Origin of the sequence: Arsukibacterium sp. (assembly GCF_018402695.1) — a bacterium.
In the GTDB taxonomy this organism is placed as follows: Bacteria; Pseudomonadota; Gammaproteobacteria; order Enterobacterales; family Alteromonadaceae; genus Alishewanella.
In genome coordinates this window covers 115,203-172,873 of record NZ_JAGYIM010000007.1, presented here as the reverse complement: position 1 = coordinate 172,873, position 57,671 = coordinate 115,203, and the positions used below count along the sequence as shown (strand labels likewise).

General features: G+C 48.9%; 48 protein-coding genes (2 of these 48 cut by a window edge). 28 read left to right on the top strand and 20 right to left on the bottom strand.

Annotated elements, in window-relative coordinates; all coding sequences use genetic code 11:
- The 6 genes in view from KG631_RS00895 to KG631_RS00870 are tightly spaced (at most 8 nt apart) and all read right to left on the bottom strand, a layout consistent with a single transcriptional unit that may run on beyond the window.
- Positions 1-1,589, bottom strand: the 5' portion of a protein-coding gene (locus KG631_RS00895) for a BatD family protein (RefSeq protein WP_213994793.1). It extends 85 nt beyond the left edge of the window; 1,589 of the gene's 1,674 nt are visible here — the first part of the coding sequence; its start codon is at positions 1,587-1,589; its stop codon lies off the left edge, out of view.
- Positions 1,583-3,409 carry a VWA domain-containing protein gene (locus KG631_RS00890; RefSeq protein WP_213994792.1) on the bottom strand — a complete coding sequence of 609 codons (1,827 nt, stop codon included), beginning with the start codon at positions 3,407-3,409 and terminating at the stop codon, positions 1,583-1,585. The genes KG631_RS00895 and KG631_RS00890 overlap by 7 nt, the downstream gene beginning before the upstream one ends.
- Entirely contained in the window at positions 3,393-4,382 is a 990-nt protein-coding gene (locus KG631_RS00885; RefSeq protein ID WP_213994791.1) for a VWA domain-containing protein, read from the bottom strand. The genes KG631_RS00890 and KG631_RS00885 overlap by 17 nt, the downstream gene beginning before the upstream one ends.
- Complete coding sequence (locus KG631_RS00880) at positions 4,375-4,869, bottom strand: DUF4381 domain-containing protein (protein ID WP_213994790.1); 495 nt, start codon at positions 4,867-4,869, stop codon at positions 4,375-4,377. The genes KG631_RS00885 and KG631_RS00880 overlap by 8 nt, the downstream gene beginning before the upstream one ends.
- Positions 4,859-5,806, bottom strand: coding sequence for a DUF58 domain-containing protein (locus KG631_RS00875; RefSeq protein ID WP_213994789.1), 948 nt, complete (start codon positions 5,804-5,806; stop codon positions 4,859-4,861). Before KG631_RS00875 ends, KG631_RS00880 begins: the two co-directional genes overlap by 11 nt.
- Before the next feature lie 8 nt (positions 5,807-5,814).
- Entirely contained in the window at positions 5,815-6,768 is a 954-nt protein-coding gene (locus KG631_RS00870; protein ID WP_213994788.1) for a MoxR family ATPase, read from the bottom strand.
- Between the two features lie 229 nt (positions 6,769-6,997).
- Between KG631_RS00870 and fadI the strand changes: the two genes are divergently transcribed.
- The 3 genes from fadI to KG631_RS00855 all read left to right on the top strand — a co-directional run bounded on the left by fadI (position 6,998) and on the right by KG631_RS00855 (position 10,742).
- Positions 6,998-8,308 carry an acetyl-CoA C-acyltransferase FadI gene (fadI, locus tag KG631_RS00865; protein WP_213994787.1) on the top strand — a complete coding sequence of 437 codons (1,311 nt, stop codon included), beginning with the start codon at positions 6,998-7,000 and terminating at the stop codon, positions 8,306-8,308.
- Positions 8,308-10,446, top strand: coding sequence for a fatty acid oxidation complex subunit alpha FadJ (gene fadJ / locus KG631_RS00860; protein WP_213994786.1), 2,139 nt, complete (start codon positions 8,308-8,310; stop codon positions 10,444-10,446). Before fadI ends, fadJ begins: the two co-directional genes overlap by 1 nt.
- A gap of 98 nt (positions 10,447-10,544) precedes the next feature.
- On the top strand, positions 10,545-10,742 hold the full coding sequence (locus KG631_RS00855; protein WP_213994785.1) for a hypothetical protein: 198 nt from the start codon (positions 10,545-10,547) through the stop codon (positions 10,740-10,742).
- Between the two features lie 9 nt (positions 10,743-10,751).
- On the opposite strand, the gene hdfR is transcribed toward KG631_RS00855, so the two are convergent.
- A complete protein-coding gene (gene hdfR, locus KG631_RS00850) occupies positions 10,752-11,612 on the bottom strand; it encodes an HTH-type transcriptional regulator HdfR (protein ID WP_213994784.1) in 861 nt (286 codons plus the stop codon).
- Positions 11,613-11,741: 129 nt separating this feature from the next.
- On the opposite strand from hdfR, the gene KG631_RS00845 reads away from it, so the two are divergent.
- The gene (locus KG631_RS00845; protein WP_213994783.1) at positions 11,742-12,089 is read left to right on the top strand and encodes a DUF413 domain-containing protein; all 348 of its coding nucleotides are present in this window, start codon (positions 11,742-11,744) and stop codon (positions 12,087-12,089) included.
- A gap of 19 nt (positions 12,090-12,108) precedes the next feature.
- Here the strand turns inward: KG631_RS00845 and KG631_RS00840 are convergent, their stop codons facing one another.
- On the bottom strand, positions 12,109-14,190 hold the full coding sequence (locus KG631_RS00840; protein WP_301003513.1) for an EAL domain-containing protein: 2,082 nt from the start codon (positions 14,188-14,190) through the stop codon (positions 12,109-12,111).
- A gap of 235 nt (positions 14,191-14,425) precedes the next feature.
- Positions 14,426-17,188: an insulinase family protein gene (locus tag KG631_RS00835; RefSeq protein WP_213994781.1), complete on the bottom strand. Its 2,763-nt coding sequence runs from the start codon at positions 17,186-17,188 to the stop codon at positions 14,426-14,428.
- Between the two features lie 205 nt (positions 17,189-17,393).
- On the opposite strand from KG631_RS00835, the gene sixA reads away from it, so the two are divergent.
- Positions 17,394-17,882, top strand: a complete 489-nt coding sequence (sixA, locus tag KG631_RS00830) for a phosphohistidine phosphatase SixA (protein WP_213994780.1) — start codon at positions 17,394-17,396, stop codon at positions 17,880-17,882.
- A gap of 23 nt (positions 17,883-17,905) precedes the next feature.
- Here sixA and smrB read toward each other — a convergent pair whose 3' ends face one another.
- Entirely contained in the window at positions 17,906-18,469 is a 564-nt protein-coding gene (gene smrB / locus KG631_RS00825) for an endonuclease SmrB (RefSeq protein WP_213994779.1), read from the bottom strand.
- A 50-nt stretch (positions 18,470-18,519) separates the two neighbouring features.
- Between smrB and prmB the strand changes: the two genes are divergently transcribed.
- The 3 genes from prmB to KG631_RS00810 are packed head-to-tail and all read left to right on the top strand — an operon-like array spanning position 18,520 to position 21,764.
- Positions 18,520-19,470: a 50S ribosomal protein L3 N(5)-glutamine methyltransferase gene (prmB, locus tag KG631_RS00820; RefSeq protein WP_213994778.1), complete on the top strand. Its 951-nt coding sequence runs from the start codon at positions 18,520-18,522 to the stop codon at positions 19,468-19,470.
- A complete protein-coding gene (gene aroC, locus KG631_RS00815; RefSeq protein ID WP_213994777.1) occupies positions 19,471-20,571 on the top strand; it encodes a chorismate synthase in 1,101 nt (366 codons plus the stop codon).
- Between the two features lie 32 nt (positions 20,572-20,603).
- A complete protein-coding gene (locus tag KG631_RS00810) occupies positions 20,604-21,764 on the top strand; it encodes an MFS transporter (protein ID WP_213994776.1) in 1,161 nt (386 codons plus the stop codon).
- A 160-nt stretch (positions 21,765-21,924) separates the two neighbouring features.
- Here KG631_RS00810 and KG631_RS00805 read toward each other — a convergent pair whose 3' ends face one another.
- Positions 21,925-23,337: a coniferyl aldehyde dehydrogenase gene (locus tag KG631_RS00805; RefSeq protein WP_213994775.1), complete on the bottom strand. Its 1,413-nt coding sequence runs from the start codon at positions 23,335-23,337 to the stop codon at positions 21,925-21,927.
- A 192-nt stretch (positions 23,338-23,529) separates the two neighbouring features.
- Between KG631_RS00805 and KG631_RS00800 the strand changes: the two genes are divergently transcribed.
- The 4 genes from KG631_RS00800 to KG631_RS00785 all read left to right on the top strand — a co-directional run bounded on the left by KG631_RS00800 (position 23,530) and on the right by KG631_RS00785 (position 27,503).
- Entirely contained in the window at positions 23,530-24,660 is a 1,131-nt protein-coding gene (locus KG631_RS00800) for an ATP-NAD kinase family protein (RefSeq protein ID WP_213994774.1), read from the top strand.
- Position 24,661: 1 nt separating this feature from the next.
- Positions 24,662-24,946 (top strand): YfcL family protein, encoded by a 285-nt coding sequence (locus tag KG631_RS00795; RefSeq protein ID WP_213994773.1) that lies wholly within the window; start codon positions 24,662-24,664, stop codon positions 24,944-24,946.
- A 105-nt stretch (positions 24,947-25,051) separates the two neighbouring features.
- Positions 25,052-25,669: an FKBP-type peptidyl-prolyl cis-trans isomerase gene (locus KG631_RS00790; protein WP_213994772.1), complete on the top strand. Its 618-nt coding sequence runs from the start codon at positions 25,052-25,054 to the stop codon at positions 25,667-25,669.
- A gap of 139 nt (positions 25,670-25,808) precedes the next feature.
- Positions 25,809-27,503 (top strand): methyl-accepting chemotaxis protein, encoded by a 1,695-nt coding sequence (locus KG631_RS00785; protein WP_213994771.1) that lies wholly within the window; start codon positions 25,809-25,811, stop codon positions 27,501-27,503.
- A 68-nt stretch (positions 27,504-27,571) separates the two neighbouring features.
- Here KG631_RS00785 and dsbB read toward each other — a convergent pair whose 3' ends face one another.
- Complete coding sequence (gene dsbB / locus KG631_RS00780; RefSeq protein WP_213994770.1) at positions 27,572-28,105, bottom strand: disulfide bond formation protein DsbB; 534 nt, start codon at positions 28,103-28,105, stop codon at positions 27,572-27,574.
- A 172-nt stretch (positions 28,106-28,277) separates the two neighbouring features.
- Between dsbB and fadR the strand changes: the two genes are divergently transcribed.
- Positions 28,278-28,994: a fatty acid metabolism transcriptional regulator FadR gene (gene fadR, locus KG631_RS00775; RefSeq protein ID WP_097111280.1), complete on the top strand. Its 717-nt coding sequence runs from the start codon at positions 28,278-28,280 to the stop codon at positions 28,992-28,994.
- 179 nt (positions 28,995-29,173) lie between these two features.
- Positions 29,174-31,426, top strand: coding sequence for an aminotransferase class V-fold PLP-dependent enzyme (locus KG631_RS00770; protein ID WP_213994769.1), 2,253 nt, complete (start codon positions 29,174-29,176; stop codon positions 31,424-31,426).
- 79 nt (positions 31,427-31,505) lie between these two features.
- Here KG631_RS00770 and KG631_RS00765 read toward each other — a convergent pair whose 3' ends face one another.
- Both KG631_RS00765 and KG631_RS00760 read right to left on the bottom strand, forming a co-directional pair.
- Positions 31,506-32,195 carry a ChrR family anti-sigma-E factor gene (locus tag KG631_RS00765; protein WP_213994768.1) on the bottom strand — a complete coding sequence of 230 codons (690 nt, stop codon included), beginning with the start codon at positions 32,193-32,195 and terminating at the stop codon, positions 31,506-31,508.
- Positions 32,179-32,838: a sigma-70 family RNA polymerase sigma factor gene (locus KG631_RS00760; RefSeq protein WP_213994767.1), complete on the bottom strand. Its 660-nt coding sequence runs from the start codon at positions 32,836-32,838 to the stop codon at positions 32,179-32,181. The genes KG631_RS00765 and KG631_RS00760 overlap by 17 nt, the downstream gene beginning before the upstream one ends.
- Positions 32,839-33,023: 185 nt before the next feature.
- Between KG631_RS00760 and KG631_RS00755 the strand changes: the two genes are divergently transcribed.
- Complete coding sequence (locus KG631_RS00755) at positions 33,024-33,629, top strand: NAD(P)H-dependent oxidoreductase (protein WP_213994766.1); 606 nt, start codon at positions 33,024-33,026, stop codon at positions 33,627-33,629.
- 70 nt (positions 33,630-33,699) lie between these two features.
- On the opposite strand, the gene KG631_RS00750 is transcribed toward KG631_RS00755, so the two are convergent.
- Positions 33,700-34,680, bottom strand: a complete 981-nt coding sequence (locus tag KG631_RS00750; RefSeq protein ID WP_213994765.1) for a PEP-CTERM sorting domain-containing protein — start codon at positions 34,678-34,680, stop codon at positions 33,700-33,702.
- A 344-nt stretch (positions 34,681-35,024) separates the two neighbouring features.
- Between KG631_RS00750 and KG631_RS00745 the strand changes: the two genes are divergently transcribed.
- Positions 35,025-37,496: a prolyl oligopeptidase family serine peptidase gene (locus KG631_RS00745; RefSeq protein WP_213994764.1), complete on the top strand. Its 2,472-nt coding sequence runs from the start codon at positions 35,025-35,027 to the stop codon at positions 37,494-37,496.
- 135 nt (positions 37,497-37,631) lie between these two features.
- On the opposite strand, the gene mscL is transcribed toward KG631_RS00745, so the two are convergent.
- Positions 37,632-38,033, bottom strand: coding sequence for a large-conductance mechanosensitive channel protein MscL (gene mscL, locus KG631_RS00740; RefSeq protein WP_213994763.1), 402 nt, complete (start codon positions 38,031-38,033; stop codon positions 37,632-37,634).
- A gap of 88 nt (positions 38,034-38,121) precedes the next feature.
- Entirely contained in the window at positions 38,122-38,841 is a 720-nt protein-coding gene (locus tag KG631_RS00735; protein WP_213994762.1) for an RluA family pseudouridine synthase, read from the bottom strand.
- A 152-nt stretch (positions 38,842-38,993) separates the two neighbouring features.
- On the opposite strand from KG631_RS00735, the gene KG631_RS00730 reads away from it, so the two are divergent.
- The 10 genes from KG631_RS00730 (at position 38,994) to secF (ending at position 52,118) form a co-directional block, all read left to right on the top strand.
- Positions 38,994-39,665, top strand: a complete 672-nt coding sequence (locus KG631_RS00730) for an RluA family pseudouridine synthase (RefSeq protein WP_213994761.1) — start codon at positions 38,994-38,996, stop codon at positions 39,663-39,665.
- A 153-nt stretch (positions 39,666-39,818) separates the two neighbouring features.
- The gene (locus tag KG631_RS00725; RefSeq protein WP_213994760.1) at positions 39,819-40,787 is read left to right on the top strand and encodes a response regulator; all 969 of its coding nucleotides are present in this window, start codon (positions 39,819-39,821) and stop codon (positions 40,785-40,787) included.
- Entirely contained in the window at positions 40,780-41,157 is a 378-nt protein-coding gene (locus tag KG631_RS00720; RefSeq protein ID WP_213994759.1) for an Hpt domain-containing protein, read from the top strand. The genes KG631_RS00725 and KG631_RS00720 overlap by 8 nt, the downstream gene beginning before the upstream one ends.
- Positions 41,144-41,524, top strand: a complete 381-nt coding sequence (locus KG631_RS00715; protein WP_213994758.1) for a response regulator — start codon at positions 41,144-41,146, stop codon at positions 41,522-41,524. The genes KG631_RS00720 and KG631_RS00715 overlap by 14 nt, the downstream gene beginning before the upstream one ends.
- Positions 41,521-46,356, top strand: coding sequence for an EAL domain-containing protein (locus KG631_RS00710; RefSeq protein WP_213994757.1), 4,836 nt, complete (start codon positions 41,521-41,523; stop codon positions 46,354-46,356). Before KG631_RS00715 ends, KG631_RS00710 begins: the two co-directional genes overlap by 4 nt.
- A complete protein-coding gene (locus tag KG631_RS00705) occupies positions 46,353-47,192 on the top strand; it encodes an ATP-binding protein (RefSeq protein ID WP_213994756.1) in 840 nt (279 codons plus the stop codon). Before KG631_RS00710 ends, KG631_RS00705 begins: the two co-directional genes overlap by 4 nt.
- Positions 47,193-47,211: 19 nt before the next feature.
- Positions 47,212-48,750 (top strand): bifunctional GNAT family N-acetyltransferase/carbon-nitrogen hydrolase family protein, encoded by a 1,539-nt coding sequence (locus KG631_RS00700; RefSeq protein WP_213994755.1) that lies wholly within the window; start codon positions 47,212-47,214, stop codon positions 48,748-48,750.
- Positions 48,751-48,897: 147 nt separating this feature from the next.
- Positions 48,898-49,227: a hypothetical protein gene (locus tag KG631_RS00695; protein ID WP_213994754.1), complete on the top strand. Its 330-nt coding sequence runs from the start codon at positions 48,898-48,900 to the stop codon at positions 49,225-49,227.
- Between the two features lie 91 nt (positions 49,228-49,318).
- The gene (secD, locus tag KG631_RS00690) at positions 49,319-51,172 is read left to right on the top strand and encodes a protein translocase subunit SecD (RefSeq protein WP_213994751.1); all 1,854 of its coding nucleotides are present in this window, start codon (positions 49,319-49,321) and stop codon (positions 51,170-51,172) included.
- Between the two features lie 10 nt (positions 51,173-51,182).
- Positions 51,183-52,118: a protein translocase subunit SecF gene (gene secF / locus KG631_RS00685; protein WP_213994749.1), complete on the top strand. Its 936-nt coding sequence runs from the start codon at positions 51,183-51,185 to the stop codon at positions 52,116-52,118.
- A gap of 80 nt (positions 52,119-52,198) precedes the next feature.
- Here secF and KG631_RS00680 read toward each other — a convergent pair whose 3' ends face one another.
- Together KG631_RS00680 and KG631_RS00675 are read right to left on the bottom strand one after the other, a co-directional pair.
- On the bottom strand, positions 52,199-53,032 hold the full coding sequence (locus KG631_RS00680; protein WP_213994745.1) for a class II glutamine amidotransferase: 834 nt from the start codon (positions 53,030-53,032) through the stop codon (positions 52,199-52,201).
- Entirely contained in the window at positions 53,017-53,970 is a 954-nt protein-coding gene (locus KG631_RS00675) for a RimK family alpha-L-glutamate ligase (RefSeq protein WP_213994743.1), read from the bottom strand. Before KG631_RS00675 ends, KG631_RS00680 begins: the two co-directional genes overlap by 16 nt.
- 210 nt (positions 53,971-54,180) lie before the next feature.
- On the opposite strand from KG631_RS00675, the gene KG631_RS00670 reads away from it, so the two are divergent.
- Complete coding sequence (locus tag KG631_RS00670; protein WP_213994740.1) at positions 54,181-55,950, top strand: N-acetylglutaminylglutamine amidotransferase; 1,770 nt, start codon at positions 54,181-54,183, stop codon at positions 55,948-55,950.
- Between the two features lie 88 nt (positions 55,951-56,038).
- Here the strand turns inward: KG631_RS00670 and KG631_RS00665 are convergent, their stop codons facing one another.
- Complete coding sequence (locus KG631_RS00665) at positions 56,039-56,491, bottom strand: PA2169 family four-helix-bundle protein (protein WP_213994739.1); 453 nt, start codon at positions 56,489-56,491, stop codon at positions 56,039-56,041.
- A gap of 393 nt (positions 56,492-56,884) precedes the next feature.
- Between KG631_RS00665 and KG631_RS00660 the strand changes: the two genes are divergently transcribed.
- Positions 56,885-57,671, top strand: the 5' portion of a protein-coding gene (locus KG631_RS00660; RefSeq protein WP_213994737.1) for a SpoIIE family protein phosphatase. It continues 566 nt past the right edge of the window; the window shows 787 of its 1,353 coding nt (coding positions 1-787); its start codon is at positions 56,885-56,887; its stop codon lies beyond the right edge, outside the window.

The following is a 57,671-nucleotide window of genomic DNA, read 5'->3' as shown; positions in this document are numbered from 1 at the left end:
GCGTCACCCTGCCAGTTCGCTGCGCTATCACTGTATAATGCCGCGTTTAGCTGCTCTATTTGCTCTTTGAATGCACCTGGCCTGACTTTCTGGCTTAGGGCACTTAATGAACCCTGGCTCAAAATGTTTTGCTGTCTGGCCCACAGTAACAGTTGTGCGCGGGCAGCGGCTTTGTTATCAGTACGACATGCTGCACGTAATGCTTTGCTATCGAACACTGACTGACCAAGGGGCAGGGGCCGGGAACGTTTGCGACTGAGCAGCTGCTGGCGCCATAGCAATAGCGCCAGCGTTAGCAGCCAGCCAGTCAGCAACGCCGAACTGGTATAGTTCCAGCGCCAGTCAGAGACTGGCTGGGGCGGGGTGCTAGCCGGTGCCGTGTCAGATTTTGCTGGTTCACTGGCAATGGTAACAGGGCTGGTCCGATCCGGATTGGCCTGCACCTGCACTGTCCTGCCGGGTAGAACCGTTTGCTCCAGACGATTGGTCTGGCTGTTCCACCAGGATATTTTAACCTCTGGTAACTCAAACTCTCCCGGTGTATTGGCGATAATGGCGCTGGTAATGACTTTTTGCGCCACTAAACGGCCCGCACGCTCCGCACCTTTAACCTGAGGTTGTTCCTGATACACTCTGAAGCCGTCGGGTAGTTCAATATTGAGTTCCGGTAATTGGTTAGCGGCGACATCGACGGCTGACAATGTAATGATCCGGGTAACAGGCTCACCCTGCATAAACTGCGCTTGTTCGGGTTGCCATTCTTCGTTAAGGGTAACCAGCCCGGCGACCAGCCAGTCACCATTGTAATTTCGGGGCTGGGCCTGCACGGTTATTGGCAGTGCTTCTGCTTCCCGTACTATGGTCCGGCTACGGGCAAAATAGCTTTGGCGGGCACTTTCCCGGTCAATTACATCTCCGGTAAACGTTGGAGGTACAATAGTAAATTCACCACTACGCTGCGGGGTAATGGCGTAACGACGAGTAATTGAGCGGTAACGTTCGCCGTCAATCAGATCGGTGCCCTCCTGATCCTGGCCTACCTGCTGGATCAGTGCGTCTTCAAGTTGGGGTTCTGATAAACTGCCTCGTTGAATATCACCACTGAAATAGATTGTGACATCATAGTACACCATCTGCTGCACCATCAGCTCGCTGCTGCTAAGTTTACTTTGCAGGAAAACATCACGCAATTTGCCCGAACCTTGTTGTACTGGCATAACTTCAATGGTGATGGGTTCACTACTGACGTTTTCCACGGTAAAAGCAGGGATGGTAAATTCACCGCTGGCTTTTGGCAGCAATGTTACTCTCCAGGTAGTGCTGTGGCTGACATCGCCATTAATAACGCTGGTACTCTGGTTAACTGATGGCACCATCACGGTAAAGTTATTATCAAGCACCCTGAAGTTGATGCTGTTGGCGGGCAATCTGCTGTCTGCTGTAACTTCCAGTAACACACTTTCACCAAGCATAACCGGATTTTTGTCCAGCCGCGCGTCAAGTTGGCTGACAGCAAATGCCGGTGAACTTAGCAGGGTGCCAAGCATTACACTAAGCAGCGTCGATAATAACAGGCCCCATCTTACCATTCTTGTTCTGCTCCTTTGGGTAACGCATATTGGCGACGTTTCTGATACTCAAGGTTCATCCGGTTGCGCAGTAACAGCCCCGGGTCGTCCTGAACCTTACGTAATAAATTGTCCAGTTGTTGCTGCTCTTCCTGATTAGCATTGGGCCACATCTCCCGGATGGCTTGCTGCATTTCGCTGTCGCTTAGCTCCTGTTGTTCTGCGGTAGCGGCCTGCTGCTCCGATTGCTCTGGCTCAGCCCCCTGAGGGTCTTGCTGGTCCTGGATTGAACTTTGATCGCTTGGTTCAGCCGCATCAGTATTTTGCTCGGTGCTGCTCTGGCCCTGGTCTTCACCGTCAGCGGCAGACTCTTCTGAGCTATCATTGCCGTCTTCTGGTTGCTGATCACCTTGCTGTTGCTCGCCGTTTTGCTGCTCACCATCTTGCTGCTGTTGGTTTTGTTGCTGTTGTTGCAACTGATTTAGCAGTTCAGCGTTCTGTTTTGCTTGCTGATGTTCAGGATCAAGTGCCAGTGCCTGCTGATAACTCTCCAGCGCTTCGTCAAATTTTTGCTGCATTGCCAGGCTGTTACCTAAGTTGGCATAGGCATCGGCGCTTGGCTGGCGCTTAGCTGCCTGGCTGAAGGCTTGCGCAGCGGCGCTATAATCCCCCTGGCGATATGCTGCATTGCCTTGCCACAGAGGGTCTTTAAATTTCTGCCGGGCATTCTGATAATCCTGTTGCTGATAATCAGTTATTGCCTGCTGAGCAGGTGTTTGCCAAAGATCCCGCCAGACGCTGGCTTCAGCGTTTGGCAAATAGCAAACAGGCAGTAACACCAATATCGGAGCACGTTTGGCCAGATAGAGTGCCAGCGGTAATAATAACCATACCAGATAGACGGCATTGTCCTGCCACAAGTCGCCTGCAAATTGTTCACTCTGCTCTGCCTGTTGCTGAAACTGGTTGTTTATGCTGGTTAGTAGCCCGGCTATATCGTCGTCACCAGAACCTGCAGCAGCAAAACTGCCACGACCCTTGCGGGCAAGAGCAGTCAACTGAGATAAAGGCACTTTAGGAATGACCACTGCGCCGCGGGAGTCCTTCAGGAGCTGGCCACTCTCCAGTTGCACCGGGGCCCCCTGTTCTGTGCCAAAGGCCAGTACTGACAGACGGTGTGGCCAGTTATCCAGCCGTTGCATAATCCGGGAATAGTCTGCAGAAGCAAAACCATCAGTAAACAGCACAATGTCGCCCTGAGTGTGGCCGGCCTGTCGCAACAGATCGTCAGCCTGAGTTAACGCGGCTTCAATATTTGAACCCTGGACCGGCATTAATTCGGGTTTCAATTCATTAAGAAGTAACCGGACATTATTAAAATCGGGAGTCAACGGTGATATCACGAAGGCATCTCCGGCAAAGCTAATCAGTGCCAGTTCGCCCTCAGTCAACTCGTCAATAAAGTCGAGCGCTTTAAATCGTTGCTGACTAAACCTGTCCGGAGACATATCAGTGGCACGCATTGACATCGACATATCGACAATAAGCACTGTGGCCTTATTCAGGGTAAACGTCGGTTGGGGCTGTTTCTGCCAGCTGGGGCCCGCCATCGCCAGCACTGTCAGCAGCCAGCACAATAGTAAAATCGGTAATGCCAGCGGATTTTGCTGTAGCAACAACTTGCCACTGAGCATTAGCTGTTGCAAATGTGGGGCAATGACCCGCTGCCAGGCGCTGGCTTGTTGCCGGTAATTTAAAACTAACAGCCACAAAATGACGACAGGTACCAGTGCCAGCAGCCACCAGGGTCGCATTAAATGAAAATCAGCCAGCAGGTTCATACAGCCTCCGCCAGTTAATACGCAGGATTGCCAGGCCAAAAGACAGTAGTAAAGCAATCCCCAGCGGCCAGTGCAGCAGGCTGTACTGTGGCCGGTAAGTCAGATCATCGCGGCTAATAGGCTCCAGTTGATCCAGCAAACGATAAATTTGCGATAATTCTGCCAGATTCCGGGCGCGAAAATACCTACCGCCGGTTTCGTTGGCAATATGCGTTAACAGTTGCTCATCCAGATCCTGAGAGGGGTTAACGGTTCGCCGGCCAAACACCGTTTGTTGTACCATCTGATCGGCGCCAACGCCCACAGTATAAACCTTGATGCCAGCCGCTTTCGCCAGTGCCAGGGCTTCCAGTGGTTGAATATTGCCGGCATTGTTAGCGCCGTCACTTAACAAAATAAGCACTTTATTGCTGGTTTCATATTCATTCAGCCGTTTCACTGCCAGGCCAATTGCCTCGCCAATGGCAGTCCGTTGGCCAACCAGTTTTAACTGACTATCATTTAAAAATGATTGTACGGTTGCCAGGTCATAGGTCAGCGGGGTTTGCTGGTAGGCGGCGTCAGCAAACAGAATAAGGCCCAGACGGTCACCTTTACGCTGCAAAATAAAGTCACCGACCACCCGTTTCACTGCGGATAGCCGGTTCATACTCTGACCATCCAGGATCATGTCATTCATATCCATTGAGCCGGACAGATCAATCGCCAGCATCAGATCACGACCTTGCTGAGGCAGGGTAACAGGTTCACCGAGCCAACGTGGCTGACTGGCAGCCAGAACCAGCATTAACCAGATAAGCGCTTGTGGCAGGGTGGAAACATGACGGCGCCAACCTGGACGGTGCTGCTGATTACCGGCTAACCTGGCGAGGTCTGGCAGGCTAAGCGCAGTTCCGCTGTCTTGCTGGCGTTTTTTAAAAAACAATGGCAAGACACTGAGTAACAGCAACCAGGGGTAACTAAGCTCAAACATCAGCGACCTCCTCTGCTAAAACCTGGCTCTTGCTTTCAGCCAGTGCTGTCGGCTGCAATTGTTTCAACCAACTTTGGGCAAACTGATAAAACTGTTGCTGTAGCTCATTCTCGGGCCCGGCCTGATAAAGCAGGGCGCTTAACGGTGGCAGCGGTTTATCGGGCAATTGCTGTTGTAAAAAATGATGCCACTGCGCAGTACTGGCGGTTAGTACCGGATGAGCCGGCGCATAATGTTTCACTACCCGTTTTAGCAACTGATTAATCTGGCCTGCCGCGGCAGGTTCAAATTGGTTGAGTAAAACCAGTGCTTGTCGTTTCGCCGCCAGGTAACGCCAGCGTTTATAACACAGCCAGCCGCAGTAGCTAAACGCGATGATAGCTATTGCCAGCAAAATATAAGCCCCCGGCGGAATTTGCAGGGGGAGCGAGTAAGCTGGTTCGGCGATGTCCACCAGCTGCTCAAGTAATTGCTGCTCAGCGGCCATAATGAATTTGCTCCAACTGACTGATAATGGGCTCGCCGGCACTAATATCCAGGTATTTACAACCGACTTGTTGCAGTGACATTGCCAGTTGGCTTCGCTGTTGCTGTTGTTGCTGCTGATAGCGAGCGCGCAGCTTCGGATCGGCCAGCTCTGCACTGACTACCTGCTGCTGGTTACGAATTGCGGCAATACCACGGGCCGATGCCGGTAACGCTAATTCCAGCGGATCACTGATCTGACAGCATGTTACCTCATTATGCTGACTAATTGCCCTGATATGACGCAACGCCTGCTCATCGAGCTGGCTAAAATCAGAAAGTATATACACCAGACTGCCTGGACGGCTTAGCCGTCGTTGCTGTCCCAGCGCTTGAGACAAGGTTATGCCGTTGCTGTTGACCGCGCTGTGATGACACTGCTGCAGGGCTTGCAGATATCGAAGCACACCATGGCTGCGCCCCTGTGGTTTTAATTCACGATGTTGCTGATTACTGAAAACCAGGCCGCCAAGTTTGTCGCCATGCTGTTTAACGTGCCAGGCGATAACCGCTGCCAGATGAGCTGCCTGTACAGATTTAAATAACAAACTGCTGCCAAAGCGCATGCTGTCAGTTAAATCGGTAACAATAAATACTGGCCGTTCTTTTTCTTCCCGGAACAGTTTGGTGTGAACTTTGCCGCTACGTGCGGTGACCCGCCAATCGATAGTGCGCACATCGTCACCCGGTTGATAATGCCGTACTTCGTCAAATTCCATGCCCCGGCCTTTGCTGCGCGCAAGATAGGTGCCCGCCAGTTTACTCTGAATACTGATGGTTGGTTTCAGGTTAAGAACCTTGGTGTGACGCTGATACCACAACAGCTCGGGCAACTCGACCGAGCTGCCATCAGCACTTAACTGTTTAAGCCATTGGCTGGCTGAAAACGCGGTGGTCATAGGGTTATTCAGGGTACGGGTACACAATTAAGAATTTCAGTCAGTACGTCGTCGGTCGTAATACCTTCTGCTTCTGCGGTATAGGTTAAAATCAGGCGGTGGCGCAGAACATTGTGAAACACCGCCTGAATATCGTCCGGCGTGACAAAATCACGATCTGCCAGCCAGGCTTTGGCCCTGGCACAACGCTCAAGTGCAATGGTGGCACGTGGGCTGGCGCCATAGCTAACCCACGATGCTAACTTTGCACTGTAAGCTGCACCATTGCGGGTTGCCATAATTAACTGCACGATATAATCCTCGAGGCTATCAGCCAGATGCAGCTGCAACGTGGCCTGGCGGGCACTGAAAATGTCTGCCTGGCTTATAGCTGCAGGCTGACTCTGCGCTCTGTTAAGCGCTTCGTTGCGGGTTAATCTGAGTATTTCACGCTCTGTTTCGGCAGTGGGGTAGTCGACTTTCAGGTGCAACAAAAAACGGTCCAGTTGGGCTTCCGGTAACGGATAGGTGCCTTCCTGCTCCAGTGGGTTTTGGGTCGCCATAACCAGAAATAATTCAGGTAATTTGTAAGTGGTGCGGCCCACCGTTATTTGTTTCTCAGCCATAGCCTCTAACAGCGCTGACTGCACTTTGGCAGGTGCCCGGTTAATTTCGTCTGCCAGAATAATATGATGGAACAACGGGCCGGATTGAAACTCAAACTGGCCGGTTTCTGGCCGGTAAATGTCGGTGCCGGTTAAATCAGCCGGCAGCAGGTCCGGCGTAAATTGCACCCGGTGAAATTCGGCTTCGACGCCGTGAGCCAGCGCATTTACCGCCCGGGTTTTTGCCAGACCCGGCGGGCCTTCTACCAGCAAGTGACCATTAGCCAGCAAGGCCAGTAAAATACCTTCAGTAAGCTCAGGTTGGCCTAATACCTGACTATCGAGATACAACTTTAAGGCGGAAAACGCATTTACCATAATGATATTAGTCTTTTGGTTAAAAGTTTTGGTTATTTTCTACGCAGTTAGCTTTAAAAACAGCTAGGCTAAGACGTTATAACCTAAATAAGGTTCAGTTTGCATTAAAACAAGTGTTTTAATTAACCGCAACTGTCGTTACAATCAAATCAACTTTACAGGTCAGACCTGTTTTTGCTTCGACAATTTCGAACTTAAACAATTTCGAACTTAAAATAAGAGGAAAGCTATGTCAGCGCCTATTAAACTTCACACCCGCAGTGGTGATCGAATAGCGATTGTCTCGGGTTTACGGACGCCTTTTGCTAAACAAGCAACTGAGTTACATGGCGTTTCGGCATTAGATTTAGCGAAACTGGTTGTTAATGAGTTATTGATCCGCAGCGAACTGGATGCCAACCTGGTACAACAGGTGGTGTATGGTCAGGTAGTGCAAATGCCGGAAGCACCAAATATTGCACGGGAAATCGTGCTGGGCACCGGCATGGGCGTGCATACTGACGCTTACAGTGTTACCCGGGCGTGTGCCACCAGCTTTCAATCGGTTGCCAGTGTTGTTGAGTCGATGATGGCCGGTACGCTCGAAATTGCTATTGCCGGCGGTGCCGATTCCAGCTCCGTGCTCCCTATCGGTGTAAGTAAAAAGCTGGCCCGCGCGTTGGTTGATATGAATAAAGCTAAAACCTTTGGTCAGAAATTCAGCATATTACGCCGGCTGGGCCTGAAAGATTTAATGCCGGTACCACCCGCGGTTGCGGAATACAGTACCGGGCTGTCTATGGGCGATACCGCAGAGCAAATGGCAAAAACCCATGGTATCAGCCGCGCGGCACAGGATGAAATGGCGCATCGTTCGCACACCCTGGCGGCCAAAGCCTGGCAGAATGGTCTAATGGCGAATGAGGTCATGACCGCTCATGTAGAGCCGTACAATAAATTTCTGGATATCGATAACAACATCCGGATGGACTCCAAGCTGGAATCCTATGCCAAATTACGACCGGTATTCGACCGCAAACACGGTACCGTTACGGCAGCGAGCAGTACGCCCTTGACTGACGGTGCCTCGGCAGTATTGATGATGACGGAAAGCCGGGCCAAAGCGTTAGGCTACAAACCGTTGGGTTTTATCCGTAGCTATGCGTTCTCGGCCATTAGTGTGCATGAAGACATGCTGATGGGGCCATCATATGCGACCCCTGTTGCGCTGGACCGTGCAGGAATGAGCCTGAACGACCTTACGCTGATTGAAATGCATGAAGCCTTTGCCGCTCAGGCGCTGGCTAACGTTAAAATGTTTGCCAGCCGCAAGTTTGCCGAAGAAAAGCTTGGCCGCAGTGCCGCAATTGGCGAGATTGACATGGACAAGTTTAATGTGAATGGCGGTTCATTAGCCTATGGCCATCCATTTGCGGCGACGGGTACCCGCTTAATTGTACAAACCCTGAATGAGTTGCAGCGCCGGGGTGGTGGTATTGGTTTAACGACCGCCTGTGCTGCCGGTGGTTTGGGTGCTGCAATGATTGTGGAGACTGAATAATGACTAATAAACAACAAGGCAGTTTCAGCCTGGCGCTTCGTGACGACCAGGTTGCGGTAATCACCATGGATGTCCCGGGCGAGAGCATGAATGTGCTGAAAGCCTCTTTTGCCGATGAAATTGACACTATTCTCAATACGCTGCAAAGCAACAGTGATGTTAAAGGTGTGGTTATTGTCAGCGGTAAAAAAGACTCGTTTATTGCCGGTGCTGATATTTCTATGCTGGATAGTTGTGAAACGGCTGAGCAGGCCGAAGACATTGCCCGGATGGGCCAGCAGATGTTCGACCGGATCGAGCAGATGAAGATCCCGGTAGTTGCCGCGATCAATGGACCCTGCCTGGGAGGTGGGCTGGAACTGGCGATGGCCTGTCATGCCCGGGTCGCCACGGACTCGGCAAAAACGGTATTAGGTTTGCCCGAAGTGCAGTTAGGTTTACTGCCGGGAAGTGGTGGCACCCAACGCCTGCCACGACTGGTTGGCGTGCAAAAAGCCCTAGACATGATGCTGACCGGTAAACAGCTGCGGCCAGCTCAGGCGAAAAAGGCCGGTTTGGTTGATGAAGTGGTGCCGGTAACCATTTTACTGGACGCTGCGGTGAAACAAGCGCTGCAAGGTAAAGCTAAACGTGCCAGCAAAGATAAAGGGATAGTCGCCAAGTTACTGGAAAATACCGGCCCGGGCCGTAATCTTTTATTCTCGCAGGCATTAAAACAAACACTGAAAAAAACCCAGGGTAATTATCCGGCGCCAGTGCGGATTATAGAAGTGGTTCGTAAAGGTCAGGATAGTGGTTACGCCGCAGGCCTTGCAGCAGAAGCAAAAGCCTTTGGTCAGTTATGTATGACCAAAGAGTCAGCCGCACTGCGTAGTTTGTTTTTTGCGACTACCCAGATGAAAAAAGAAACCGGGGCAGGCGAGACCCAGCCGCAACAAGTCCGCAAAGCTGCGGTGCTCGGGGGCGGCCTGATGGGCGGTGGCATTGCTAACGTCAGTAGCACTAAGGCAGGCGTGCCGGTGCGAATTAAAGATATTAATGAGCAGGGTATCAGTAATGCGCTGAAGTACAGCTATGACTTGCTGCAGAAAAAGTTTAAGCGCCGCTTTATCAGCAAAGCAGAAATGCAAAAGCAGCTGTTGTTGTTAACCGGTACTACAAATTACAGTGGTTTCCATGATGTCGATCTGGTAATTGAAGCGGTATTTGAAGATCTGGCGTTAAAACAGCAAATGGTGGCCGATATCGAGCAGCATTGTGGCGAGCACACCATTTTTGCCAGTAACACCAGTTCGCTACCTATCAGCCAGATTGCGGCAAAAGCAACACGGCCTGAGAACGTAATTGGCCTGCATTATTTTTCACCGGTCGACAAGATGCCGCTGGTGGAAGTTATCGCTCACGACAAAACCTCGGCGCAAACCATTGCTACGACCGTTGCTTTTGCCCGTAAGCAGGGTAAAACGCCGATCGTGGTTAAAGATGGTGCTGGGTTTTATGTTAATCGCATTCTGGCGCTGTATATGAATGAAGCGGCTAACTTGGTATTAGCGGGTGAACCAGTAGAAAAAATTGACAAAGCCCTGGTGAAATTCGGTTTTCCGGTGGGTCCAATGACGTTGTTAGATGAAGTTGGCATAGACGTCGGTGCTAAAATTTCGCCTATTCTGACTGAGCAGTTGGGCGAGCGTTTTGCACCCCCGCCGGCTTTTGACAAACTGCTGGCAGATGGCCGCAAAGGTAAAAAATCAGCTAAAGGTTTCTATCTGTATGGTAAAGCAGCGAAAAAAGGAGCCAAAACAGTTGATAGCAGCGTGTACAACGTATTGGGCGTTACCCCGGGCGGTAAACTAAGTAGTGACGCTATCGCTAGCCGCTGCACTGTGCAAATGCTGAATGAAGCGGTACGTTGTCTGGATGAAGGTGTCATCGCTTCCGCCCGTGATGGCGATATTGGTGCAATTTTCGGTATTGGTTTTCCACCGTTTCTTGGTGGGCCCTTCCGATATATCGATACCTTAGGCGTCACAAATCTGGTGGCGACGCTACGGCAGTTGCAAGCCGAGCATGGCGAGCGATTTGCGCCGTGCCCGCGATTATTAGCGATGGCAGAACAAAACAGCCGGTTTTATTCGTAGCTTTAGCAAATATTAAACTAAAGCTTAACAGTTAATGTGTGCAGCCGACGGTATAATAGTCGGCTGTAACTTTAGCAATTTTAGTTAGGGGGTTAGTGGTGTTGTTAGTTCCTGTTGTCTGGTTGGTTGTGGCGTTTGGGGTTTATGTTGCGGCACTACGCAGTGGCATGCAGGCGGTACAATGGGCATTAGCTGCACTTTTTACCGGGCCATTTTTACTTCCTTTGTTCAACAGCCATAAGCGTTTACTGCTGTGCAAAGCCCGCGGCAAAAACAGCAGCTTGTTCCGGCCATAACCAAACACGCTACGCTGCCAGGTTGCTAATGTGCCGGCGCAACTGCTGGATGATTTGTTGCAACAACTGCTCATTCGTCGCCTGATGTAAGGTTGCGGCAAATAACTCTCTGCTCATCTGCGGCGCACTATCCACTACTCTGAGGCTATTACTGTCTAACCATGGTTGCACCATCCCCTGCGGCAAATAAGCTGTTGCCGGGCTTTGCAGCATCATTTCCAAAGCAATTTTAGCGCTGCCTGTGCGAAGCACAGGTGGGGGCATGTCAGCAAAGTGCTTGGCATGCTGAATATCAAAAGACGTTCCCCAGTTCACCAGTATGTATTGCTGGGCCATAGCGGTGTCGACGGCAGTGTGTTCGCCACTTGTTACGGCGATCAGTTTAATATCATCCAGTTTTTCAACCTGAATTTCGTCAACTTTGGGTGGGTCAAAAACCACGGCTAAATCCAGGTTGCGCTCGAGCAACAGCCTGGCAATTTGCTCTCTGCCCAATGACTCGGCGCGCCAGGCTAGCTCGGGGTGGTGCTGCTGCACCTGAATAAAGCCTGGTAGCAGAAAGCTGTCCCAGACGTTAGCGGTTGCGGCAATAGACAGCTGCTGCGCCTGCTTGTTACTTAATGCGACCTCTTGCTTAGCGCGCTGTAATGCTGTCAACATCGCCTGAGCATGCGGTAACAGTCGCTCTCCGGCTGCGGTAAGCTGAATATTATTACGGTAGCGGCTGAATAGGTTAACGCCAAGCTGCTGTTCTAACTGTCGAATCCGAAAGCTGACCGCCGATTGGGTTAAATACAAATTTTCTGCCGCTTTGCCAAAATGGCGGGTTCGCTGCACTTCCAGGAAGGTTTTTAGCAGTTCAGTATCCAAGGTAGAGCCTTAAAGTTATTTATCGTATCAATAAAAAATATTTGTTTTACGACTGGAATTTTGTTAACCATACTCCGCACAGTTTAAACAGGCTGGCTTTATATTCAACGACATTAGAGGAAAAAAGTGATGCAGCAAAGTTTTGTCGCTACTCGTCGCTTTTTCGATGACCGCAATTTCCCTCGTGGTTTTACGCGGTCCGGGCGCTTTACACTGGCAGAAGGTAATCTGCTGGAAAAACATGGTTTCGCGATGCAACAGCTGGAGCAGGGTGCACGTGAGCCGGTAAACGAGGAAGAGCAACGCTTTATTCTGGTTTGCCGGGGTGAAGCTGAAGCAAGCTCTGCCTTTGAAAAAACCTGGGTTAAATACAAACAGCGCTTGAATGAAAAACGCAAATTTCATACTGTTTTTGGTAAAAAGCGGATAGCTGACGGTGCCGACGATTTTTCTTACGTCGAAACCGATAGTGATTAAAAGCCCTGCGGGGCTTTTTTTATAGCTGTATGGCCGGGATGGCTGTTAGCCGGGTACGTTGTTTCTGCGCCGCTAAAAATTCGGCAAAGTCTGCTGCTGAAAGTGGCTTGCTGTAATAAAATCCCTGAATGGTTTCGCAGCGCAATTTACGCAGCATATCTAACTGATCCTTGGTTTCAACCCCTTCAGCTACCACATTCAGGCTCAGGTTATGGGCGATAGTGACAATGGTATCTACCATATTCCTGCCGCGGGCATTATCCATGTCATCGATAAAAGCTTTATCGATTTTCAGCGTATTAAGTGGGAATTGCTTTAAATAAGCCAGTGACGAGTAGCCTGTGCCAAAATCATCCATCGCCAGGTGAATACCGCGGGCCCGAAGCTTTTTCATGGTATCTATTGCCAGTTTTGGCGACTGCATTACCGTGCCTTCAGTAATTTCCAGCTCCAGATGATAAGAGGGGAGTTCACATTGCTCGAGGACGTCGTCAATTTGCTGGCAAAGGTTCGGCAGCATAAATTGCTTGGCGGACAGGTTTACGGCGACCCGGCCCTGAAATAAACCCAGGGCCAGCCATTTTTTCACGTCCTCACAGGCCTTACGCAGGACAACGGCACCAATTTCAACAATCTGGCCTGTTTCCTCGGCAACCGGAATAAAGCTGGCAGGGCTTACCAGACCGCCTTTAGGGGTAATAAAACGAACTAAGGCTTCCATGCCGACCACATTACCGGTCAGAATATCCATTTTCGGCTGGTAATAGACACTGAAATAATCCTCTTTCAAACCGTACCGAATTAAATTTTCGACCTGCAGTCTTTTAACCGCTTGTTTATTCATGCTGTCATTAAAAAACAGATAGCGGTTGGCGCCATCGTTTTTCGCATGATACATCGCCGTGTCGGCGTTACGCAGCAGTGCTTGCGGGTCATTGCCGTCGTCCGGAAACAGCACTATGCCTATGCTGCTGGTAACAGCCAGTTCATGCTGACTGATAAAGAACGGCCGGTTAATTTGCTCAAGTAAGCCTTTGGCCATCGAGGTGATGGTATGAATATCATTGGTGTCGTTAAGTAACACGGCAAACTCATCGCCGCCAAGCCGGTATAACTTATTCTGGTAGCGGGGGTCGGTATGTAGCCGTTGAGCTAACTTACACAACAGTGTATCGCCGAGCTCATGGCCCAGTGAGTCATTTATCTTCTTGAAATTGTCCAAATCGAATACCAGCAAGGCGTGGACCGCATCGACGGTAACCAGGCTTGCCAACTTTGTCATAAATACAGCACGGTTCGGCAAACCCGTCAGGGTGTCATTATTAGCCAACCGGTTTAATTCAGCTTCACGTAATTTGCGATCGGTGATATCGGACAAGACACCAACATATTGCTGCGGGTTGCCTTCTTCATCTTTAATAACATCAAATGCCAGCTCGGCCTGATAAATTTCCCCGTTGTCTTTCTGTTCGCGGATCTCACCACTCCAACGGCCATGCTTGGCCAGCTGTAGCTGGATATCCTGCATAAAACGGCTTGGATATAACGATAACTCAAAGCGACTGTTGATGACTTCTGTACGATTTTTGCCGGTTATGCTGCTAAAGGCCGGGTTAACTTCAATAATAGTAAACTGAGTATCACATACCAGCACTGCGTCAGATATATTCTCCAGACAGCGGGCGAATAACTGCATTCTACCTTCGGCCTCTTTTAACTGGTGAATATTTTTCAGAGTGCCTGTCATTCGGCTGGGGTTGCCGTTACTGGCATACGCCACCACTTTGCCCCGGTCCAATACCCAAATGTAATGCCCCTCTGCGGTGCGCAGGCGGTATGTCGCCTCAAAAAAAGCGCTGCCGCCGTTGAGATGATCATTTAGCACGTTGATGACCCTGGCTAAATCCTGGGGATGAATTTGTTGTTTGTTGGGCGGGAAGTCACGGGTTTCAGGTTTTAATTCAACGGGTTTTAACCAGGAGCTGGAGCGGTATAATTCGCCGGACAGAATGCGCCAGTCCCACAGTTCGTCTCCGCTACCCCATAATGACAAGCGCAGCCTTTCCTCGCTTTTTGCCAGGCGTTTATGATATCGACGCATCTTTACAATGCTGGCATGTGCCAGCAGCAAGGCAGCACAGGCAAAAAATAATACCGCAGAAAATATATAAGGCTGCACGCTGTCCCAACTCAGAGCAGACACCCCAAAAGGAAAAACAGCCAGCAGTAAATAAGTAGTATTAGCGCAAGAAAACTGACGTATTGCCACAAATTACAACATGTTTATTGTTATTCCGTCTACGTTAACCAAGTTTGGGAAAAGTGTCAAAATCAATTTACGTTACCGCTATTTTTTGTCGTAGTTCAGCCCGGGTCATGGTTTTTATATGGCTGTTCGGGTCATTTGGACCTGAAGCCAGCAATAAGACATCATAATCACTGGCTAACAGCTGTTTAAGCAGCGCAATAAAATGCTGTCTGTCTAATTTATTGAGCGCCCTGATAATGCGGTTAGTCAGATCAAAGCTGGTGTCATCCTGCCCTAATGCCAGCCAGAGCCGTTTCGCCCGTGAGCCGAGGCTGCTATCTCGTTCAGCAAGCTGTGCCATCAAGCCTTGTTTAAGATCGGCGAACGTCGCCTCTGGCGTCTCTTCAATCTGTTCCAGAAAATCCTGAAAAAACGTTACTGTAGCCTGATACAGCGCGGTGCAATCGAAGTTTGGCGACTGAATATAAAATGCAATGCCTGGCAAGGTATTAATCGGGACATAGCCGGTGCCAACTAAGTAGCCCATTTGTTGCTCTGTCCGCAACTGATGAAAATAGTGGGGTGACATCAAATGATTTGCCAGCATAAACAGCGCCATTTGCTCAGCATTTGCTTGCTCTGCCGCCAGATAGACGACTAAAGCGTGATCACTGCTGTCTGTCTCCGTCTGCAACCAGACCGGGCCAGTGCCTTTGATGCTGTATGTTTCTGGCGGAATTTTGCTGCCAAGGCTGCGCTGTTCTGCCTGCCAGCGTTGTAGCATTAGCTGCAGATTAGTGGCATTGTTTGTTGTCCAGTTTCCCACCATTAATGCTTCCAGGTGCACGTCAGCTAACAAGCGGTCTGAAAATTGACAAAATTGCTGGAAACTCAGGTACTCCAGTTGTTCTATCAATACCTCAATTTCCGGATTGAGCGGCTGGAGCAGGGCTGACAATTGACTGAATAATCTGGCGACAGGTTTACTTTTACTGCTGTTAGCCCAATGGCGGCATAATTGTTGTTTGATTTCATTAAACCGCAGCTCTGAGAAGGTGGCGTTGTTTATTTGCAGCAGAATATTCTGCAATAAGCGAATTTGGTTAGCTGCCAGGCCTGAGGTATGAATACTTATCCCCTGTTTCTGCACATGCAAATGGTAGTTCAGCCCGGCATTAGTGGCGGTATAAAACTGCTGATTAATATGATCCTGAAACAGCTCCAGCCACAGCCGGCTGGTGGCCAGCTGGCAATTGTCGCTGATGCTTTGTGGCAAACTGAGTTGCAGGAAAATATGACCTTTAGGGGTGTTAAATTCTGTATCGGCTTTGTACCAGACGCTTAAATGAGGGCTGTTGTATACCTGCTCCGGTAGCGCCATATGCTGGCTTTTATCAAGCAAGTTCAGTTGCTCGGTCAGGTAAGGGTTAGCACCCGGCAAGGTAATTTCAGGGATAGGGCCTGTATCCTGCAAGCGTTGCAGTAGTTGATCACTTAATTTAGTAACGGCATACGGCGTGTTGTACCACTTAGCCTCCAACAATACCGGCACGTCAGGCGCTATCAACATCAGTCGCATATTGTCTGGTCTGAACCAGCTTAGCAGCTGCTGATAAAGTGACTGCTCTGGCAACTCCATCCGGTAGTCACCATAAATGGTGTCTTCAAGCGGATAATGTTGCATATTCACTGACAGTTGACTGGCTGTTTGCAGGGCGTCGGCTGGTTCCTGATAAATAAATGACCAATGCAGTAGCTTTTGTCGTTCAACATATAAATGTTCAGGCAGTGGTTGCTGTTTTATTCTGGCCAGGGCGCTGTATAGCGCATACAACACGGCTTCTGTGTTAGCACGGCCCGCTTTGGTCAGTTCAAAAGACACGGTAAAATCTTTATAGTTACTACCATCGATACCGCCTCCGGCACTCAACTGGTTAACCAAACCGGCATTTTTCAGGTAGCTGAGCAACGAGCCGTCGCTTTCATCCCCCAGAATGGATGCCAGAAAACTGACTATTTTATGCGGATACCAGGGCTGAATGTCAGGTAGGGCGAAGCTGGCGACCAGCTTATCTGAATCTTTATGCGGTTTGATATTCAGTAAAATGGCCTGATGTTCTGCCAGATAAAGTGGTTCTGTCAGTGATGCTTTTGCCGGCAATTCTGCTGGCAATGCGGCGAAATACTGTTTAACCCACTGCTCCATGCTAAGCAGGGAGCAGGGCGATACCAGACACAGACTCATTCTGCTGGCGCTGTATTGTTGCTGATAAAACTGCAGCAATGCGCTACGCAGCGTTTGCTCAGGCTTGTCGGTAAGTGTATTTAGGTTACCAACAGAAAACTTGGCAAAAGGATGCGCAGGGTTAATCGTTTCTTTGTGCACCTGATAAATACGCCTGCTGTCATCTTTCAGTTTCAGCGAATATTCCGCCTCGATGGCATGTCGCTCTTTTTCAACATAAGCGTCGGTAAATAAAGGCTGACAAAACATATCTGCAAAGCGGGCTATCGCTTGTTGAAAACACGGCGTATCGATATCGAAGTAGAAATGGCTATGCTCGGTACCGGTCCAGGCGTTATGGCTGCCAGCGTGCTGACTGATAAATTGCTGATACTCACCCGGGTCGGGAAAGTTCTCAGAACCCAGAAACAGCATATGCTCCAAAAAATGCGCCATGCCCTGATAATCAGCCGGATCATCAAAATGTCCCACGTTCACAGTCAGAGCAGCGGCGCTTTTTTCAGCACTGCTGTCCTTTACCAGCAAAACAGTAAGACCATTGTCGAGTGTCAGGTGTTGATAGGCTCTGTTATCGTTGGGGCTTTGCTTTATATGTACTTTTTCCAAGAATTATCCTATGTCGGTTTGGTAGTACTACAAGATTGCCGATTTTTGATAGCATTTAGTAATAAACAGGCTCTATGTTATGCGTTAATAGCAGTTACGTTCGGGCCAGGTTTTATTTATCATAGCGCACAATTTTTGCCCAGCGTATGCTTTTTAACAATGGCAAACAAAAACACACTGACTAAGTAGTACGGTATTAATATAAATGGTTAACATTGTTATTATGCGCCATGGTGAAGCAGAACCGTTGACTAAGCATGACAGTCAACGCCAACTGACCAGCAGAGGCAAGCGTGAGACACTGCAAATGGCGCAGTGGCTGCAAAATTGTTACAGCGCTTTCAGCGATGTCTGGGCCAGTCCGTATCTGCGTGCTATTCAGACTGCCGAAATTATGCTGAGTAAGCAAGGGGCGGCTAGTCAATTTCAGACCCAGGTTGAATTAGTTCCTGATGGTAATCCCCAAAAAGTGCTTGATTTAATTGATATTCGGTTAAACGAGCAGCCCGATGCCAAAATTTTACTGGTGTCTCATATGCCTCTAGTTAGTTTTCTGGTTGAAAGCCTTACCCAGCAAGGGCAGACACCGGTTTTCAGTACAGCCTCGTTGTGTGGTATTGACTATCAGCCAGCGACAGGTGGTCGTTTACTGGAAAAGGTTGCGCCGCAGGATTTGGCATTACTGTCACACTGATTGCTACACTGATACACCCTGGTTCAGCGGCGTCCTTCAGACTCTGGCTGATTAATTTTCAACAGCAGTAATAATGCGCCGTGTTTGCCCCAACTTTTCGGGGCGGTATGAAATGCCCTGACATTAGGATGCTGGATCAGCCAGTTAGGTACCTTACGTGCCAGAATGCCCAAGCCTTTACCGTGGACCACGCAGGCGCAGTTAAACTGTTGCTGCTGGCAATAAGCCAGTAAGCCAGCAAGTTCAGTTTTGGCTTCCAGCTGAGTTAAACCATGTAAATCCAGCACCACCTGTGGCTGAAACTCGGCCCGTTTTAAGCGCCCGGCTAACCTTGGGTCATCGCCTGGTTGCACATAAGACAGCGAGCCACCGTCACTGATAAAACCTTCATAGCCATCAGAAAAAAAGAATAACTCCCGCTCATTTTGTGGTGTATTGGTGGCTGGCCGGGCTTTTTTCTTGCTGGCGTTGCTGACAGGGGCTATCTTGTCCTGCAATAGCGGGCGTGCGCCAGTAACCGATTGACGAAATAAGTCACTGTCTTCGGCAGATAAGCGGGGCTGGGGAGAAAGCTTCTTTCGTTGCATCGCGCAAGTCTATACAATCTGCCTATTTTTTACAAAGAGCGAATACTGTTATGGCCGATTATACCCCGATGTTTTCAGAGTCTGATGTGAATGAGGCGCTTGATGCTTTAGTCAGTGTGCATGACTGGCTGCGTTTTGCGGTGAGTCGCTTTAATGAAGCCGGTGTATATCTGGGGCATGGTACTGACAACCCCTGGGATGAAGCTGCGGCGTTGCTGGCACATTGTCTGTTCTTACCGCCGCTGACTGATGATAAGTTGCTCGGGGTCCGGCTAACCCGGTCCGAGCGGCGCGCTTTTATTGACTTACTTACCCAGCGCATTGAGCTGCGAATGCCCGCAGCCTATCTGACTCATCAGGCGTACTTTTGTCAGCTGCCATTTTATGTTGACCAGCGGGTGCTGGTGCCACGTTCGCCGATTGCTGAGCTGATAAACGAAAAATTCAGTCGCTTTGAACTTGCCGCGCCGCCTGAGCGGATCCTTGATTTGTGCACTGGCTCGGGCTGTATTGCCATTGCGTGTGCCTACGCTTTCCCAGAGGCGCAGGTTGATGCGGTTGATATCAGCCCGGATGCACTGGCAGTGGCCGATATTAATATTAATGAGCATGGCCTGCTCGACCGGGTATATCCGATTTTATCTGATGGTTACGATGCGCTAACCGGCCAGCAATACGATCTTATTGTTACCAATCCGCCCTATGTCGACGCGGATGATATGGCTGATTTACCTGAAGAATACCGGCATGAGCCCGAGCTGGGGCTGGCGTCCGGCCATGATGGCCTTGAGTTAACCCGGCGCATTCTGGCCCAGGCTGCGGCTCATCTTACCGAGCAGGGTTATTTAATTTGTGAAGTAGGCAATAGTATGGTTGAATTGCAGGATAGGTATCCAGACGTCCAATTTAACTGGCTTGAGTTTACTGCCGGTGGTCTTGGCGTGTTTGCGCTGAGTAAAGCTCAGCTAATTGCCTACCAACATTTGTTTGAGGAGAGCTAAATGGCCGGCAACAGCATTGGTCAGTTGTTTAAAGTTACCACTTTTGGTGAAAGCCATGGCCCTGCTATTGGTGGTATTGTTGATGGTTGTCCGCCAGGCATGCACTTAACGGCTGATGATTTGCAACTGGATTTAGACCGTCGTAAACCTGGTACGTCGCGCTATACCACGGCCCGGCGGGAAGAAGATCAGGTAAAAATTTTATCCGGTGTGTTTGAAGACACCACAACCGGTGCCAGCATCGGTCTGTTAATTGAGAATACTGATCAGCGCTCAAAAGACTATTCCGATATTAAAGATTTATTTAGGCCCGGCCATGCCGATTACACCTACTGGCATAAATTTGGTATTCGGGATTATCGCGGTGGTGGCCGCTCATCTGCGCGGGAAACCGCAGTGCGGGTTGCCGCAGGCGCTATTGCCAAAAAGTATTTAAAAGAGCACTGTGGTATCGACATCCGTGGTTATCTGGCGCAACTCGGCCCGGTTAAAGCAGAAAAACTGCACTGGGATGAAATACAGAATAATCCGTTCTTTTGTCCTGATCCGGATAAAATTGCCGCACTGGATGAGTATATGCGCCAGCTTAAAAAAGATGGCGACTCAGTAGGTGCCCGGGTTAATGTGGTTGCAACCGGCATGCCGGTGGGGCTGGGTGAGCCGGTGTTTGACCGGCTCGATGCTGATATTGCTCATGCCATGATGAGTATCAACGCGGTAAAAGCGGTGGAAATAGGCGATGGCTTTGCCGTGGTCGAGCAGCGCGGTTCAACTGATCGCGATGAGTTAACGCCAGAGGGGTTCAGCTCAAATCATGCCGGCGGCACGCTCGGTGGCATATCGTCAGGACAGGATGTTAAGGTCAGTATTGCCTTAAAACCAACATCCAGTATCAGTATCCCGGGTAAGAGTATTAATGTCGATGGCGACGTGGTTGATATTGTTACCAAAGGCCGGCATGACCCTTGTGTGGGCATCCGGGCGGTACCTATCGCCGAAGCGATGCTGGCCATTGTACTGATGGACCATCTGTTGCGGCACCGGGCCCAGAATGCCGGCGTAAGCGTGCATACCCCGGACATTGCTAACGCTAACCGGTAATTAAATAGTGTTCGTCAGGACCCTATGACCTTATGAAATTATTGGCTGCCAGGCCTGCTTTAGCGCTGGCTTACTTTACCTATTTTGGCGTACTGGGTATTTTTGTGCCTTATCTGGGGCTGTTTCTGGATGGGCGTGGTTTTGACTCGCGTCAGATAGGCCTGATGCTGGCCATTGTCACCGCCACCCGTATTGTCGGGCCGGCTATCTGGGCCAGCCTGGCTGAACGCAGCAGCAAGCCACTGCGGGTAATGCAACTGGGCGCCGTGTTGGCCTGTATCGGCTGGTTGGGCAGTTTTATCGATGCTGGGTTTGGTTTTTTATTAGCCGCGCTGGCACTGTTCAGCTTTTTCTGGACCGCTATTTTACCGCAGCTGGAAGTCTCCACGTTTTTATTTCTGAACAATAACACTGAGCAGTACAGCCGGATCCGCTCGGCGGGCAGTGTTGGTTATATCGTGCTGGTAATGCTGGGTGGCTGGTTTTATCAGCTGTATGGCAGTGAGTTTATGCCCGCCACTGCGCTGGCATTTTTAGTGCTGTTAGTGTTTTGTCTATTTAACCTGCCGGCCCTGACCCCAGCGCATGATACAACGGCCAAGACACTGTCTTACCAGCAACTGGCTAGGCACAAGGTGCTGTGGGTTTTTATGGGCGCGGCACTACTGATGCAAATCAGCTTTGCACCTTTTTATGGCTTTTTTACCTTGTATAGCCGCGACTTAGGCTACAGCGGCAGCCAGACCGGTTTACTGATCAGCCTGGCGGTAGCCGCGGAAATTGTGGCGTTTTACTATGCCGGGCGCCTGATGCGCAACCGCAGCTATCGCTTACTGCTTGGTATTTGTTATGGCTTAACCGCCATTCGCTGGTTAATAGTGGCCTTGCTGGCCCATTCAGTCTGGTGGCTGGCGCTGAGTATGTTGTTGCATGCCGGCAGTTTTGCCATTGCCCATAGCTGCGCCATGCAGTTTATTCAGCAGGTATTTCCCAAAGCCCAGCGTGGCCGGGGCCAGGCCATTTATGCCGGGCTTATTTTCGGTGGTGGCGGGGCTATCGGCGCTTATCTGGCTGGCTTTAGCTGGCAAAATGGCGCGGGTGCCACCCAAACTTTTATCTTAGCTGCGGGCTTTGCGCTGCTGGCCTGTCTGTTAGTGTTAACCTTGCCGAAGACAATAGCGAATATAAAATAAATACAGTTACTTGCTGAGGCTTACTCAGAAATCACAGGAGGGTGGCTGGTGTACTTACGTAACAGCAGCAGGGATGCTGCGCAGGCTGAAGGGGCACAGCGACGTGATTCTTGAAGCCGTTGAAGTAAGTACACCAGCCACCCTGCGCTGTAACCGGATTTTAACGGGTTAACCAGCTAAGTATGGCTTTAAACACTTTGCGGTTAAACGGTGGGTAAATAATCTGGCCACTGTTAAACCGGCCTTTCTGATGAACTGCTTTCTGATGAGAAAACCGTATAAAGCCCTCTTTGCCATGATAATTACCCAAGCCCGACGGACCAATGCCGCCAAAGGGCAGGTCGTCCTGTGCCACATGCACCAGGGTGTCATTTATACAGACGCCCCCGACATGGGTTTGCTTAAGTACCTGTTGCTGAGTCGCTTTATCATTGGTCATTAAATACAGCGCCAGTGGCCTTGGCCGCTGCTGAATATAGTTAAGTGCTTCATCCAGCGTTTGGTAGGGAACCAATGGCAGCAAGGGGCCAAATATTTCCTGCTCCATCAGGTTGCTATTATCATCAGCGCCAATAATTAACTGCAGCGCCAGTCGCCGCTCGCTGTTGGCTGCCGCCGGTTCATTTTTACCACTGGTATCGCCACAGTTAATTACCCTGGTGCCACTGCTGTGGGCATGTTCAAGCATGGTCATCAGCCGCTGATACTGGGCCGGGTTAATCACTGCACTGTAATCCGGGTTGGTGGCAAAATCCGGGTAAAACCCGTTAAAAGCCTGACAAAGCTCAGAAATTAACAGCTCCAGCTTGTCAGCAGGCACCAGTACATAGTCCGGGGCGACGCAGGTCTGGCCCGCATTAGCGGTTTTACCGAACAGAATACGTTTCGCCATCTGTTGAATGTCGGCATCGGGGGCAACCAGTACCGGGCTTTTGCCGCCCAGCTCCAGGGTTACCGGTGTCAGGTTTGCGGCGGCGGCCTGCATAACTTTGCGGCCAACTGCAGTTGAGCCAGTAAACAGCAGATGATCAAACGGCAAGCGGGAAAATTCAGCGGCAATCTCTGTCTCACCTTCAATAACGATAACATCAGGCCCCAGTGCTTGCTCGCATAGGGCGCTTAGCACCTTGTTGGTAGCCGGGGTATATTCAGATAGTTTCAGCATGGCTTTATTGCCGGCGGCGATAGCGGCCATTAGCGGACCGAGTGCTAAATAAATAGGGTAGTTCCATGGGACAATAATGCCGACCACGCCCAGTGGTTGCAGCATAACCAGGTTGCTGGCGGGCATAAAACTGTAGTGGACGTGGCGTTTTTCCGGCTTTAGCCAGCCTTTTAAATGCTTGTTGTGATAATCAATGCCGCTTAATGCGGGCATAATTTCCAGCAAACGGGTTTCGTCACTACTACGATAACCAAAATCACTACTTACTGCGTCACACAGCGCTGCGCTATGTTGCCGGATAGCCAGGCGCAGGGCATTAAGCTGTTGCTGGCGCTGTGCCAGATCCGGATAAGGGCAGAGGCTGTAAGCTTGTTTCAGTTTTTTAAATTGCAGCTCAAGTGCTGACATTGTTGTCCCTTTCAGTCGTGTTTGCTATCTGGTTGTACTCTAAACCAGTCAGACCAGTGCAGCAAGCGCGGGTCGACAGGGTTGCAATACGTTGAACAAAGCCAGGTTTGCGCTGGCAATACTGGGCAAGAGCCGCTGAAATCGTTACAATGCGCGCCATTCGCTAGCAGCTATCCGGACGAAACTGACATCATGGTTAATCCATTTCGCTTAGGTCTTATTATTAATCCGCTAGCCGGACTGGGTGGCAGTGTTGCGCTAAAAGGCAGTGACGGCATGGCAGCAGAAGCCCTGGCAAGGGGCGCTGTGCCAATGGCCGGTGAGCGTGCAAATGTCGCGCTTAGTCAACTGTCAGCGTTAAAAGATCAGTTTCAGGTGGTCACCGTTGCCGGCGAAATGGGCGCCGATTTGTGTCAGCAATTAGGGCTGAATTATCAGATTTGCTATACCCCGGCAACAGCGCCCACCGTGGCAGCAGATACCGAGCAAGCGGCGCTGGCGATTGCAGAGCAGGGCGTAGACTTACTGTTGTTTGCTGGAGGTGATGGTACGGCGCGGAATTTGTGCAGTGTTATTGGCAATAGCACTACTGTGCTGGGTATTCCGGCCGGCTGTAAAATTCACTCCGGCGTCTATGCTATTTCGCCGCAGGCAGCCGGCAAACTGGTGCAAAGGTTAATTAGCGGTCAGTTAGTGACGTTGGCCGAAGCACCGGTAATGGACATTGACGAGACAGCATTTCGGCAAGGTGTGGTAAAGACCCGGCGCTACGGCGAAATGCGTATTCCGGCAGAGCTTCGCTATGTACAGAGTGTTAAAGCCGCCGGCAAAGAATCTGAAGAGTTGGTGCTGGACGACCTGGCCGCATATGTCGCCGGTTTAATGGAAGACAACATCCGATATGTAATGGGTTCAGGCAGTACGGTAGCGGCGGTCATGGCAGAGCTGGGCCTGGCCAATACGTTGCTGGGTGTCGATGTGGTTGAAAATGGCGAGTTGATTGCCAGTGATGTGACCGCAGCGCAGTTGCTGGAGTTGGTTAGCGATTATCCGAGCAAACTGGTGATCACCCTAATTGGTGGCCAGGGCCATGTCTTTGGCCGCGGTAATCAGCAACTGTCACCCGCGGTAATTAAAGCCATCGGCCGCGATAATATCATGTTGCTGGCAACCAAAACCAAGCTGCAGCAACTCAATGGCCGGCCACTGCTGGCAGATACCGGTGATCAGACACTGGATAAAGCATTGCACGGCTTATTAAATGTGCTGACCGGTTATAACGATTATGTGATATATCGCTTAGGTTATCAGGACGAGGAGTAGTATGAAGCAAGCAGCGAAACCAGAGCAGTATATTGATACTGTTGCCGATTATTTTGATAACCTGATCCCAGATGCTACTGATGATCAGTTATTTGCTGCCGGTTATTTACGGGGGCATTTCGATTTAGCTGTGGGTAGCCTGGAAGTTTTGGCTGAGCCCTTTGATAAAGCCCGGTTGTGCCACTGGGTAGAACAAAGCCTGGTAAAAGCGATAGATGGCGGCGAACTGACTGATGCTGATCAGCAGCATGTACAACAATTATGGCAGCAGGTTCAGCTGCTATAGGTTGCAGTGGCAAGACATTCGCGCTGCGATAGGGTAGTATGACGGCCGAATTTAAATACTGTCCGACAGCCTATTCCTGTCGGCAGCCCAGCAAAAGTGGAACTTATGTCTGATAAATATGCAACGCTAGAACAACACGCCAGTTATGGTATTGGTTTACAAATGGGCCAGCAACTGGCCGACAACCCGTTTGACGGTCTGGATATTACTGCGGTAGCTGCAGGCTTAGCAGCGGCTTATAACGAGCAGCAGCCTGAAGTCAGCGAAGATCAGATCCGGGCCGCCTTTGGCGTGATCAGTGAGCGGATGCAGGCCGCTGAGCAGGAAAAAGCTAAAGCCCTGGCCGAGGCGGGTGAAATGTTCCTGGCAGAAAACGCTAAGCGTGCCGAAGTAACCGTGACGGCATCAGGCCTGCAGTATGAAGTACTGGTTGCGGCAGAAGGCGAAAAACCAACTACAGCGTCAACCGTGCGTACCCACTACCATGGCACCCTTATCGACGGCACTGTGTTTGACAGCTCGTATCAGCGTGGCGAGCCGGCAGAGTTTCCGGTATCAGGCGTAATTGCCGGCTGGACTGAAGCGTTACAATTAATGGCAGTAGGCTCAAAGCTGCGTTTATACGTGCCACAAAACCTGGCCTACGGCGAGCGTGGCGCAGGTAATGCTATTGCCCCATACAGCACCCTGGTGTTTGACGTCGAGTTACTGGCTATTCTGTAACGGTGACCCAGCCAGATAGCGCGAAAACAAAAAGCCCTGCAACTGCAGGGTTTTTTTTACGTTAATATGCAGCTATTCAGTTATTTGGCGAAATTCTTCTATACTTCACTTTTTGCTTAATGATAAGTAGAGCTGCCAGATGCAAAACCTCACCATCCAGAGCCGAATTTTATTGCTGGCACTTTTGCCCAGCACGTTATTAGCGATCTTACTCGTCACTTTTAACCTTTATCAGGCTCGCGACCTTGGCCAGCAAGGGGTAAGTCATTTCGAAGCCATTTTTAAAGATAGTCAACAGCAAGTTATCAAGAACTATATGCAGCTTGGTAAAACAGCCATTGAACATTTGTATCAGGATCCCGCCGCCGCATCCGACCCGGCTATTCGCCGGCAAGCTTTGGAAATTCTCAGGCAACTCCGGTTTAATGATAGCGGCAGTATGGGATATTTCTTTGTATATGACCAGGAAGGGGTTAGTGTCATGCACGCGGCAAACCCTGCTCTGGAAGGGCGTAACCTGATGGAGTTGACCGATCCAAATGGTGTGGAGGTTATTCGTGGCCTATGGCAAGCGGCTCGCGATAATAGCGGATATTTATACTACCACTGGAATAACCCTGAAACCGGTCAAACATCCCCTAAATTGGGGTATGCTGAAGAACTGAGCAAGTGGGGATTGATGCTGGGTACAGGTTTTTGGATTGATAGTCTGGATACTCAGGTTAGTATAATGCAGCAGCGGGTAGATAGTTCACTTAGTGCCAGTCTGACCCGTTCGGTTATTACTGCACTATTGGCATTGATTATCATCACTTTATTAGCATTGCTTGTGGTTGGTAGTATTATCAAGCCGTTGAAAAATGCTGTTACCGCGATGGCCAATATCGCCCAGGGCGGCGGTGATTTGACTCATAGATTATCAGTGAGCGGTAATGACGAATTATCCCAGCTTGCCCAGGCTTTTAATCGTTTTGCGCAGCAGGTACGTGATCTGGTGGCTCAGGTAGCCAGCTCCAGTACTACCTTGACCCAAAGCGCCAGTAGTCTGGAAAAGATTATGGCTCAATCTGAGAAAGGTGTTACCAGGCAGCAGTCAGAAAGTGATCAGGTTGCAACGGCAATGAATGAAATGGCCGCATCGGCCCAGGAGGTGGCCGACAGTGCAATGCAAGCCTCGACCGCAGCAGCAGGGGCCGAAGAGCTGGTTACCAATTCTAAAGTAACATTAAATAACACGGTAGGAGTGATTGACGGCCTGGCGAAACAAGTTAGTCATGGCGTTGAAGTGATAGGGGAGCTTAGTCATGAGTCAGACAATATTGGCGGTGTCCTGGATGTGATCCGGAGTATTGCTGATCAAACTAATTTGCTGGCACTCAATGCTGCCATCGAAGCGGCAAGAGCCGGCGAAGCGGGACGTGGTTTTGCGGTAGTGGCTGATGAAGTTCGTACTTTGGCCAGTCGTACTCAGAAAAGTACCCAAGAAATACAACAAATGATCCAGCGACTGCAGGCAGGAATTAGCGCGGCGATTAATCTTATTGAAAACCTGCGTCAAAGCAGTACTAACAGTGTTGCAGAAATCCATCAGGTAGAATTAGCTTTAAATAGCATTAGTGCCGCAGTTATCACTATAAATAATATGAATGCACAAATTGCAACGGCAGCAGAACAACAAACTCATGTTTCCGGTGCTATTAATGAAAATATTCATCAGATTGTCGTGGTAACCGAAGAAGCCGCCGCAGGAACGCGAACGGCGGGGGATACGTCACGTAAGCTAAATAACCTTGCAGCAGAGCTCAACCAACTGGTTGGCAGCTACCGAGTGTAAGTTGTTGCCAGGAATACCGAATTAAGCCCCGCCAGTGCAGGGCTTATTATAAACCTGCGGCCATTTATTTAGCGGTAAGGGTTATTTGAGATGCGAGCCAGCTGGCTGATTAACACGACTACGGCCGTCAGCACATAGGCTGCCAGGATTAGCATACTCCAGTACGCCATGCTCAGCCCTAAGAATTGCCAGTCGACGCCACCACAGCTGCCGGTCACTTCGAACACACTGGGTAACCATTTATCCAGTGCCAGCCAGGCAGGAAACTCAGCAAATAGCGCGCAGCTGCTAAAGCCTCCCGCGGCCAACGTTTGCTCAATATTCACTAATTCCAGTGCCTGATAAAGGCCGATAGCAGCACTGGTCAGCCACAGGGCGATAGCCAGTATACGTAGCATGCTTTGTCGTGGCGCCAGCAACCCCAGCAGACCCGCCAGCAGAACACCGGCAAATGCCGCCCGGATATAAATACATTTTATACAGGGTTGCAGATTAAGCACATATTGAAAATATAAGCCGCAGGCCAGCAAAGCCAGGGCACTTACAATCAGTAAAAACCAGGACAGGCGATGGCGTGATATTTTTTTTATTGTAGCCAGCATAGATGTTCCTATTGGTATAACAATCAGCTAATTGGCTAATTTAAGGGATTTGTCAGCATTACACAATTGTTGTGTTACTTCCATCTGGCTATTTTTAAGTGCCGACTTGTTAACTGGCAGCGCTCTGGTACAATCAGTCAACTTGTATGATGACCCTGACGGATTTTTTGGCATGACCAATCTGATTAAAGCGCAAAGCCCTGCCGGTTTTGCAGAAGAATATATCGTAGACTCGATCTGGAACGGCAAATTTGCCCCTGGGTCAATTTTACCGGCAGAGCGTGAACTGTCTGAATTGATTGGAGTAACCAGGACAACCTTGCGGGAAGTACTGCAGCGTCTGGCGCGGGACGGCTGGCTGACCATTCAGCATGGTAAGCCCACTAAAGTAAATAATTACTGGGAAACCTCGGGTCTGAATATTCTGGAAACACTGGCCCGCCTTGACGAAGACCAGATGCCCAAGCTGGTTGATGACTTGTTGTCAGCCCGGACAAATATCAGCGCTATTTATATTCGTGGTGCCATTAAAACGCATCAGCAAGAGGTGATTGCGGCTTTTACCGATGCTGAAGTGCTGGATGATACGGCCGCCGCCTTTGCTGAATTTGACTATAACTTAAATCATGAGTTGGCCTTACATTCGTCTAACCGGATATATGTGCTGATCCTCAATGGCTTCCGCGGCCTTTATAACAAGATTGCCCGCTTCTACTTTTCTCATCCGGCGGCACGTGAACTGGCCCGCAAATATTATGCTCAGTTAAAGCAATATGCCGAAGCAGGAAAACATGATGAAGTGGTGATGGCTGTACGTAAATATGGTATTGAAAGTGGTAAGATTTGGCAGGAACTCAGGCCGGATATTCCAAAAGACCTGATTGAGTAACATCGGTTCTGCTTTCTAACTACGTAAGGCTGCTCAGTGCAGCCTTTTTTTATAATGTTTTTTTCAGGCAGATAACAACAGGCTATGCTTGTTGTTTGAAGCGTCGCCATTTATGATGCGTAGTTATAAGATATTTCTTTTAGCTATAAGCGGCGTTGCCGTGTTAAATAGGCCCGAGGATGAAACACGCATCAGTAACCCCCCGTATCCGTCCAGCTGAAATTTATTTAGATTGTAACGCCACGACGCCGGTACTGCCTGTTGCCGCGGCAGCAGCTATGCAATGTATGCAGCAGCAGTTTGGTAATCCCAGCAGCAGTCATACCACTGGTATTAAGGCCAAAGCGACGCTGGAACAGGCCCGCAGCCTCGCCCGCCAGCTGACCGGCGCTGCCGATGGCCGGATTGTATTTACCTCTGGGGCTACTGAAGGGATCCAGAGTTCGGTGGTGTCAGCGCTGTTGGCCCTGCGGCAGCAAGGGAAGGGAGGACCGGCAACGTTATTGTTGTACGGCGCAACTGAACACAAAGCAGTACCTGAAAGCCTGAAACACTGGAACAGCGTGCTAGAGCTTAACGCAACGATAAAAGCCATTCCGGTTGATCAGAACGGCCAGCTGGATGTGGATTTTATTGAGCAGTATGCGCCTGCTGCCGGCCTTATTTGTACCATGGCAGCCAACAATGAAACGGGCATTAAACAGCAATTAGCAGAGCTTGAAAGGAGTATCAGGGCAGCAAACCCTGCGGTTTACTGGTTGGTAGACTGTGTGCAGGCATTAGGAAAAATGCAGCTGGAGCTGGCAGCGACCACTATCGATTATGCGCCTTTTAGTGGCCATAAACTTTATGCGCCCAAAGGTATTGGTTTTTTATATGTCAGAGCCAGTGCACCTTATCAGCCTTTTATTGCAGGCGGTGGCCAGGAGGGGGGCTTGCGCTCTGGCACCGAAAATTTACCCGGTATCGCAGCACTGGGTGCAGTACTGACCGAGCTTCAGCGCAATGATGGCACGGTATTTCAGCCAGAACAGATACTTTGGCAATACCGTGCCGAGTTACTTGCTGCCCTGCGTCATGTATTTCCAGAACTGGTACTCAATAGTGACCAGCCCTATATTGTGCCTACAACAGTAAATTTTTCTGTACCGGGTTTTTACAGCAAAGACATTATGGATTTATTTGATGCTGCGGGCATCCGGATCAGCTCTGGTTCGGCCTGCAGCTCGAAAGTGCCCAGCAGTTTTGTACTGGATGCGATGGGGTTGGCGGCCTGGCGCAGCCAGGGGGCTATTCGGTTGTCATTCGGCCCGGCCATGTCAGCGACTGAATGCGCTGATGCCTGTACTGCTATCCGGGCATTAAAAGCGGTGGTAAACAAGCATTGCCTGGTGGTAACGGATGCGACGCCGACGCTGGAGATCCATGCTGATGGTTTGCTGCAACTGAAGCATGAAGACAGCTGCAGCTACCTGTTAATTGATGCCGCCAGTCGTCAGGCGTTGGTTATTGATCCGATAGCGGCGCTGGTAAATAGGATTATTAATATTATTCAGGGTAGGCAACTCCAATTAGTTGCCATATTAGAGACTCATCAGCACCCGGAGCAACAACGGGCTGCACCCTTACTACGTCAGGCACTGAACTTTAACCAGCCAGATTGTGATGATTTTGGTTGGCCATGCGCTACAGAGCAGCTCAGTCTGGCCCATTTTCAGTTAACCCGGTTGGCAACTCCTGGCCACTGTGCCAACGCCATTAGTATTATGCTAAAGCGGCAACAACATGTGTTGGCTGCGTTTGTCGGCGATACTATTTTACCAGGTGGTATTGGTCGTTCCGATTTAGCCGATGGCGATGCCGTAGCGTTACAACGGAGTATTCTGGCGTTGGCCGAAAAAATTGACATCGATACGTTATTGTTACCCAGCCATGATTACGCCCAGCGCTTTGCCACCACATTGCGTCTGGCACAGCAGGAAAGTGAACTGTTTGTTAAAGTGCTGGCGGGACAGCCGGCAGCAGAGTGGCAGCAGCAACTCAATGCCCAGACCGCAGCGCTGCAGCAAGCCAGTCACTATCTGTGTGGGCTGGTAGAAGTGGCTGCAACTGATGCCAGTCGGGTTTTGGACAAATCTGAGCTGGCTAGCGTGTTACAGCAGCAACCAATGCTGCAGGTTGTGGATGTGCGCGAGCCTCATGAACAAACCGCCGGACCGTTGCAACAGCACTTACCTGCGATAGCAGAAGTACTGGCCGTGCCTTTGTCGAAGTTATGTGATGCGTTAATTAACCGCCAGTTAACGCCGGCCCGTCCTTTGTTACTGGTTTGCCGCAGTGGCAATCGCAGTTTACTGGCGTGTAAGGTGTTACGCCGTTTTGGCTTTAGCACGGTATATAACTTACAGGGCGGCATGGCGATGTTGGTGTAAAGGCGGCTGTTTAAAAACGCAAAAAAAAAGCGCCGTTTGCACGGCGCTAGGCTTGCTCCACCAAGCTAAGACTTCCTGATTAATAGAAAAACTGTTGTAACGGATTTAGTAACCGCGTCAAACCTTTATTGAATTTCAGCGGCGCACTGAGTACTGATAAACACAGGCAGTCTTCATCAGCCAGGGTTCTGGGCGTATGCGTATCGTCAGGTGAATTAATCAACAGATCACCTACACCATACTCACCATTTTCATCCACTATTTTCCCTGCCAACACTAAGGTCATTTCCAGGCCAAGGTGAGTATGATTTGGCACCTCGGTTCCTTTATCTATGTAGAGTAATGACACATGTTGCTTATCAGCAGTGGGTAACTTCGCGGTGGCAATGCCGCCAAGGTGCAACCACTTATTTTGTTTTTCGGCTAACCTTGCCAACGCTCTTGGAATTTCAAAGGTCCTGCCATTCACGGTAACGCTCGCCACCTGCGGAGCCGGTTTGGTCAATACTGAACCAGCTGCTGATATTGCTGGTTGGCTGGTGATGAAATTAAGCATTTGCTGCCATTCCTGCTCCGCATCCCGGCCTGATACTTCCTGCTCAGCCAATACTGCAGCCTGATCGTTAGTAATATCCTTACTCAGTTGCTGACAATGCGGGCATAAGTCGATATGTGCTGACACCGCCAGTGCGACATCAGCAGACAGTGATCCTTCGACGTATTGATCCAGTAACATTAAGCCTGGATGAAATTTAACTGCGTGTGTCATCTAATGCCTCTCTCAATCTATCCAGTGCTAATCGTATCCGGGACTTCACTGTACCTAAGGGTATTGCCAGTTCATCAGAAACTTCCTGATGAGATTTCTCTTCTAAATAAACTTTCTGCATTACCATACGTTGGGCTGGTGGCAATGCATCAAAATGAGGAGCCAGTTTCTCGCTCATCAGCATGGTATCCCAGCTATCGCTGCTATTACTTTCCTGCTCAGGGTAATCGCCATCAAACCATAAATCATCAGCACTGATATCGTCTTTACGGCTCTGTTTTTTACGTAACATGTCAAACCGGACGTTACGCGCTATGGTAAATATCCAGGTCGACGCACAGCCACGAGTGGCATCGAACAACCGGGCTTTGCGCCAAACATTCAGCATGGCATCCTGTACCATTTCCATTGCCTGTTGCTCATTGCCAAACATTTTAATACCAAAGGCTCTTAACCTTGGAGCAAAATAACTGAACAACTCAGCATAAGCCGCTTTGTCCTGATGTAATGCTACTAATGTCAGGGCATCTTCCCATTGCCCCGTGCGTGGCTCGTTATCAGTGTTTATGGTCATCCGCTGGCTTATTCGCTTTTGCTTTGCTAAAGCATCATGATGCCCTGTTAGCACGGTAGTTTCCAACATATTTGTTTATCCCGGCTCTACGCAGTTAGTTTTGTACGTTATTTAGTTACTATTGTTATACGCAGCCTCATCTCCCTTGGTTTGCATTTTAATTTGCCATTAAATAGAAAGGAATTGCCAGTTTATTGCGATATTTATCCTATAAAATTGATGTATTATCAGTAGATACTTTTAAGGAGGCAATTATGAAAAACGTTCTTGTGATAAATAGTTCAATCAGTGGTGATAACGGTCATTCAACTAAATTAAGCAAAGCCTTTTTGGCAAAACTTGGCAGCGGTATCAAGCTGACAGAAATTGATTTAAGCGCAGCGCCTTTACCCCATTTAGAGATGAAAGAAATAGCTGCCTGGATGACACCCGCGACTGAACGAACGGCTGAACAGCAGCAACTGGCCGATTATTCAGACAAACTGATTGAGCAGGTTAAAGCGGCAGACGTTATCGTGTTTGGGGTGCCGATGTACAACTTTGGCATTCCTTCCCAGTTGAAATCGGTGCTGGACAGGTTGGCACGGGCAGGTATTACATTTAACTATACTGAAAATGGTCCGGTGGGGTTGCTGACAGATAAGCCAGTCATTGTGCTGGCAACCCGTGGTGGCATCTATCAGGGCACAGCAGCGGATAGTCAGACACCATTTTTAACCAGTTTCTTCAATTTTATTGGGTTAACTCAACTGCATTTTGTCTATGCCGAAGGCTTAAATATGGGGGCAGAGGCGGCTGATAAAGCATTGGCGGCTGCACAACAACAACTGGGTACGCTTAGCGATAAGGTCGCGGCATAACCGCAGCGTAGGGTTGTAGCTAAAAATAAAGCGCAGCCTGGCTGCGCTTTATGCTGTTAACCGAATTGGCTCAGTTTACCAGGCGTCTGCGTAAACCGAATAGTGCCAGGGCAACCAGCGCCAGAGAACCGGGTTCAGGGATTGACACGCCTGGTGGCGGTTCATTAACACCGGCTTCGCCAGACACATGAAACACAGCCATAAAGATATTGTCATCTGCTGTGGCATTCGTCGTTTCAATGGTAATACTGGTATCGCCGCTGGCTAAATAGTCCACCAGGTTGTAACGTTCAGTATCGTCGGCATAACTGGGCAGAAGAGACGAAAAGGGGTCGTCAAAACTACCGACAGTGATTAAACTGCCATTACTATTTTGCTCTCCATCATCACTGTTACCAGCAGATTCGGTAATTAAAGTACCATTAACTTCGACTGTCGAGGCCTGGCTGCAACAGCTAAAACCAATACCGAGCATCATATGGGCAAAAAAACCCGGTGCTGTCGGGTCTAACGGATCAGCGAAATTAAGTGATGTAGTGTCACCATCTACCCGGGCATAACCGTCAAGAATGCCGACAGTTGATATACCCAGAGTTGGGTCACTGTACACCAGTACCAGTGCAGAGCCGTCCTGAGAGCTCGATGTTTCAGTAATATCAAAATCGTAAACACCACCAGGGCCGCCGTCAACCAGAGGTTTTATAATATCTGTTACATCAGCGCGGGTTGCGGTCAGGTCACAGCAAGCCGGTGCTGGTATGGTACCAAGATCCGTATCGTAATTGATTGTTTCGCCAGCCAGGGTTCCTCCAACACCGGCGAGGCTGGGATTATTAAATGTAGAGGTGTATAAGTAGGCGGCTACCACGGTGGCGCCTTCAGGTACCAACGCACTGATTGTACCGGCTTGCGTTGTCGAGCCCCAGCCATCGGTTGAGACGCCATAATTACCCACAAACGTTTGGAATGGAATGAGTGCTGCCTGCGCCGTTCCCGCGACAAACAACAGCATAGCCGACAACATCAATGTTAATTTCCGATTTATCTTCATATTATGCTCCTTTAAATTTCGTGACAAACTGCTCCAACAGACAGGGTTGCCAACTGCTTTGCTCCTTGCCTTACTACCACTTCCGGTAAGCATAAAAAATGCCATTTCAAATCTGATTTAGTAATTGGTAATAAAGTGTTAATCAAATCAAAAAGCTAGCTGAAACCCAATCCAGTCGTTGTTCAATCCAGCTGAGGAAAATGTGAATAATTGTAAATATTTCGGACAGTATAATATCGACGGGTAATTCCAGCTTAAATCCTGGCTAATCAGCCGCATCCGGTTGCGTTCCGCGTCAAGGCTTTGTATAACAGGGCGTCGTTAATTCAGTACAAGACTAAAATATGAAATTATTCCATCAATCACTGCTTGTTGCCGTGTCCGCGGCGTTACTGTTGAGCAATAGCCTGGCTTTGGCCAAACAAGAACCACAAACCTGGCAGAGCACACCGATTACTGCTGCCCCGGTTTACCAGGCTGATCCGGCTATTACATTTACCCTGGAACAGATAATGGCCGATCCTGACTGGCTGGGTCGTTCACCCGAGAATGCGTTCTGGGGGGCAGACAGTAGCCAGGTGTTATATCAGCAAAAGCGAGCCGGCAGTGAATTGCGGGACTGGTATCAGCGACCATTAACTGCCAGCGATAATGGCGTAGCCGTACCGTTGTCACAGCTTCATCAGATCGGTAGTCGCAATGTGCAATACAGTGCTGATCGTCAGCTACAGACCTGGCTATTTGAAGGCAATGTTTTTGTTCGTAACGTTGATGGCCAGATAACTCAGGTTACCCGCAGTAACTCCGGCTTTAGTGATCCACAATTTCTGAAAGACAACCGGCTGGTATACCGCCAGGGCTGGACCTTCTTCAGCGTTGATCTCAGCACGGGCCTGAGCAGCGAGTTAATCAGCCTGAAAACTGAAGACAAGCCAAAGGCTCCGGCTATACCAAGCGGCTATCTGGCGCAGGAACAACATAAACTTATTGCATATATAGCGAAAACCCAGCGCAGTAAGCAGGAGCAGCAGCAAGCCAAAGATGCACTGCGCTCAGCAAACCCTGCCATGGCGCCAACTGCTGCTTATTTTGGCAAGGATCAGCAAATTGTCGATGCCAGTATTTCACCCAAAGCAGATTATTTGCTGGTGGCAGTGCGCAAAGCGAAACCGCGTAATGAAAAAGACATTATGCCTAACTATATTACAGAAAGTGGTGATATTGCTGCGCAGCCGGTCAGATGGCGGGTGAACGATTTCAAGCCAGAACCACAAAAGCTTATTCTGGTGTCATTAACCGATGGTAGTCAGTTCCCGCTAAGCTTCACCAGCTTGCCAGGTTATAACGAGGATGTGCTGGCCGACGTCAGGGCTGAAAATGCGAAAGCAAAAGGTGAAAAGTATAAAAGCAGCAAAATTATCCGCGACATTGGCCTGATGACTGACTGGTACTGGAGCCAGAGCGCCATGCGCTGGCATAACAACGGTGAGCAGGTGGCGATAATGCTTAAAGCGTTAGATAACAAAGACCGCTGGATTGCTACTGTTGATTTTGACAAGAAAGCCCTGGTACCGCAGCATCGGTTGCATGACAACGCCTGGGTTAATTATGCCTTTAATGACTTTGGCTGGTTGAACAACAGCGAGACATTGTATTTTCTGTCTGAGGAGAGCGGTTATTCGCACTTATACAGCAAAACATTATCCAGTCGCAAAGCGAAAAAATTAACCCATGGTACTTTTGAAGTCAGTGATCCGACGCTAACTTCAGACGACGGATATATATACTTTAAGGCAAACATTTCCCACCCGGGTATATATGAGGTTCACCGGCTTAATCTGGCCAACACGGAAACTGAGCAGCTGACCAGACTAGGTGGCATGACAGACTATCGCCTGGCACCCGATGAGCAAAAATTACTGTTAACCCATTCAACCAGCCTGATGCCTGCGGATTTATATTTGATGGCGGCGTCGCCAAACGCTGACATAGTCAGGCTCACCGATACGGTATCTGATGAATTTAAAAAACTACCATTAGTGGCGCCACAAGTGGTGGCCGTGCCATCCAGCCACACTGAGCAACCAATATTCAGCAAAGTGTATTATCCAGCCGATTATAAGCAGGGCGAGCCACGCCGCGCGGTAATTTTTAACCATGGTGCTGGCTATCTGCAAAACAGTGATCTGGGCTGGTCGGGCTACTTCCGGGAGTTCCTGTTCCATAATCTGTTAGCCCAACAAGGCTATGTAGTAATGGATATGGATTACCGGGCATCAAAAGGCTATGGCCGGGACTGGCGTACCGCCATTTACCGGCAAATGGGTACCCCGGAGATTGAAGATTTAGCCGATGGGGTAAACTGGCTGGTAGCAAATGCCAATGTTGATCGGAAGCGTGTTGGCACTTACGGCGGCTCCTACGGAGGTTTTATGACCTTTATGGCGCTGTTTAAACAACCTGAGTTGTTCCAGGCAGGTGCCGCGTTGCGGCCCGTCAGCGACTGGGCCTATTACAACCACCCTTATACCTCGAATATTCTGAATACGCCAGATATTGACCCTATTGCTTATGAGCGCAGTTCGCCAATTTACTTCAGTCAGGGGTTAACCAAGCCGCTATTGATCAATGCGCCAATGGTAGACGATAACGTGTTCTTCCAGGATGTGGTGCGCTTGGTGCAGCGTTTAATTGAACAGGAAAAACAGGGTTTTGAAACGGCGATTTATCCGGTAGAGCCACATGGCTTCCGCCAGCCCAGCAGCTGGCTGGATGAGTACCGGCGGATCTATAAGTTGTTTGAACAGAACTTGTAGCGGAGTAACAATACGGTCGCAATACCCGTTATGAAAAGTATAATCGGGTATTGCTGCCGAAATCTTTGTGCTGAGGTAAATAAAAAAAACGTCTCTGCAGAGACGTTTTTTAACGGATAACTTAGTTAAACACTGCTACGACTTTTTCAGCAAATCCCGGATTTCAGCCAGTAACTTAACATCTTCCGGTACTTCCGCGACAGCAGGCGGCTTAGCTTCTTCTTTTGCTTTCATCGAATTCATTGCTTTAACACCAACAAACACCGCCAGGGCAATAATTAAGAAATCGATAATAGTTTGCAAAAAGGCCCCGTATTTGATGGTAACGGCCGCCTGTTCAGCAGTTTCCTGCTGGATAATAACCATCAAATCAGCAAAATCGACCCCACCTAACAATACGCCTATCGGCGGCATCACTACATCGGCGACAAAAGACGACACAATTTTGCCAAAAGCGGCACCAATAATAATTCCCACTGCCATATCAACCACATTGCCGCGCATGGCAAAGCTTTTAAACTCACTGAGCACACTCATAGTAAATTCCTGTTTTATTGTTATTAATCTGCCTTGCCATGTGCGGGTGCGATGGCAGGTATAATCACTATAGTCAGGCCGGCTAAATTTACCAGTGTGCTTTGTCAGGAAAACGTTCAGTTGGCCAGTTCAGGCTGCCATTGGCAGAAACAAAGTCGGTGTCGGCATTAAATTCAAGAGATCGGCCAGAATAGGGGTGCTGGAGTTGTAAATTGGCTGCATGCAACAATAAGCGGGGAGCGGCAGCTAAAATTTGCGGCGACGCATAGAAAGCGTCACCCAGAATCGGATGGCCCAGGGCCAGCATGTGTACCCGCAATTGATGCGAGCGTCCGGTTACCGGGCATAGCTCAACCAGTGTCGAATTGACCAGTTGCTGCAGGACCCGATAATGGGTTAAAGATGCTTTGCCTGTCTGGTGACAAACTTTCTGGCGCGGCGCCCGCTCCGGATCTACGGCCAGTGGTAAGTTGATGCTGCCACTGGCCTGGGTAAGTTGGCCGGCGACTACTGCCAGATAACGTTTTTTAACTTCACGCCCGGCAAACTGGCGTTTTAGCTCGCGCTCAGCTTTACGCCGCAGTGCCATCACCACCACACCGGAGGTACTTAAATCGAGCCGGTGGACCAGTTGGGCTAACTCAAATTCGGTTTTAACCCGGCTGAACAAGCTATCGCTAAGTAGGGAGCCGCGGCCTGGATTTGTCAGCAAACCACTGGGTTTATTCAGGACGATGATATCTTTATCCTGATATAAAATATCCAGCCAGGGCTCAGTTGGGGGCGCATAGTTAAACGTATCGGCCATAAACCAGTTTCTGCAGTCAATCCGGCCTGTAGCATAGCCGATTTTAGTCAGCAGACAAACCGCTTATCAGGCATAATACTGGCAAAGCAAAGTGTGGCCCCGCAGAATTTTTTGGGGGTTCACAAAATTTACTTATTGGGTCTGATTAAACAATGACTGAGTTATCTGAACTGACCGTGTTGGCGGCAACTGACCAGCCTTTTACCGTGTTGTATGAAGATGAACAATTGCTGGTGGTCAATAAACCGCCGAAATTACTGACGGTGCCGGGCAGGCATCCGGCCAATCAGGATTGTTTAATCAGCCGAGTGCAGCGCGAATGGCCGTCGGCCACAGTGGTGCACCGGCTGGATTACGATACGTCGGGCATTGTGCTGTTGCCGCTGACGAAAAGAGCCTTATCTGAGTTGAGTAAACAATTTCAGGCCAGGACCATCGATAAACACTATCAGGCCGTGGTGGCAGGCTTGGTGCAGAAAAAAGGCGGCGAAATTAACCTGCCGATTGCAGCTGATCAGGAAAGCCGGCCACTTTATAAAATTTGTCAGCAAAACGGCAAAGCGTCTTTAACTCAATATCAGGTAATTAGCCGTGATACAGTAATGGCACAAAGCAGGCTGCTGTTAACCCCGATTACTGGTCGCTCGCATCAGTTGCGGCTGCATTTAAAAGCAATTGGCCACCCCATTTTAGGCGATACTCTGTATGGCACCCAGGAGGTTATTGCCAAAGCTGAACGTTTGTTGCTGCATGCCAGTTTTATCCGTTTTCTGCACCCACTGACCTTACAGCCAGTGACATTGGACGTCCCGGCTGATTTTTGATTGCTAATTTAGTCTAAACCGCCAGCGTAACGTGGAGCAGGATAATTTTGCTATTTGGTAATCATATAGGTATAAGCATGACTATACTAAAGCAGTTTCATGGCAAGACAAAATGCCATGTGTTGGGTCAGACAGCAGGTATCCTAACTCCTTATGTTAACAAGAAATATTCATGTTTTGGTGGTCGATGACGTCATACTAATGTGTGATTTTTTGTATGGCGTGGCCAATCAGGTTGCGGGCTGCCGGGCTTTTAAAGCACTGGATGGTAAAACAGCAGCGGAATTTCTGGAGAACGAGACAATAGATTTACTGATTACCGATATCGAAATGCGGGCGCCCTCTGGCTTAGAGCTGGTGCAACGTGTTCGCTCCGGTATGTTTAGCAATACGGCGCACGATATTCCGATCATTATGTTTTCCGGTAATGCCTACCGCGATGTTATTGAACAAAGTATTGCCTTTGATATTAACGACTTCCTGGCCAAGCCAATCACATCGGCCGTGTTAACTAAAAAAATTCAACATCATTTACAGCATCACAAAGCCGTTAAGCCGGTTGGGCATTATGCAAAATTAGTCGCTGATTCTGGAAGTATCATTGTCGACCCGCCTACCGACCGCGGATTCAGTGTCGCTATTGTCCGTGAGTTACCAGAAAATAAAAAAGAAAATGAAGATCAGGCTGATGCAGACAGCACAGTCGCTGATAAAAAAGATTTTTTAGTATGGCCTGAAGGCGCCACAACGGGTTACTTTCAGCTTGATCGGCGGATGCGCAATTTTGCCTTTAATGTTAGCTGTTTTCATAATGTGTTTGTTGGCAACTGTAAGCCAGTGGCTATAGAAAGTGAGCGGAAACGTGCCTGCGAGGCTGCTGATTATTTATTCCATATTGCTAAAAATATCAAAAACAAAGAACAGCGGCGTGATTTCTGGTTGCTGTTTCAGCAGCGGTTGGAGAAATTAAAACCTCATATCCTCGAATTGAACAATATCAATATCAAGCACCATAGTCAGGTGCTGATATTGTTAAAACGGTTGTCATACTGGTGGATGCAAACCTGCAACCGACCCATTATTCAGATAACCGAAAATGAAGGCGAGGCTGGTAATGACTAGCTGCACCGGGCCGGCGGTATTAGATTTACACATACTGACCGGGATGTATGGCGATAATAGCGCCGTGACGATATGTCAGGTATTAAGCAGTTTTCGCGCTGAGGCAAACAGCTATATTGACTATCTGCAGCAGGCTTTGCAGACCCAGGATTATCCAGAGGTTGCCCGCTTGAGTCATAGCTTAAAAAGCATGTGCGGTTTAGTTGGCGCCTGCCAGTTAATGACACTATGCCAGAGGACAGAACTGGCTGCCCGCCAGGGCGACAAGGTTGCTTTGGACGACTGCCAGCAGGAGCTGGCGATAGTATGGCGGACATTGATGTTACAGCTGCATCACACCCTGCAAGAACATGGCCATGCCAATGTTTAGGTTGCTATTTGTTGACGATGACGCTTTTGTGCTGAGTGCGTATCAGCGGATGTTGCGCGCAACACCTTATCAATGTGAGTTTCTGCAATCACCGGAACTGGTGTTAACACTGCCGGAGTTGGCAGATTTTGACATCGCCTTTATTGACCAGCAAATGCCTGTTGTTACCGGTAGCCAGCTATTAATGCAATTGCAGCTGCGCTATCCGGCTATTAAGCGGGTGTTAGTCAGCGGCGATGCAGAGCAGGCATTGCAGCACAAAGCAGCAGAACTGATATTGGATGCGGTCTTAAGCAAACCCTGCAGCAAACTGACGTTAGTCAATTGTATTGAGCAACTAAATTCGGGGCGGCCAGCAAGATTATGACCAATAAACATGTCCGATTTAGCAGCTTAATAACCAGTAGCTTGTTTTACAGCAGTACTATGATTGTGCTGTTTACCAGCGTGGTGGTGCTGGCAGATCTGGTTGTCTTTAACGACTCAACCCCTTATCGATTTGTGATGTTGCCAGACAGTGCTTTGGGATTGTTTGCCGTCAGTATGCTATTAGTCGGCGCTGCCACCAAAAAGCGGGTGCTTATTTATGGTGGTATCGCTGTGGTGGCGCTGCTGGTAGGTGCCAGCCTGCTTTGGCATATGCCAGCGACGTCTGTTGCTAATGTCAGCTGGTTAAGTGGTCAGAGCAGGCTGCCACTTTGGCAGGGTATTGCGTTAGTATTACTTTGTTTGCCCTGGCTTAGCAGACGTCGCGGTAAAGCGGCTGTTGGCGTGTCAGTTTTTTCAGTGATTCAGCTGCTGGCTAATCTGGTCGTCATTGTTATATGTTTAATGGTGTTACTGGCGCAGGTCACAGCGTTATCCTGGCTTAATTTAAGTCCAAGCACTGCTGCGTCACTTTATATGGCGATCTCGCTTTTTTTGCTGGCCATCGCCAGCTTTTGTGTACCCTATATAAAATGGCGCTATGCAGAGCAGTATCTATCTAAAAGTGGCTGGCTGCTGGTTAGCTTTATTGGCTTGCTATCAATCATTGTCTGGTTTAACTATGCATATCAGTTACCGACCAAAATTTCACAAGCTGCGAGCGCAATAGCCGGACAGATGCAGCACAATGTCGATCAGATTGTTGCGGAGCAGCGCGGTTTAATGAATCGGCTGGCGGAGCGAATAACTGCCGCTGAAGCAGAATTGCCTGCTGCTTACTACGAAACAGAGTTTAACAGTTACTTACGTGACTTCCCTTATATGGACTACCTTGCAGTACAGGGTGTTGGTAACGAGATACTGCATGCAAAAGCACAGTACTCAACTGAATTAGTCTGGTTCAATCACTATTTATTGCAACAAAGCGCGGTGTCGGGCATCCCGTCGATAAGTCATACGCAACCAGAGCTGACTTTGCATTATGACAGTGTTATCGATCATGCTTTTATTATTATCTCTTTGCCGGCTGATAATCGGCTGGGCGTCACGCGTTTGGTCGCTGCGGTAGACTTTTCCCGGGCAATGGCCGATATTATTTCTGATTTGGTACCGCCAGGTTACTTTGTGCAATTGCTGCAGCCCACTCAGCAAAGCATGATTTACGACTCAGCAAGCGCCGTTGCTAATCTGGTTGCGGTCGGGAGTTATCAGATTACTTTACCGGCAAAACTGCACTGGCAGTTGCATATTCATACCCATCAGCAAACCGTCTTCACCAGCCATCTGATCACCGCCGGGTTGATTTTGCTTGCCGGCTGGTTAATCACTTGGCTCATTATGTTAAGCCAGAAACTATATCAGCAAAGTCAGCGCCATCGTTTGCACTTAATGGCAAGTAACAACAAGTTGCAGCGTAATATCGCAGAACTGCAGCGTTTGCAGTTACAGCAGCAACAAATTATGAGTAACTCTGCCGATATGATTTGTGTGATTGATAGCCAGGGTTACTTTGTTGAAGTGAGTGCGTCATGTCAGCAGGTTCTTGGTTACCGGGCTGATGAGTTAGTGGGTAAAGCCTTTATCGATTTTGTTCATCAGGACGACAAAGTTATTACTGAGAACGAAGTACGGCAGGTTGTCGATGCGGCGAAGTTAACGAGTGATTTCAGAAACCGTTATTTGCGTAAAGATGGCACGGTAGTGCATTTAATGTGGGGCGGTAATTACGTTGCAAGGCAGGGCCTAATGTATGTGATTGCCCGCAACATAAACGACATGGTAAACGCAGAGCAATATCAGGCGGTTCAGCAATCAATACTGCGAATGATTTCTACTGAGCGACCGCTACCCGATATTCTGAATCGTATTTGTCAGATGGCCGAACAGCAAAGTAGCATGGTGCGTGCTACGGTCATGTTAAAGCAACATGATGTTTTATATTTAGAGGCGGCACCCTCGCTGTCAGTTGCTTACAAAACGGCAATACGTCACCTGCCAATAGCGGATAATGTTGCTTCTTGTGGTACCGCGGCCTATCAGAAAAGTCTGGTTCTGGTAAACGATATTGCGACTGACGATAGATGGCGTGAGCTTGCGCCCGTTGCATTGGCAGACGGAATGCTGGCGTGCTGGTCCATGCCAATGATATCAGCACAAGACGAGGTACTGGGGACTATTGATCTGTATTGTTCTGAAGCAAGAGCCGCCAGCAAAGAAGAGCTGGAACTGATGCTTAACTGCAGCCGCTTTGCTGCAGTAGCGCTGGAGCGTTCAGTACACAAACGTCAGTTGCAACAAAGTGATCAACGGTATCACTCACTATTTCACTTTAATCCGGAACCCGTGTATGTGATTAACCCTGAGGGGTGCTTCGTTGATATGAACGAAGCGGGTTGTCAAATGCTTGAAAGCGATATAACCGACATAACAGGAATGCACTTTGACAAAGTCATTTTGCCTGAGCATTTACCTCAGGTTGAACAGTACTTTGCTAATGTGTTAGCGGGCAATGCAGAACGCTTTGAAGCCAGTATTATTAACGTTACCGGCCAGCAGATTGAGTTGTATATTTCATTGGTGCCGAACTGGCAAGACGGCCAGGTTGCTGAAGTTATCGGTATGTCGAAAGACATTACCCAGCGCTTAAAAGCAGAGCAACAACTAAGGCTCTTTAAACGGGCAGTCGATGCGACGTCTAACGGTATCACCATTGCCGACCTGACTAAGCCGGACCAGCCGGTAAGCTATGTAAACGCAGCTTTTGAGAAATTAACGGGATATAACGCTGAAGAAATTATCGGCCGTAATTGCCGGATACTGCAAGGCGCTGAACCCGATGCTGTCGCTGTTAATCAAATTCGTCGGGCTATTGAAGAACGCCAGGAATGCAGTGTCGTGCTGAAAAATTACAGGAAAGATAACAGCTTATTCTGGAATCAGCTGTTTTTAGCACCCGTACCCAACGAATATGGTGATATTACGCATTACATTGGTGTGCAAACTGATGTGACACCGCAGAAAAAATTTGAACAGGAACTGGCTTACAACGCATCACACGATTTACTAACCGGCTTACCTAACCGGGCGTTGTTGCAAGACAGACTCGCCCAAAGTTGTCAGGTGGGACTGCGCCGGGAGCAGCACGTTGCCGTACTTTTTATCGACTTAGATGGTTTTAAAGCGATAAATGACAGTCTGGGACATATGACGGGCGATGAAGTTCTACGACAAATAAGTCAGCGAATTACCTCCTGTATTCGCCCGGGCGACACCCTGGCCAGAATTGGCGGTGATGAGTTTGTGTTACTGCTGACAGAATTAAATGCCACCGATGTTCAGGGTGAAGTTAACGCAGTGGCTGAGCGGATCTTAGTTGCAGTTGCCGGCCCGTTAACTGTGAGTGGGAAAGAGCTGCATATTTCAGCCAGTATTGGTATCAGTACAACGGCTAGACAATTAACCGAGCCGATGCAATTGGTGCAACAAGCTGATCTTGCCATGTATAAGGCTAAACAGTTAGGCCGCAATAACTATCAGTGGTACAGCAGCGAATTAGACAGCGCAACTGCGCAACAACTTGATCTGCGGGCACAGTTAAAAAAAGCCATAGCTAATGAAGAATTTGAATTGTACTACCAGCCGCAAATCGATGCAGTCAGCGGTGATATTGTCGGTTTAGAAGCGCTGCTGCGCTGGCCGCACCCCACATTAGGCTTTATTAGTCCGGATGAATTCATTCCGCTGGCAGAGTATAGCGGTGAGATAGTGCCGCTGGGAAAATGGGTAATAAATAAAGCCAGTCAATATAACAAATCTTTGATGGAGCGGGGCATTGCTACTGTAGTGATGGCAGTCAATGTGTCTTCCATTCAGTTTAGCAGGGTGAGTTTCGTCACAGACTTACGTCAATCTATTGAGGCAACCGGCTTGGCAGCCAATTGGTTTGAAATAGAGTTAACAGAGTCATTGTTATTTGAAAATACTGAGCAGGTGATTCTAAAATTGCAAGAGTTAAGGCAACTAGGCGTAAAAGTGTCAATAGACGATTTCGGAACCGGATTTTCCAGCCTCAGTTATCTAAAGCGATTGCCAATTGATAAGTTAAAAATAGACCGCGCTTTTATCCGGGATATCGTATCGGACAAACGTGATGCGGCTATCAGTAAAGCCATTATTGGTTTGGCACACCACCTGGATATAAAAGTTATTGCCGAAGGGGTCGAGAGCGAAGCACAGGCTGCGCTGCTGAGAAAAAATTTATGCGATGAATTTCAGGGTTACTACTATGGCAGGCCAATGCCAGCAGATAAACTGGAACATTACTTACAAAATTATCAGCAAACCCGCTTAATCCGGCCGGTGGCGGTTAGTGGTACCAAGAGTATTTTACTGGTCGACGATGAAGAAAATATCCTTAGTGCGTTGAGCCGGTTGTTACGTAAAGAAGGGTATCAGATCCTGACAAGTAGCAGCGCGGCCCAGGCTTTTGAAATACTGGCATTACATCAGGTACAGGTTATTGTGTCAGATCAACGGATGCCCGGGATGAGTGGTACTGAGTTCCTCAGCCAGGTTAAAGATATGTATCCAGACACCATTCGGATTGTGTTGTCTGGTTATACCGATCTTAAGTCGGTAACTGAGGCGATAAACAAAGGTGCTATTTACAAATTTATGACCAAGCCATGGCAGGATGATGAGTTGCGGCAGGAGATTAAAAAAGCATTTCTTAAACATCAGCAGCAGGTGACTGATAAAGCGGAGAAATTATGAAACCGACAGCAGAGACTGACGCCGGACAGCTGGTCGAGTTACAAGCTGAGCTGCAAGTACTGAAAGAGCAATTGCTGCAATCTGAAAAGCTGGCGTCATTGGGGCAATTAGCGGCTGGTGTAGCTCATGAAATCAATAACCCTATTGGCTATGTGTCATCCAACATGAAAATGCTGGCTGAGTATTCAAGCAGCTTAATTAATTTAGTCAAGTTGCTTAGCTTGCAAGTGGAGGAAGGGGCCCGCACTACATTGTTAACAAACTTTGATTTTGACTACGTTTGCGCTGATTTACCTAAGCTGGTGCAGGAGTCAGAGCAGGGGCTAAACCGGGTTGTTGAGATCATTCGTGATTTAAAAGATTTTTCGCATATCGAGGATGCTGATTTCATTGAAGCTGACTTGCATCAGGGGATCCAATCAACCTTTAATTTAGTTGCTAACGAGTTGAAATATAAAGCGGAAGTGATCAAGGAGTTTACGGAGCTGCCAACCTTGCTCTGTATTCCATCGCAACTGAATCAGGTATTACTGAATCTGTTATTAAACGCAGCGCAAGCCATTGAGCAAAATGGTATTATCCGGATAACCACAGGATTTAATGACAATTGGTTGTGGTTTTCAGTGAGTGATAATGGCAAAGGGATGAGCAGTGCAGAGCTAGCCCGGATTTTCGAGCCGTTTTACACGACTAAACCCAAGGGACAAGGCACCGGTTTGGGGTTGTCATTGTCCCGCAGTATTATTGAAAAACATCGCGGCGTCATTGATGTTGACAGTACGCCGGGCAGCGGTAGCTGTTTTACGGTAAAAATTCCACGGCAGTTGCCTGATTAAACAGCACGCAGGAGAAATAATGGAAGCTAATCACGTTGAAATTCGCCATCTGACCAATCAGGATATGGCTGAGCTACGCGAAGCATCTGAGCAGGTGTATGAAGCTGGACCACTGTTAACCTGGACGGCAGAGCGGGTTGATACTCTGTTAACCAAGTTTCCTGAGGGCCAGATTTGTGTCTGTGTTGACGGGAAAGTTGTTGGCTGCGCGTTTTCAATTATTATTGATTACCGCAAATTTAGTGATGATCATACCTACGAGCAAATTGTTACTGGTTTTTCCTTTGATAACCATGATCATAATGGCGATGTACTCTACGGTATTGAAGTGTTTATTCACCCTGATTACCGTGGTTTGCGTCTGGCACGGCGGCTTTATGATGTGCGCAAAGAGATTTGTGAGAACTTGAATTTACGGGCCATTATGGCCGGTGGCAGAATGCCCAATTACGAGCAGCACTCCGACACACTCAGTGCTAAGCAGTTTATTGAAAAAGTAAAACGCAAAGAGCTGTACGATCCGGTACTCAGTTTTCAGTTGGCCAATGGTTTTCATGTCAGAAAGTTATTAAAGGGCTATATTCCCGGCGATACCCAGTCACAGGAATATGCAACGCTGCTGGAATGGGCCAACATCTATTACACCAAATCCGTAAAATTAATTAACGCACCCAAAGCAGAAGTGCGGCTTGGCCTGGTGCAGTGGCAAATGCGCAATATGAAAGACATTAACCAGCTGTTTGAACAGATGGAGTTTTTTGTTGATGCGGTATCAGATTATAAAAGCGATTTTATTCTGTTTCCGGAATTATTTGCTGCGCCGTTGATGGAGCATTATAACCATTTAAGTGTTACCCAGAGCATTCGCGAGCTGGCCAAATATACCGATACGATTCGCGATAAATTTGTTGAATTCGCCATCGCTTATAACATAAACATTATTACTGGCAGTATGCCGTGTATTTATGATGGTAAGCTGCACAATAGCGGGTTTTTATGCCGGCGCGATGGTAGCTGGGAGCAATACGACAAGGTGCATGTTACGCCGGCGGAAAAGCGCAACTGGGCAATGCATGGCGGTAATAAAGTTAAAGTATTCGATACTGACTGCGGCAAAATTGGCATCATGATTTGCTACGATGTTGAGTTTCCGGAATACGCACGACTCTTATCCGATCAGGGTATGAATATTTTATTTGTGCCGTTTTTAACCGACACCCAGAACGGCTATACCCGGGTGCGGCACTGCGCCATGGCCCGCGCAATTGAAAACGAGTGCTATGTGGCCATTGCCGGAGCAGTCGGTAACCTGGCGCGGGTCAATAATATGGATATACAGTATGCGCAGTCGGCATTGTTTACTCCGTCAGATTTTGCCTTTCCCACCACCGGTATTAAAGCTGAAGCGACTCCTAATTCAGAAATGCTGCTGATTGTAGATGTTAATCTGGATTTATTAAAAGAGCTGCATAGCCATGGCAGTGTCAATACTATGAAAGACCGCCGACATGATGTCTATCAGTTGTCGCTGGTAGAGTCCGTCAAGCCGGAAAAGTAAACGGCACCAACCCTGCGGCGTATTGAGATAAATAAGCGCCGTTGGCTTTTTATTATTTGTGTCGCAGTGGCTTGTTTATTTAAGCGCCAAGCCTCATGATACTGCAAGCAGGTCATCGTTGGCTGCCTGTGTCTGTTATGAGGTGTTATGCGCTGGCTCACTGGCTTTGCCATACTGGTTTATCTGGCTTTACTGTCCTCGCCGCAAACGGTGGCAGTTTATGGCAGCGGGCTGTCACGATTAGCCGAGACCCAGCTGCAGGGGCTGAACCCTGCTATTACTTCTGCTCTTCATCAAAAAGAGCTAGCTGCTGACAAGAGCGGTGATGGTGAGCCGCTGCTTGCAATACCCTCAACAATTGAATTTATTTTTCAAAAAGTTACCGCTGCCGCTGAGATAAGCTGGCAATGGGTTGCCGTTACGGCGCTAAGCCGGGTATATTCCGCCCGAGCGCCTCCCGCTGTTATTTCACTGTAAAACTCAAGCCGCAACAGTCTAGTCTGTTGCCATTTTTTTTGCCCGCTATAGCAATGCTGTAGTGGTGCTGAGTATGTGAAGGACCCTCTCTATGTTAAATAAAAACCCGGCCTGGCGTTATCTGGCCGTTATCGGCATGCTGTTATTAACGCTGCTGTATGCATTACCCAATTTATATCCGGCCGATCCGGCGCTGAATATCAGTGCCAGCCGCGGCGCTAGTGTTACCGAGCAGGTCAGGCTGCAGTTAGCTGAACGCCTGAACAACGACGGTATTACGCCTAAGTCGGTGTTGCTTGCAGATGGCAAACTGCTGGCCCGTTTCGATAGCGCGGAACAACAGTTGCAGGCGCGTGATATCGCCAAAGCGTTCCTGGGTGCTGATTACATTACCGCGCTGAGTCTGGCACCCGCTACTCCTGGCTGGTTGGCGGCAATTGGTGCGACACCGATGAAGCTGGGCCTGGATTTACGCGGTGGCGTGCATTTTCTGCTGGCGGTTGATATGCAGGCTGCGCTAGACAAACATCTGAACGATTTATCCGGCCAGTTCAGAAGCGAGCTGCGACAGGCGCAAATTCGTTATCGCAGCATTCAGGCTGAGCCTGCTTCCGGCCATATTCAGCTGAATTTTCGCAGCGCCGCTGATCTTGCCGCTGCGCTACCGGTGATTACAAAAACCGATGCTCAGTTAATTATCAACGACGGACCCAGCCCGCTCAGTTTGCTGGTCAGCATGTCTGAGCAACGACTTATTGAGATCAGAGAATATGCGCTCGAGCAAAATATCACCATTATCAGAAACAGAGTAAACGAAATTGGCGTGGCAGAGCCGTTAGTGCAACGCCAGGGAGCGGATCGGATTGTGGTGCAGCTACCCGGTGTCCAAGACACTGCCCAGGCTAAGGAAATACTCAGTGCCACCGCTACGCTGGAGTTTCGGCTGGTAGATAGTGACAGCGATATTAATGCAGCTTTGGCGGGGCGGTTACCGGGGGGCTCTGAGCTGTTTTACAGCACGGATGGCCGGCCATTGCTGCTGGAAAAGCGGGTAATACTGACCGGCGATCATATCAGCGGCGCAACGTCGGGTTACGACGAATACAGCCAGCCTCAGGTTAATATTAAGCTGGATACCGCAGGCGGTAATTTGTTGTCTGCTGCATCAAAAGATGCCGTTGGCCGGCGCATGGCCTCGGTATTTATTGAATATAAACCGGGTAGCGAGCTGGCCGCAGATGGTACGCCGGTATTAGTTAAGCAGCAGGAAGTGATTAACGATGCCACGATCCAGATGCGGTTAGGCCGCGACTTTGCGATTACCGGTTTACATTCTCCGGCCGAAGCGCAGAATCTGGCCACGTTACTCCGCGCTGGTGCCTTGCTGGCGCCAATTCAAATTATTGAAGAACGCACCATAGGCCCAAGCCTGGGCAAAGAGAATATTAAGCTGGGGGTAACGGCTATTCAGTGGGGCATGGTGGCCGTCGTGCTGTTTATGCTGGTGTATTACAAAGCCTTTGGCCTGGTCGCCAATATTGCACTGGGTGCCAACCTGGTGTTATTGACCGGTATTTTATCAATGGTGCCCGGTGCCACCCTTACCTTGCCCGGGATGGCGGGTATTGTGCTGACAATTGGTATGGCGGTTGATGCCAACGTCCTGATATTTGAACGAATACGGGAAGAGCTGGCAGAGGGGCGCTCAGTGCAGCAGGCTATCCATCATGGCTATGATCGTGCGTTTGCCACTATTGCTGACTCTAACATTACCACCTTGCTGGTGGCACTGATCCTGTTTGGTGTCGGCACCGGGCCGGTCAAAGGTTTTGCCATCACGCTGGCCATAGGCATTATCACCTCTATTTTTACTGCGGTAGTCGGTACCCGTTTGCTGGTTAATTTAATCTGGGGTGGCCGCCGTCTGCAGTCACTGCCGCTGTAAGGAGTACGGTATGCAAATTTTTAATTTTAGCCAGTCAGTTAACTTTATGCGCTTTAAATGGCCGGCAGTAATGCTGTCGGTGTTGCTGGTGTTAGGCTCTTTGGGCTCAATTGCTACTAAGGGCATTAACTGGGGTCTCGATTTTACCGGCGGTACTGTAATTGAGGTCGGCCTGAGCCAAAGTGCCGATTTAACTCAAATTCGCCAGACCCTGGCCGCTGCCGGTTATGCCGATGCGGTCATTCAGCTGTTTGGCTCCAGTAAAGATGTGCTTATCCGTATTCCGCTACGGGCTGATATTGAGCAGGCAACCGTGGGAGAATCTGTATTGCAGGCGTTAAACGCCGAACTTACAGAGCCGGTAAATATGCGACGGGTCGAGTTTGTTGGCCCCAGTGTCGGCGAAGAGTTAAAACAAGACGGTGGTCTGGCGATGCTGGTGGCGTTGATCGGTATTCTGCTGTATGTCGCTATGCGGTTTGAATGGCGGTTGTCGGTAGGCGCTGTTGCATCGCTGGCACATGATGTGGTGCTGACTGTGGGGCTGTTTTCCATCTTGCAACTGGAGTTTGACTTAACGGTGCTGGCGGCAATACTGGCGCTGATTGGGTACTCGATTAACGATACCATAGTGGTGTTTGACCGGATCAGGGAAAGTTTTCGCAAGCTGCGAGATGCCAGTGTTGATGACACGATAAACCACGCTATCACCTCAACATTAAACCGCACTGTTATTACTTCGTTGACCACGATACTGGTACTGCTGGTGCTGTTTTTTATGGGCGGCGCGCTTATTCATGGTTTCGCGACTGCTTTGTTGTTCGGTATTGCCGTTGGTACATACTCTTCTGTGTATGTTGCCAGCGCCATAGCTGAAATTCTGGGGATCAGCCGCGCAGATATGTTACCGCCTGTGGCTGCTGAAGCTGAAACCGACAACAGTTAATATTGGCCATGCCAACAGCGGCCGGCACCGGCCGTTTTTGGCTGAGGATAACCTGCTCACTGAGCTTGGATAGCAGCTTGCTAGTCATCGAGGAAGCGTTCAGTTTTTACCTGGTTCTGAAATACAGTCGTAAAAGAGTTATTAGGAATTTTGGTCCATTTATCGCTGATGTCATCCAGCGGCTCTGAAACAATAATAGTGCTTCCGGCGGGGATTTGTGGTCTATCGTCAGCGAACTCCTGTAAACAATAACTGTCGTTGGAGACAAACTGGGTCATTGGTGCTTCATTATAAGAGTAACGCAATGTGTATAGTTTTTCACCATCTGAAAAAGCACATGACAAATTCAGCACACCATCTTCGTCAACCTCATTTAACACCTGCAATACTTCTCTGACCATTTTCTGCATTGCCGCCTTGGGGGCGTCCAGTAAGCCATAGCTGATAGCCAGGTAAAAAAAGGTTTCACTATCGGTGGTGCCTTGCAAAAGCGGGAACAGCTCAGGTGCGATCTTCAGTTGTAGCTGGCGACGTAACTTACTGAAGTTGCTAATGTGACCATTGTGCTGAAACAGCCAGTTTTTGTATGCAAACGGATGGCAGTTGGCGCGCTGAATATCGCCGGTGGTTGTCGCCCTGATATGCGCCAGAAACGTATGTGACTGCACCTGATGGCACAGGTTGTCGAGGTTGGTATTATGCCAGGCCGGTAAATCATCTTTAAACAAACCCGGCGTATCCCGTTTATCGTACCAGCCAATACCAAAACCATCGCCGTTAATGCTTAGTAGTTCGCCACTGGTCGTGAAGTTCATCTGGCTGTGGCGGCTTTGTACCACCAGTGAATGGTCAGGCTTGGTAACAAGTGTATCCAGATAGACTGGCTTGCCGGTGTAGGCTATCCATCGGCACATAAAATCCCCCTTGGTGATTCAAGCACAGTAGCACTAGTATAGTGATGCTCATAAAAGTTGCATACCTGGGCGACAACATGGTCGATAATGGCGTCGGCAATATTTACGCCGGTAACTTTTTCGATACCCTGATCTCCGGTAAAATCAGGGGATACGTTTACTTCCAGCAGCATGGGGCCGCTATCGGCGCGGACAAAATCAACGCCCGCAACATTAATACCGATAGCCGCTGTCGCCGACAATACGATTTCTTCTTCTATTGCCGTGAGCTGATAAGGCTCTGAGCGGCCACCCAGAGCGACATTCGATCTGAAATCACCATCCTGAGAGCGGCGACACATTGCCGCCACCACTTTGCCACCAATCACAAAGGCTCTGACATCGGTGCCGGCAGCTTCAGCAATAAAAGACTGAATAACATAGCTGGCACCGAGCTGACCAAAGGTTTTGACGATGTTGTCCATTTCTTTTAAGTTGTGGGCCAGAAAAATGCCGGTCCCTTCGGTACTCTCAATTAATTTAACGATCATCGGCGTACCAATGGTTTTGGCCAGTTGCCGGAAACCCTGCGGGGTATAAGCAATACCGGTCGCCGGAAATGGCAGGCCCCTTGCCAGTAAATACTGCAGACTTTTCAGCTTATCACGGCCCAGTCGCAGTGCAGCCGGCGACTCACTGACGTAAGTCTGACTGCAGATAAACTGCTGCAGGACATTGGTACCGTAGTCTGTAAAATTGACATTCAGTCTCGGGATAATCGCGTCCAGCCGTTTGGTAATATCCTGATCCCGCCAATAAATTATCGGCTTGTCACTGGTCAGTACCATGCTGATATCCCGAATATTATATAGCTCAGCGTTGTGGCCTTTCTGCTGCGCCGCATTCAGCAGCCGTTGGTCGTCCTTCACCTGGTCCGTGGACAAAATACAGATATTCATCCTGATTTAATCCTCATTATTTGTTATTTAAAAGTAAAGTGTAGCACAGCGTGACAACGTTATTTTTTGCAGCCAAAAATTCAGATTTGCGACTAGACTTAACATTTCAGGCCGCATTTTAGTCAGCGATTTTACGTTTATGGCCTGATTATCGTTAAAAGCAGTGGGGTTGGACGCTGCGTCTGCTGGTTACTAAGTCAGAGGGTATGTATGTGTGGAATAGCAGGAGAGATTAATTTTCAAGGTAAGGCAGCAAGTCACTATGTTAATTCAATGTTGGAGCATCTGGCGCCGCGAGGTCCGGATGGATGGGGGTTAACCGCCCAGGGGAATATGTGTTTTGGTCATCAGCGGCTTAAAGTCATCGATTTAACCGCAGCAGGGGCGCAACCAATGCATGATGCCAGCTTAGGACTGACCATTGTCTTTAACGGCTGTATCTACAATTACAAAGCATTGCGGCATGAGCTGGAACAATTGGGCCACACGTTTTTCTCTACCAGTGATACCGAGGTTATTCTTAAGGCTTACGCACAGTGGCAAGAGCAATGTATGTCCCGTTTTAATGGCATGTTTGCTTTTGCTATCTGGCATCGGGACAGCAACAGTACCTTCTTTGCCCGTGATCGGTTGGGGATAAAGCCGTTGTATTATCACCATAATCGCAATGGCTTCTGGTTTTCATCCACCCTGCCATCGTTATTAAAGTGCCCGGAAGTACCGGCAAAGTTAAGCCCGCTGGGCGTGCATCAGTATATGTCATTCCGGGCTATTGTTGGTGCTGACACCTTATTTAGTAATGTCCATAAATTATTACCCGGCCACTGGCTGAAAGTTACTGCCGATGGTGAAATTAGTCAGGGCTGCTACTGGCAGTTGCATACTGAGGTGGACAACAGTGAGCAGCGCAGTGAGCAAGACTGGCAGCAGGCATTGCGGGCAGCCCTTTTTACCAGCGCCAAGCGTCGGTTGGAAGCAGATGTGCCGGTAGGAGTATTATTGTCCGGCGGTGTAGACTCCTCGTTACTGGTCGGAATGTTAAGTGAGCTGGGGCAGAAAAAGCTGCACACCTTTTCGATAGGTTTTGACAATGTGGCAGAGGAGGAGGGGAACGAGTTTCAATACTCTGACATTATTGCTGAGCATTATGCTACCGATCACAACAAGATTTTTGCCCGGCACAATACGTTACTTACTCACTTACGTCCCTGTGTTGACGCTATGTCTGAACCGATGGTCAGCCATGATGTTATCGGCTTTTATTTGCTGGCGCAGGCGGTAAGCCAGCATGTAAAAGTAGTACAAAGTGGTCAGGGGGCAGATGAGGTGTTCGCGGGTTATCACTGGTATCCGCCGATGACCGATGTGACAGCCAGTAGCGCCGCAGAGTGCTATGCCCAGGCCTATTTCTCCTGGGATGAGTCAGAGCTGGGTCAGGTATTAGCGCCCGAATACTGCCTGCGTAATGAGTCACTTAATTTGGTTAGGCAACATTTTGCTAATTGTGGTTCATGTTTGCCTGTTGATAAGGCGTTGCATCTGGATACCGCGGTGATGCTGGTCGATGATCCGGTAAAACGGGTTGATAATATGACTATGGCGTTTGGCTTGGAGGCGCGGGTGCCGTTTCTGGACCATGAGCTGGTTGAGCTGGCATTTCAAATGCCGCATCAGTTGAAACTGCGGGATGGTGGCAAGTATTTATTAAAGCAGGTTGCCAGAGACATTATTCCCAATGCGGTAATTGACCGGCCCAAGGGCTATTTTCCGGTACCGGCCTTACGGCAGATGCAGGGCGAGTATCTGGAATTGGCAAAAGAGGTGTTTAGCCAACCCGCAGCCAGGCAACGCAAATTGTTCAATATGGACTATATTGATGCCATGCTGGCTGCACCAGAGCAGTACACCGGCAAATTCGGTTCCAAACTTTGGCAGGTTACTCTGCTGGAACTCTGGTTACAACAGCACGGCATTCACTAAGCCGATGTAAAGACAGCATGAAGTGCTGAGCCAGTTCAGCTGAGCATAAAAAAACGGCCATTACGGCCGTTTTTGCTGGCAGTCAGTGCTAGTGACTGGTGGCTTTTTTCAATGCCCGCATTTCATCATGGCATTCTTGCATCGTGGTTAACGACTGTCGCAATGCCGTTTCAAATTGCGGCGGCTGGTTTTCTTTCAGGGCTGCTTTCAGCTCCTCCAGCGTTTTATCCTCCACTTCTTCAAGCTGGCTGATGTAGGTGTGCTCCTTATCAGATGACACTGCACCTATTACTTTGGTATACACTTTACGCGCCTCAACGGTAAAGGCTGAACCATCTTCCCTTTTACCACCCTCCTGAATTGCAAAGGGTTGCAGACGTTCTTTTACCAGACGACGGGCATTGAGCATCCGGTCAAAAAACTGAGCCAGCTGCCGGTCATCCACTTTTTCTTTGGCATCACCATAAAAGTCGATGCCACTGTTAAGCACCTGAATAATGTCGTGTACATGTTTAATATCTGGATTATTTAACTGTGCCATAAGGTGAGTTCTCCATTTCAATTAAAATTTCAGCAGGTTTTTAAGCAACCAAAACGTTAGTTGCAGAGATTGCTAAGTTCAGCCTGCTGCAGGGACAGTTCAATAGCTGCAGCATGTGCGCCAATTTCGGCAACAAGCGTCGAATCTTCGTATTTTAATGGTTTAAGGATCTGATTATTAAAGTGAAAATTGTTTTGCGGTTGTGTCATCTGTAAAAATATATCGGGTTGTTGGCTGGCATATCACCGCAACTATTTCATACTTATGTTAACAAGCCTGTAATTATTACCAGAGGGTAGTATTGTCGTTTGCTGTTGAAATTTGGGTGTTTGTGGCCCACGTTTATTATGTTACCGTCAGATAGCCCCTTTCATTTATGTGAGGAATAACCGGATGGCATTTAATGTTGTTGCCGGAAACAACACCGATGTTCAGGGCCCGACAGAACCCGCTGATGACATTATAGTGTTTGCAGAGGACAGCAATACCTCAGAGCATCAATATCAGTATTGGACGGTGCTTATTGTTGACGATGATCCCGAAATCCATCAGGTAACTCTACTGGCCCTGCGTGACTTTTGTTTTAAAAACCACAAACTTAAATTTATCAGTGCCTATAGCGCTGCTGAGGCAAAACCAATTTTAAGCGCTAATCACGATATTGCGCTGGTGTTGCTGGATGTGGTGATGGAGACTGATGATGCCGGCCTGACGTTGGTACATTATATCCGGGATACGCTGCAAAACCACCTGGTGCGGATAGTGCTGCGTACCGGTCAGCCTGGCCAGGCACCAGAGCAAAAGGTTGTGCAGGACTACGATATTAATGATTACCGGGCAAAAACCGAACTGACTGTGCAGCGGTTAACTACCACAGTGCTATCAGCGCTGCGGGCGTATACGGCTATTAAAGAATTGGCGACATTAAACGATACTCTGGAAGCCAAGGTGCAGGCCAGAACAGCAGAGCTGGCGATCAGTAATCAGCAGCTACAACAGTCTTTAGCAGAACTTGAAGCCGGTGAACGTGCTGGTAAACAGGTACAGTTTAAAATGCTACCACCAGCCAGTTTTCACTGCGGCGATTATCATTTTAGCCATGTCTTGTATCCATCGGCCTATATGAGCGGCGATTTTGTAGATTATTTTAATGCTAACGAGCATCAGGTGGTGTTTTACA

Bases quoted from the DNA above. Each gene is read 5' to 3' on its own strand.
- KG631_RS00890 (WP_213994792.1), bottom strand. From the start codon at position 3,409: ATGAACCTGCTGGCTGATTTTCATTTAATGCGACCCTGGTGGCTGCTG.
- KG631_RS00885 (WP_213994791.1), bottom strand. From the start codon at position 4,382: ATGTTTGAGCTTAGTTACCCCTGGTTGCTGTTACTCAGTGTCTTGCCA.
- KG631_RS00880 (WP_213994790.1), bottom strand. From the start codon at position 4,869: ATGGCCGCTGAGCAGCAATTACTTGAGCAGCTGGTGGACATCGCCGAA.
- KG631_RS00875 (WP_213994789.1), bottom strand. From the start codon at position 5,806: ATGACCACCGCGTTTTCAGCCAGCCAATGGCTTAAACAGTTAAGTGCT.
- KG631_RS00870 (WP_213994788.1), bottom strand. From the start codon at position 6,768: ATGGTAAATGCGTTTTCCGCCTTAAAGTTGTATCTCGATAGTCAGGTA.
- fadI (WP_213994787.1), top strand. From the start codon at position 6,998: ATGTCAGCGCCTATTAAACTTCACACCCGCAGTGGTGATCGAATAGCG.
- fadJ (WP_213994786.1), top strand. From the start codon at position 8,308: ATGACTAATAAACAACAAGGCAGTTTCAGCCTGGCGCTTCGTGACGAC.
- KG631_RS00845 (WP_213994783.1), top strand. From the start codon at position 11,742: ATGCAGCAAAGTTTTGTCGCTACTCGTCGCTTTTTCGATGACCGCAAT.
- KG631_RS00840 (WP_301003513.1), bottom strand. From the start codon at position 14,190: ATGCGTCGATATCATAAACGCCTGGCAAAAAGCGAGGAAAGGCTGCGC.
- sixA (WP_213994780.1), top strand. From the start codon at position 17,394: ATGGTTAACATTGTTATTATGCGCCATGGTGAAGCAGAACCGTTGACT.
- smrB (WP_213994779.1), bottom strand. From the start codon at position 18,469: ATGCAACGAAAGAAGCTTTCTCCCCAGCCCCGCTTATCTGCCGAAGAC.
- prmB (WP_213994778.1), top strand. From the start codon at position 18,520: ATGGCCGATTATACCCCGATGTTTTCAGAGTCTGATGTGAATGAGGCG.
- aroC (WP_213994777.1), top strand. From the start codon at position 19,471: ATGGCCGGCAACAGCATTGGTCAGTTGTTTAAAGTTACCACTTTTGGT.
- KG631_RS00810 (WP_213994776.1), top strand. From the start codon at position 20,604: ATGAAATTATTGGCTGCCAGGCCTGCTTTAGCGCTGGCTTACTTTACC.
- KG631_RS00805 (WP_213994775.1), bottom strand. From the start codon at position 23,337: ATGTCAGCACTTGAGCTGCAATTTAAAAAACTGAAACAAGCTTACAGC.
- KG631_RS00800 (WP_213994774.1), top strand. From the start codon at position 23,530: ATGGTTAATCCATTTCGCTTAGGTCTTATTATTAATCCGCTAGCCGGA.
- KG631_RS00795 (WP_213994773.1), top strand. From the start codon at position 24,662: ATGAAGCAAGCAGCGAAACCAGAGCAGTATATTGATACTGTTGCCGAT.
- KG631_RS00790 (WP_213994772.1), top strand. From the start codon at position 25,052: ATGTCTGATAAATATGCAACGCTAGAACAACACGCCAGTTATGGTATT.
- KG631_RS00785 (WP_213994771.1), top strand. From the start codon at position 25,809: ATGCAAAACCTCACCATCCAGAGCCGAATTTTATTGCTGGCACTTTTG.
- dsbB (WP_213994770.1), bottom strand. From the start codon at position 28,105: ATGCTGGCTACAATAAAAAAAATATCACGCCATCGCCTGTCCTGGTTT.
- fadR (WP_097111280.1), top strand. From the start codon at position 28,278: ATGACCAATCTGATTAAAGCGCAAAGCCCTGCCGGTTTTGCAGAAGAA.
- KG631_RS00770 (WP_213994769.1), top strand. From the start codon at position 29,174: ATGAAACACGCATCAGTAACCCCCCGTATCCGTCCAGCTGAAATTTAT.
- KG631_RS00765 (WP_213994768.1), bottom strand. From the start codon at position 32,195: ATGACACACGCAGTTAAATTTCATCCAGGCTTAATGTTACTGGATCAA.
- KG631_RS00760 (WP_213994767.1), bottom strand. From the start codon at position 32,838: ATGTTGGAAACTACCGTGCTAACAGGGCATCATGATGCTTTAGCAAAG.
- KG631_RS00755 (WP_213994766.1), top strand. From the start codon at position 33,024: ATGAAAAACGTTCTTGTGATAAATAGTTCAATCAGTGGTGATAACGGT.
- KG631_RS00750 (WP_213994765.1), bottom strand. From the start codon at position 34,680: ATGAAGATAAATCGGAAATTAACATTGATGTTGTCGGCTATGCTGTTG.
- KG631_RS00745 (WP_213994764.1), top strand. From the start codon at position 35,025: ATGAAATTATTCCATCAATCACTGCTTGTTGCCGTGTCCGCGGCGTTA.
- mscL (WP_213994763.1), bottom strand. From the start codon at position 38,033: ATGAGTGTGCTCAGTGAGTTTAAAAGCTTTGCCATGCGCGGCAATGTG.
- KG631_RS00735 (WP_213994762.1), bottom strand. From the start codon at position 38,841: ATGGCCGATACGTTTAACTATGCGCCCCCAACTGAGCCCTGGCTGGAT.
- KG631_RS00730 (WP_213994761.1), top strand. From the start codon at position 38,994: ATGACTGAGTTATCTGAACTGACCGTGTTGGCGGCAACTGACCAGCCT.
- KG631_RS00725 (WP_213994760.1), top strand. From the start codon at position 39,819: ATGTTAACAAGAAATATTCATGTTTTGGTGGTCGATGACGTCATACTA.
- KG631_RS00720 (WP_213994759.1), top strand. From the start codon at position 40,780: ATGACTAGCTGCACCGGGCCGGCGGTATTAGATTTACACATACTGACC.
- KG631_RS00715 (WP_213994758.1), top strand. From the start codon at position 41,144: ATGCCAATGTTTAGGTTGCTATTTGTTGACGATGACGCTTTTGTGCTG.
- KG631_RS00710 (WP_213994757.1), top strand. From the start codon at position 41,521: ATGACCAATAAACATGTCCGATTTAGCAGCTTAATAACCAGTAGCTTG.
- KG631_RS00705 (WP_213994756.1), top strand. From the start codon at position 46,353: ATGAAACCGACAGCAGAGACTGACGCCGGACAGCTGGTCGAGTTACAA.
- KG631_RS00700 (WP_213994755.1), top strand. From the start codon at position 47,212: ATGGAAGCTAATCACGTTGAAATTCGCCATCTGACCAATCAGGATATG.
- KG631_RS00695 (WP_213994754.1), top strand. From the start codon at position 48,898: ATGCGCTGGCTCACTGGCTTTGCCATACTGGTTTATCTGGCTTTACTG.
- secD (WP_213994751.1), top strand. From the start codon at position 49,319: ATGTTAAATAAAAACCCGGCCTGGCGTTATCTGGCCGTTATCGGCATG.
- secF (WP_213994749.1), top strand. From the start codon at position 51,183: ATGCAAATTTTTAATTTTAGCCAGTCAGTTAACTTTATGCGCTTTAAA.
- KG631_RS00680 (WP_213994745.1), bottom strand. From the start codon at position 53,032: ATGTGCCGATGGATAGCCTACACCGGCAAGCCAGTCTATCTGGATACA.
- KG631_RS00675 (WP_213994743.1), bottom strand. From the start codon at position 53,970: ATGAATATCTGTATTTTGTCCACGGACCAGGTGAAGGACGACCAACGG.
- KG631_RS00670 (WP_213994740.1), top strand. From the start codon at position 54,181: ATGTGTGGAATAGCAGGAGAGATTAATTTTCAAGGTAAGGCAGCAAGT.
- KG631_RS00665 (WP_213994739.1), bottom strand. From the start codon at position 56,491: ATGGCACAGTTAAATAATCCAGATATTAAACATGTACACGACATTATT.